Consider the following 51,258-nt stretch of genomic DNA (forward strand, 5'->3'; position numbering starts at 1 on the left):
GTGTTGAGCGCGTGCGGATGAGCCCTCCGAGGTCGAATTGCGGCCGTGGTGAGCCCCTGCGCCACGCCGCGAAGCGCCACACCAGCGAAAACCTGGTGGTGCGGCTCAACCCAAACTCTGGTTTGCAGGATTTGGGTTGAAACCGCTGCAACAACCGCGGGAAGCCTGCCTTCGCAGGCTCCGGGGGCGGGATCGGGGCGCGGCGACGGTCGCCGGGGGCTTAAGCCCCCGGCTGGAACCACGGGAAGGCGGCTGAAGCCGGCTCGAGAAACGCGGCATTGGACCCGGAGTCCGCGCAGGCGGACTTTGTGCTGTTGTTGCCGCGAGTTCACTCGCCCCAGAAGCCAAAAATGCAAAACCGGGCCGCCGATCTTCGCGATCGGCGGCCCGGTTCTGAGTTGGGGTGCGTCGCGCGCTATGGCGTGCGGCGGGTGACGGCGGAGGCGCCGGTCGGGACCTGGCCGGCCAGGGCGCGCTGGAGGCTCGCCTGCAGCTGGCGGCTGCGCGCCAGGAGCTGGTCCGTCTGCGGATCGGCGGCGACCATCTGGCGGTGCAGGCGGTCGTCGAAGGCGCGGGCGCGGCGCGCGATGTCCGGCTGCCGCATCACCGTTTGCTGCGCGCGCATGAAGCGGCTCTGGATGGTGGCGAACTCGCGCGCCAGCGCCCGCTTGCGCGCCACGTCGTTGCGAGCCTCGGCCGTGCGCGCCTCGGCCTCCATCGCCTTCACGCGCGTGGCCAGGCGCGGGAGCTCCGGGTCCTGCCGCTCCATCGCCGCCTTGATGTCGCGCATCAGCGTCGTCTGCGTGGCCGTAAGGTCGCCGGCGCGCATGGCGCGGGCGTGGATCCCCTGGAGTCGCGCCGCGATCGAGCGCAGCTCCGCCATCTGCGCCTGCGACTGCTCGCGGGTGGGGGTGGCCGCCGGGGCCGCTACGCGCGCGGCCGTGGGGCGGGCCTGCGCGGAAAGCGCCGCGGGAAGGGCTGCAAGTGTAAAGGCGAGCACTCCCGCCCGCCGGGTATGACTGGTCAACACGCTCTCCTCTGCTGGTGTCCGCGCGGGCACGGGGCCCGCGCCGTGTGGCCGCTCCGCCGGAACATGCGGCGCGTCTTCAACCCCAAAGCGGCCCTGAGGTTTCACCGCGCGCCCAGCGGCGACCCTCCGCCCGACGTGTCCGGAGGGGCCGGCGCCGGGGGCGGCGTGGGCTCCGGGGCGGGCGGCGGCGGCGCCTTTTCGCCCAGCACCCTCGGCCGGCGCGGCTCCGCGGGCGGGTGCTCATCCGTGCGCGTCGGGGGCCTGCGCGTGCGCGGCGTGGTGGGCGGCACCGGCTCGGGGTACGTCTCCACGCGCCCGGCCTCGGGGGTGCGGGGGCGCTCGCCGGCGCGGCGCTGCGCCTCCAGCTCCGGCCAGTTCACGCCGCGGCGCTCCAGGTCCGTCATCCCCACCGTGTCCGGGTCGTACCCTTCCATGGGCGGGAGCTGGATGTCGGTGGAGCCCCACTCCTCGTCGCGCCAGGCGGTGTCCATCGCCATGGGCGGGTAGCCGCCGACCACGTTGCACGGCTCGGCGGCCGGGCGGCTGTTGACGAAGTACTCCGTGTAGGTGGGGCCGCGCGCGGGGCATCCCTCCATCACCGCCAGCCCCGTGGCGCGGTCCACCGTCTCGGTGACGACGCCGCGCGGCGGCGCCCACTCCAGCGGCGCGCGGCGGCGGGCGTAGACGCGCTGCATGATGCGCCCCCACACCGGCGCCGCCAGCGTGCCGCCGGATGCGCCGCGCACGATGGTCTGCGGCTTGTCGAACCCGAACCAGACCGCGGCCACCAGGTCGGGCGTGTAGCCCACGAACCAGACGTCTGTGGCGGCGTTGGTGGTCCCCGTCTTTCCGGCGGCGACGCCGCGGAAGCCGGCCGCGCGCACCGGGGTGCCCGTGCCGCGGTCCACCACGTCGCGCAGCATGCTGGTGAGGACGAAGGCGTCCGCCGCCTCCAGCACCTGCTCGCGCTCCTCCTCCGCCTCCCACAGCACGTCGCCGTCGGTAGTCTCCACGCGGCGAACCAGGTGCGGCACCACGCGCTCGCCCATGTTGGCGAAGGCGGCGTACGCCCCCACCAGCTCGATCGGCCTCACCTCGGCCGAGCCCAGCGCGACGGCGGGGTTCTCAGGGACGGGCGTGGTGATGCCCAGCGAGCGCGCCTGGTCCGCCACGCGCCCCATCCCCACCTCCTGCGCCAGCTTGACGGTGACCACGTTCTTGGAGCGGGTCAGCGCGTCGCGCACGGTGATGGGGCCGTCGAAGGTGCCGGTGTAGTTGCGCGGGCTCCAGGTGCTGCCGCGCGACATCCGCACCTGCAGCGGGGCGTCCTCGAACTTCTGCGTGGGGGGCACTCCCTGCCCGATGGCGGCCAGGTACACGAACGGCTTGAACGCCGAGCCGGGCTGGCGCAGCGCCTGAAAGATGCGGTCGTAGTTGGAGTCCTCGTAGTCGCGCCCGCCCACCAGCGCCCGCACCTCGCCGTTGCGCGCGTCCATCACCACCGCCGCGCCCTGCAGGTACGGGGTGCCGGAGGCGTCGGTGCTCTCCTTGCCGCGCGTGTACTTGGGGTGGTTGAAGCTCCCGAAGGCGCCCGACTCGATGGCCGTGGCCTGGCGCGCCACCTCGCTCTCGGCGGCGGCCTGGGCGACCGGGTCGTAGGCGGTGAAGACGCGCAGGCCGGCCGTGTAGAAGCGCTCGCCAACCCGGTCCTCCAGCTCGCGCCTCACCCGCTCCACGTAGTACGAGCCGCGCTGCCGCGTGTCCTTGTTGGGGCGCGACACCCGCATCGGCTCCTTCATCGCCGCCTCGGCGTCCGCGCGGGGAACGTAGCCCACGTCGGCCATGGCGCGCAGCACGGTATTGCGCCGGGTGCGGGCGGCGTCCCTGTCCTCGCGCGGGTTGCGCCGCGAGGGGAGCTGCCCCAGCCCGCCGATGGTGGCGGCCTCGGCCAGCGTGAGCTGCGCGGCGGGCTTGCCGAAGTAGGTGCGCGAGGCCGCCTCCACCCCGTACGCCCCCTCGCCCATGTAGATGTGGTTGATGTACAGCTCGAGGATCTTCTTCTTGTCGAACGCCCGCTCGATCTGCCGCGCCACGCGGATCTCCATCACCTTGCGGCGGATGGAGCGCTCGGTGTACGGCAGCGCCTTGGGAAAGAGGTTGCGGGCGAGCTGCATCGTTATCGTGCTCCCCCCCTCCGACACGCCGCCGCGCTTGACGTTGGCGAAGAGCGCGCCGCCGAAGCGCTTCCAGTCCACGCCGCCGTGGTCGTAGAAGCGCCGGTCCTCGATGGCAACGAAGGCCTGCGGAAGGTACTCGGGAACCGAGTCGATGGGGACCACGCGCCGGTTGGCCGTGGACAGGGTGCCGAAGGGCTTCCCGTCCGCGTCCAGCAGCTCGGAGCCCTCGGCCTGGTACTGCTCCAGCTCGCTCACGGGGGCGCAGCCGCCCATGCCGCAGGGCGCGAACCAGAGCCAGCCGAAGCCGACCACGAAGAGGGCGAGGATGGAGAGGAGCGCGATCTTGAGCTTCGGGTTCATTTCGTCTCGGTTCCCCGCCCGCCGCGGCTCAGCTCATGGACGCTTCTCCGGCTGCGCGGGCTGGGGCTTGATGAAGTCTTCCGGCTGGGGCACGCGTGGCTGCCCGGGGAAGACGGGACGGCCGGGAAGCTCCGGCGTTGGATCGACAAAGGTTGGGGTGCGCACCGCGGGCGCCGCGCAGCTGGCCGGGGGTGCGTACCGGGCCGCGAAGTAGTCCGTGGTTCCGCCGCCGTACGGGCAGTCCGCCGTCAGCACGCGCCCCCCGCTCACCCGGCGCGCCACTACGCTGCGCGGGCGGGGCCATGCTGGAGGAGGGCGCCGTGTTTCGTACGCTTTTCGCATAATCCGCGCCCACACCGGCACCGCCAGCGTTCCCCCCGTGGCGCCGCCCAATATCGTCTGCGGATTGTCCAGCCCCAGCCACACGCCGGTCAGCAGCTCAGGGGTGTACCCCACGAACCACACGTCTGTTGCGGAGTTGGTCGTCCCCGTCTTTCCGGCGATGGGGATGTCGTACGAGATCCCGCCGATGGAGGGGTCGCGCACCCCGTAACCCGTGCCGCGGTCCACCACCTCGCGCATCATGTCGGTGATGATCCACCCCACCGCCGGGTCCACCGTGCGGCGCGTGGGCGCGGGGGGCTGCCAGAGGAGCTTCCCCTGGTGGTCTTCCACGCGGGTGACGTAGCGCGGCTCCACCCGGTAGCCGCCGTTGCCGAAGGTGGCGTACGCGGAGATGAGGTCGACGGGGTACACCGCCGCCGCGCCGATGTACACCGACGGGAAGCCAGGGATGGGCGTGCTGATCCCCGCGCGCCGCGCCAGGTCCTTTACCCGCTCGAACCCCGCGTCGCGCCCTACCCGGATGGTGGCCAGGTTGCGCGAGTTGCGCAGGGCGGAGCGCAGCGTCATGTGGCCGCCGTAGCGCCCGTCGTAGTTCTTGGGGCTCCAGGTGCCGACGGTGAGCGGCCCGTCCGACACGGCGAAGAGGGGCGAGCGCCCCCGCTCCAGGTCCGCGGCGTAGACGAAGGGCTTGAAGACGGAGCCCGGCTGGCGGAGCGCCTGCGTGGCGCGGTTGAACTGCGACTGCTTGAAGTCGCGCCCGCCCACCATCGCCATCACGGCGCCGGTGTTGGGGTCCATCACCACCGCCAACCCCTGCAGGTACGGCGTGTGGCGCACCGCCTGGTCCGGCTTGAGCCCCGCCGTGAAGCGCTCGTAGGTCGGGTGCCTGTACCCGCCGTACGTCCCCCCCTCGATCGCCCTGATCTGCGCCTCCAGCGCCTGCTCCGCCGTCTGCTGCAGCACCGGGTCGAGCGCCGTGTAGATGCGCAGCCCGCCCGTGTACAGCAGCTCGCCGAAGCGCGGCTCCAGCTCGCGCCGCACCGCCTCCACGAAGTAGGGGGAGCGGAGGGCGTTGGTGGGTGGCGCCACCGTCACTGGCTGCCGCTGGAGCTCGGCGGCGAGCGCGGGGGTGATGACACCCTCTTGCCTCATCATCTCCAGCACGCGGTTGCGCCGCCGCTCCGCGCGCTCGGGGTGCTCGCGCGGGTTGTACGCGCTGGGCGCCTGCGGAAGCCCGGCCAGCGTGGCCGCCTCCAACAGGGTGAGCTGCGACGCCGATTTGTTGAAGTAGGTGCGCGACGCGGCCTCGATGCCGTACGCCCCGGCGCCCAGGTAGATGTGGTTGAGGTACAGCTCCAGGATCCGGTCCTTGGAGAGCTTCCGCTCCATCTCCAGCGCCAGCTTGGCTTCGGCGATCTTGCGCCGCATGCTCTTCTCGCCCGCCGGGAGCTGCTGGGGGAAGAGGTTGCGGGCGAGCTGCATGGTGATGGTGCTGCCGCCCGTGGCCCCGAAGCCGCCCAGGATGTTGTCGCGGATCGCCCCCACCACGCGCATGGGGTCCACCCCCTCGTGGTGGTAGAAGCGCGCGTCCTCGATGGAGACGAACGCCAGCGGCACGTAGCGCGGGAGCGACTTGATGGGTACGACCGTGCGCCGCTCGCGGTGGAAGGTGCCCAGCAGGGCGCCGCGCGAGTCGAGCACCTGGCTGGCCTGGCGCGGCGCGAAGTCGGCGACCTGGTCCGCGCTGGGGCAGGTGCCGGTGCAGGCGCGCGTCCACGCGGCCACCACGCCGCCGGTGCCGCACGACGCCATCGTCACCAGCCCCAGGCCGATTACGATCTTGCGTTCCTGCCGGTTGCGCCACGCCGCGCGCAGCCGCTGCCAGCCGGCTCGCGCGCGCGCCTTCCAATCGCTGGTGTCCACTGCCACGGATCGATGCTCGGTTCGAGGTCGGCTATCGGGTTGCTGGGCTATATAGATACACCGAATCGGCCGCGGATGCCAATCCGTGGCCGGGTGACCGCGGGGCCTCACACAGAGACACAGAGGAAACGGCAAGAACAGAAAAGGGTTTCTCTGTGGCCTTGCGGTTCCCTTCGTGGCCTCTGTGTGATGCTGTTTTTCCGCGAGGCCGAGCGCGAAAAGTGCAGCCGCGGCGCGCACGGGCGCAGGCGGCTACCGCCCTTGACAACCCACGTTGTACCGATTATTGTGACAACATGAATAGTCGAGCCACGAACCCCCGGCCGCTCCCGGTTTCGCCTGAGCAGAGGGTCGCGGTCATGCTCGCACGGGCCGTCAGCCGGGGCATGTACAGGGCGGACCAGCTGCTCAAGCCGCTCGGGCTGACCGGCACGCAGTACAACGTGCTCCGCATTCTGAACGGGGCGGGGCCCGAGGGTCTCTGCGGCACGGACATCGGTGGGCGGCTGATCTCGCCCGTACCGGACATGACGCGCCTGTTGGATCGCATGGCCGAGGCGGGGCTCCTGGTGCGGGAGCGGGACCCCGTCCAGCGCCGCCTCGTGCGGGCGCGGCTCACCGACGCGGGACGCGCGAAGCTGCGGGAGGCCACGCCGGTGCTCGACGCGCTTCACCGCGAGCAGTTCCGCCGGTTCACGCCCGAGCAGCTCGAGACGTTCCGTTCTCTGCTGGAGCTGTTCGCGGAGCCGGCCGCCGCCAGCTGAGATCCGGCGCCCCAGGTCGTGAGAGACGGCCGTTCGCACGCAGTAACATCTGTTAAAACAAACCACGTTTCAACGAGAGAGTAAGAAGCATGTCCACCATCGATTCGACTCGCACCGCACCGCAGTCCCGCCGTGGCCTTCGCGTGACGCTCTGGACCCTGCAGGTCCTGCTCGCCATCGCCTTCGGCATGTCCGGCCTGTTGAAGCTTGCGACGCCCGTGGCTGACCTCGCCGCGCAGATGGCGTGGGTGGGGAGCGTGCCCGCCGCCCTGGTGCGCTTCATCGGCGCCGCGGAGCTGGCCGGCGCCCTGGGCCTCATCCTCCCCTCGCTGACCCGGATCCAGCCGCGCCTGACCGTCCTGGCCGCGCTCGGTCTCGTCGTGGTGATGGTGCTGGCCTCGCTCGTCCACGCCACGCGCGGCGAGTTCGGGATGATCCCGGTGAACCTGGTGCTCGGCGCGCTGGCGGCCATCGTGGCCTGGGGCCGCGGCAAGGCCGCTCCCATCGCGCCGCGTGGCGCCTGAACGGACACGGAACCGCTCCTTCTTCGTCGAGGATCCGACCATGAGCACCATGACCACTGACCGGATGCCGTACACCCGGGAGTCGCGCGCCCTGCTGCCGGACGCGCTCCGGCTGGGGCCGGTGCGGCTGGCCGTCTCGAATCTCGAGCGGGCGGTCGGGTTCTACACCCGCGTCATCGGCCTTCAGGTCGCCGCGCGCGGCCGGGAGGGCGGATACGAGGTGGCGCACCTGAGCGCCGGCGGCCCTGGATACGAGGACGTCGTGGTGCTCCAGGAGGAGCCGGGCGCACGTCCCGCCGGCAAGCACCTGCCGCACACGGGGCTCTACCACGTGGCGCTGAACTACCCGTCACGACTGGAGCTCGCCCGCACCGCTCGCCGCATCGCCGACTCGGGTGCGCGGGTCGGCGGCTCGGACCACAAGACGCACGAGGCCGTCTACCTCACCGACCCGGACGGCAACGGGCTGGAGCTCGCGTGGGATGCGCCGCGCGACCAGTGGCCGGCGACGCTGTCCAGGTACATGCGCGAGGGCATGGATCCGCTGGACGTGGAGGGGCTGCTCGCGATGACGGCCGGCGAGCCGGTCACCCCGCCGGCCGCGCCGGGGCTGAGGGTAGGGCACCTGCACCTGCACGTCGGGAGCATCCCTGAGGCGCGCGCCTTTTACGTGGATCTCCTGGGCCTCGAACTCCAGATGGACCTGGGGACCGGCGCCTTCGTATCGGCCGGCCGCTACCACCACCACCTCGGCTTCAACACGTGGCGCGGAGAGGGCGCGACGCCGCGCCCGGCGGAGTTCACGGGGCTGCGCGAGTGGCGCATCTACCTGCCGGCGGACGGCGATGTCCAGGCCGCCCGGGCGCGGCTGGAAGCAGGGGGTGTGCGGGTGACATCCGCAGGACCGGATGCGTTCATCACCGCCGACCCGTGGGGCATTCCGCTCTACGTCGGCCTGGACCCGCTGCGCTGAGCGCCGGGACAACCATCAGAAGAGGGAGGTACACAGTGAAGATCGGGATCATCGGCGCGGGGCAACATGGGCTCCGCCTTCGCGAAGCGTCTCGCGGCCGCCGGCCACGAGGTCTCCATCACGGCGCAGGACCCCTCGCATGCCGAGCAGGCGGCCTCCGCCGCGGGCGGCAACGCGCGCGCCGTGCCGCACGGCCAGATCGCCTCGGGCGCCGAGCTGCTCATCCTCGCCACCCCCTACGGTGCTGCCGCCGATGCGCTGCGCGGCGCGGGGGACGTGAGCGGGAAGACGGTCATCGACATCAGCAACCCCCTCGCCCCGGACTTCTCCGGCCTGACGGTCGGCTTCACCTCCTCGGCGGCCGAGGAGATCCAGAAGGCGGTGCCGGGTGCCAGGATCGTGAAGGCGTTCAACACCGTCTTCGCTCCGGTGCTCGGCTCGGCGCCGGGCGCGACCAAGGTGCAGGTGCTCTACGCCGGCGACGACGAGACGGCGAAGCAGGCGGTGCGTGGCGCGATCGAGAGCGCCGGCTTCGAGGCCGTGGACGCCGGTCCGCTCTCGAACGCGCGCTACCTGGAGCCCCTGGGGATGCTCAACATCTACCTCGGCTTCATGGCCGGCCGCGGGACCGGCATCGCGCCGGCCTGGGTGACGGCCGTCTGACCTGATCCGCCGCGTGGCTCCGAGCACGCCGTACGTGCCCGGAGCCGAGGGGCTGCGTCTCCCTGCCGGCCCGGACGCGTCACGATCACAGGCCCGTGGGGCATCCCGCTCCAGGCCCGCCTCCATTCAGCGCTGAGCGCGGTTGCAGCGCTCCACCAAGGGACACGACCATGCGAGTTGAAGGAATCACCTGGCACGCCGTTACGCTCAAGGACGAAACGCAGTTCGCCGCGATGAAGGAGTTGGCGACGGAAGCGTTCGGCCTCTCGCCCATGATGGAGATGCCGGGGATCAGCGTCTTCGCGATGCCGAACGGCACTCTCCTTGAGCTGTACACGCCCGAGACGGTGCCGGCCTACGGGTACAACGGGAGCATCGCGTTCGGCTTCCGCGTCGACGACGTGGAGGAGGCCTCCCGCGCCGTGACCGCCGCGGGAGGCGAGCTGCTGGGCGAGATCACCCGGGTGGAGGGGATGGGCTACGCCTACCGCCACTTCCGCGGACCGGACGGGCGCGTGTACGGGCTGAACGAGCAGAAGGCGCCAGCCGCGGAGTAGGGCGGTCCGGGGTGGCACCCTCGCCGCCCCATGCCCGCGTCAGGACCTGACGACTACGAGCTTCCTGAGGACTGGAGATGGAGATGATGGACGAGCACCATGCGCCCCGGTTGGGGGACGCCCCGGCCGGCCTTGCGGACTTCGCGACCCTGGGGCCCGTGCATCTGGACGTGATCGACGGCGCCCGCTCCGTGGGCTTCTGGAGGGACGTCGTCGGGCTCCACCTTCGCGGACAGGACGACGCCGGGATCGAGCTGGGCACCGAAGACGAGACGCTGCTCGTCCTGCATCCCGGAGCCACGAGCCGCGTACAGCGCGGCTTCAGCGGGCTCTACCACGTCGCGCTGCACTTGCCCGACGAGCCGGAGTTCGCGCGCGTGCTCGCCCGGCTGATCGAGCGGCGGTGGCCGGTCGCCCCGACGGACCACGTGATGTCCAAGGCGCTCTACCTGGACGACCCGGACGGGATCGGCCTCGAACTGGCGCTGGAAACCCCGGAGCGCAGGCGCTCCGTCCAGATGGTCGATGGCGGCATCGTCGTCATCGACGCCGAGGGGAGGAGGCGCAGTCCGACCGAACCGCTGGACGTGGAACAGCTCCTCTCGCGGCTCCCAGACAGCGACGTGGAGCGGGCGGTGCCGCCCGGGACGACGGTGGGCCACATCCACCTGCACGTTGGCGATCTGGAGGCGGCGCGCCGGTTCTACGGCGACGGAATTGGACTCCGCCAGCAGATGTACCTGCCGCAGATGCGGATTGCGGACTTCGACGCGGGCGGGCGGTTCCCGCACCGGCTGGCGCTGAACGTCTGGCAGGGTGCGGGAGCGCCCCAACGGCCGGCAGGGACGGCGGGCCTCCATCACTACAACATCCGGTTCGACACCGGGGGCCGCCTGGAGGCGGCGCTCCAGCGGCTTCCGAACGCCGCACCACATGCGGGCGGAGTATGGGTCGCCGATCCGGCGGGCAACCGGATCCTGCTCACCGCCTGACCGGCCTCGCGACCCCCAGACACACGGAATGCGAATTGCCACCCGACGTGGGTCCAGCAGCGAGGGACCCGCACACGCAAGCGAGGACACATGGACCGCAACGACGAAAGCAGCAACCCCGGCATGGCCGAGCGCCAGCTGGACGACTCCACCGGCGGCCGCAGCGAGGGCGAGCGCCTCTCCGACCAGGACGACATGGTGAGCCGCGAGGGGATGGCCGGAGCCGGCTCGGACGTCAGCGGCAACGAGGTGGAGCGCGGCGAGCGCCAGGCCCGCACCGCCCCCGACCCGGAGGACGGCAGCTACGGCGACGCCAGCGGCTTCGCGGCCGCGGGCACCGAGGGCGAGCAGCAGGCGCCGGGGCGCACCGAGAACGGCGGGATCGTCCTGGGCCAGGACCCCAGCGGCACCACCGGCACCTCCGCCGAAGCCAGCTCGCGCGACTTCTGACCCGCACACGTTTGAACGAGGGCCCCGCATCGCCGCGGGGCCCTCCGTGCATCACGTCAGTCCGGGTCCGCCTGGGCTCGTGAGCCAGTACCACATCGCGCGCACCACCGCGAACGCCACCACCCCGATCGCCGCCAGGATGAGCAGGAGCGCCAGCCCCGCGCCGAGCACCACCGCGCGGCTCGACCTGCGCGCGACGCCGGGCTGCTCCACCACCGTGCGCAGCAGCTTGATGTTTCGCGCGTTGGCCTTCCACCCCGCGTCGAACAGGTCGCCGAGGAAGGGGATGGTGCCCACGATGGTCTCCACGCCCACGTTTAGCACCATGCGCGCGACCACCGAGGCGGGCGCGCCCATCCGTGCCGCCTGCATCACGATGTAGGCGGACATCGCCGTCCCCGCCACATCGCCGATGCCGGGGACGAGGCCGATCAGCGCGTCGATCCCCACCCGCGCCCCCGTGCCGGGGATGGGGATGGAGTTGTCCAGCAGGTACGCCAGCCCGTCCAGCCGCTTGAGCCTGCCGGCGCTGCTCTGTGCGTCGTTCTGCACGTCCTCACCCCCCTCCGTACGCGGTGTACGCGGTTCCCCGCCGGTTTGTGGTGGCAAGGCGCGCGCCGGGGGCCCTCACCCCCGCTCGTCACCTCGCTGCGCCCTCGCCGTTCTCGTGAGAGGGGGCAAAGGCTCACGGCGCGTCGAGGACAACGATGGTAACCCCCGGCCACTCCGCGCGGAGAAGGCGGGCGAGCAGGTGGAGGCCCCACACCTCGGCGTGCCTGTGGCCCACCGCGACGACGGCGATCCCGGTCTCGATGATCGTGGCGCGGGCGGGGGCGCGCATCTGACCGGTCACGTAGGCGCCCGCGCCCCGGGCCACCGCCTCGCGCACGAGTGCATCCGTCATCGCGCCGACCACCGCCACGCGTTCGGTTCGACTACCGCTCCCACGCTCGATGTGCTCCGGCTCTCCAAGCTCAGCCGCGATGCGCGTCACAAGCGCCTCCAGCCCGCCCGCGAAGTCCCCGATCATCCCGAGCGGACGCCCCTCCTTCGCCCCCAGCGCCTCGATCCTGGAAAGGCCTAGTGCCTCCGCCAGATCAGGGTTGTATCCAACGGTCAGCCGCTCGTCGAAAGGCAGGTGGCTCGCCAGCACCCCGACGTCAGCTGGGAGCCTTTCTACCTCCACGCCCCACGGGCGGTGGAGGAAGAGCGCATCCAGCCCCTCACCCCGCACCTGCTCCATCACCGCCGCCGATGGCTCCAGCGCCAGCCCCAGCCTGCGCACCTCGCCCGTGGACGCGGCGAAGACGCTCGGCGGCTGCTCCGCGAAACGATCCGCGCCGGTGATCCGCTCGATGCTGGCGGCAAGGTCGGTGAAGGCGGGCATGGCCTCGAAGGGCGGGGAGCGGCGCGGGGACAGGCACGGGCAACCAGGTGGGGCGGCCCCTACAGGAATCCGTGCGGCCCGCGGGGGTTGTCGAGCGGGCAAGGGTGGGCAGACACGGAGGTCTGCCCCTACGGGTTCGGTGTGCGTGAACGGGTGGCCGAGCCGCGCGAGACACGGGCGCGATGAATCGCGCGCCCAACCGGATCTGCGCGCCTGGCAACGACATACGCCCCTCGCGCCGGGTTCTCCCCCTCACCCGCCCTGCGCCCCCGCAGGCGGGGGAGGGGGCCGGGGGGAGGGGGTCCTCCCGTACGGCGACTCCGCCCGGTACCGCAGCTCGAACTCCTCGCGCGTCACCAGCGTGCGCACGTCGGTCATGCGGTCCACGGTTAGGATGCCGTCCAGGTGGTCGATCTCGTGCTGGAGGAGCTCGGACAGGTCGCCATCCGCCTCCACCTCGTGCCAGGCGCCCGCGAGATCCTGGTAGCGCACGGTGACCGACGCCCAGCGCGGCACCTGGCAGAAGATGCTGAGGAAGCTCAGGCATCCGTCCCACACCGTCACCACCTCGTCGCTGTGCGCCGCGATGGACGGGTTGACGAAGGGCCACGGCGCCGCGCCATCGACGTTCAGGAAGACGATCCGCTCCAGCACACCGATCTGCGGCGCCGCGATGGCGCGTCCGTAGCCGGTGGTCGCGCGCGAGTGCGCCAGCGTGTCCGCAAGGTCGCGCACCGTCTCCGCCACGCGCGGATCGGCGGGATCGTTTACCGGCGCGCAGATCTCGCGCAGGAGCGGGTCGCCCAGGCGGACGATGGGGCGGATGGACATCAACTCAGCAGGTTCACGAACACGGTGATGATCACCGCGTTGGTGAAGTCGATGAAGAACGCGCCCACCATCGGCACCACCAGGAATGCGCGCGGCGAGGGGCCGTACCGCTCCACCATCGAGCGCATGTTGGCCATCGCGTTGGCCGTGGTGCCCAGCATGAAGCCGATGAACCCCGCGCCCATCACCGCCGAATCGTAGTCGCGCCCCATCAGGGGGAAGACGGGCCAGGCGGCCACCAGCGCCACCAGGATCACCTGCACCGCGAGGATGGCGAGCATGGGGAGCGCCAGGTTCGAGATCTCCCACAGCTTCAGCGTCATCAGCGCCATGGCGATGAAGAGCGCCAGCGCCACGTTCCCCACGTCGTCCACCGTGCTCTGGCGGATGCCGATCCAGCCGAGCGCGTCATCCAGGTTGCGAATGAGCGCGGCGACCAGCATGGCGCCGATGTAGGCGGGGAGGGTGACGCCCAGCGCGGTGAAGCCGGCGCTGACCCAGGACCCGGCCCACATCGCCAGGAGGATGAGCACCACCGCTTTGAGAAGCTCCCAGGACCCCTCGTCCTCCCCCGAGGGCGCGGCGGGGGCGGGCTCGGCGAGCTGCGCCTCCACGATCTCGGTGGCGACCGGCGTCTCGATCTCGGCCGGGGTGCGCAGTTTCTGATTGAGCCGGTGCCGCTCCACCAGCCGCGTTCCCACCGGCCCACCGATCACCCCGCCGAAGACGATCCCCACCATTGCCGATGCGACGGCGATGGTGGTTGCGCCCGGCACCCCCGCCGCCTCGAAGGTCGGCGCGAATGCGAGCCCCGTCGCCGGCCCGCCCGTCAGCGTCACCGACCCGGTCAGCACGCCGAAGAGCGGGTGCAGGCCGAACATCGTCGCCATCCCCGCCCCCACGACGTTCTGCACGACCGCGAACACCGTGGCGAGGCCGAAGAAGAGGAGCACCTGCGGGCCGCCCACCTTCAGCAGCCGCAGCGACGCCGCGTAGCCGATGGTGGTGAAGAAGGCGATCATCAGCGGCGCCTGCAGCGTGGTGTCGAACTCCCAGAGCGGCGTCTCGCGCGCGTGCGCCGCCCACCCCACCAGCGACGCGATCAGCCCGCCGATCACGGGGCCGGGGATGTTGTAGCGCGCGAGCACGGGAAACATGCGCCGCACCCCGTATCCAACCACGAGCACGACACCCGCGAACGCCAGCGTGTGCACCAGGTCTAGCTTCAGCATCGATTACTCCGCCGCAAGCTTGAAGGGGGTGAAGTCCGTCTCCCGGTGGGATTCCGCGACTAGTGTAGCGGACGCGAAAGGGCCGCGCAAAGTGCCCCCTCCCCCCGGCCCCCTCCCCCGCCTGCGGGGGCGCAGGGCGGGCGAGGGGGAGAACTCCGCGCGTGGCGCCAATGCCCCGTGCCGGCCTCCGCGCCGTCGCACTAACGCACTAACGCACTAACGCACTTGTCACCCCTCGATCCGATGCGGCACAAACCGGCTCAGGTTGTCCGTAATCGGCCCGGCGGACTCGCGGATGCCCATGCCGGCCGGGCTCTGCCCCACGATCCAGCTGCCGATCACCGGCTGCCACTCGCCAAACGAGGGGAGCGGCGCGTACTCCTGGAACACGAACCCCTCCTCGCCGTAGTCGCCGCCCGTCTCCGCCTGCGTGTGCCAGGGGGAGACGATGCGCACGTTCGCCCCCTCGCGCGAAAGGAGCGGCTTCACGACGTATGCGTCGGCCTGGGTGAAGAGGAGGTCGTCGCGGTAGGCGGGGAGGAGGTTGGGATGGCTGGGATTGCGCTCCCACAGGATCGGGAGGATCCCCTTGTTGGAGAGGATCATCTTCCACGCGGGCTCCATCCACTGCACCGGCGCCCGCACCCGCCCCAGGTTCTGCCCGAACTCCTCGTGCATCATCCACTCCCACGGGTACAGCTTGAAGACGCAGCGGATGGGCAGCCCCTCCACGCCCACGAACTCCCGCGCCCGCGGGTCCCACCCGATCTCCTCCACCGGGAGCTGCACCGTCTCCAGCCCCGCCTGCTGCGCGCAGTCGCGCAGGTACTCGACGGTCGCCTCGTCCTCCGCGTCCGGCAGGGAGGCGAAGTGGACGCGGCCGGAGAAGAGGTAGGGGCGCAGCTCCGCCCACGTCTCCACCAGCGCCTCGTGGATGCGGTTGAACTGGTCGGCGCCGGGAAAGCGGTCCTCCAGCCAGTACCATTGCGCCACCGCAGCCTCCACCAGCGAGGTGGGCGTGTCCGCGTTGTACTCCAGCATCTTGGGCTCGCCGCGCCCGTCGTACGACAGGTCGAAGCGCCCGTACAGCGAGGGCGCGTCCGCCTCCCACGACGCCTCGATCAGCGGCACGGCGAGCGGCGGGATCGCCAGCTCGGCGTAGCGCTTCCCCTCGATCACCGCCTCCGCAGCGTCCAGGCAGAGGGCGTGGAGCTCGCGCGTGGCGTCTTCTACGCGCCGCACCTCGGCCATCGAGAAGACGTAGTGCGCCTCCTCGGTCCAGTACGGCACTCCGCCGGCCGTGTGGTGGCGGAGCCCGACCTCCTCCACGCGGCGCTCCCAGTCCGGGCGCGGCGGATTGGCTTCGTGGCGCACGCTCAGCTACCGCCGCGCCCGATCCCGCTGCTGCGCCCGGCCCCGGTGCGCCCGAAGCCGCCGCGCGAAACCGTGGGGCGCGGCGCGTTGGCCACCACCGCGCCGCCGGGCCCGGTGCGCCCGATCCCACGGTTGTCGTAGTAGATGCCGCGGTGGTAGATGGGGAAGAACATGGGGATGAAGCCGGTGCGCGGACGGTCGTCGCACACGTCGGGGTTCTCGGGATCGCACCACCCGCGCATCGTCTGCTCCGGGCGTTCGTCGGCGCACCCCACGGCGCCGGCGGCCAGGGCGGATACCAGGGTAAGGCGTACGGCAGTGGACTTCTTCACGGGTCGTGTTTGGCAGAGGCCAGCCGATGCGCCGGACGTTCGCCGGGCATTGGAAACACATGTGTTACGACGCTTGCGAGCCTTCGGTTCCACGGCCGGCGAGCCGCGCGCGTCCGCCTGCGCGCGTCAGCTAGCAAGATGCACTGGGTGCGCCTTTCACGCGAACCGGCGGCCGCCCGGGCGGCTGCCCCGGACTATTCCGTCCGGGGCCGGCTTCCATCTGGGCACAACGCTGCGGACGGCCCGCTCAGCGCGCCACCGTCAGCACCAGCGAGCCGTACGCGTGTCGCTCCGGTTGCGCGCGGTACTCGCGCGAGCGGGCGACGAAGCGGTACTCGGCCGACCACTTCCGCGCCCGAAACCCCACCGCCGCCTCGCCCTCCCTCACGAAGGGAAGTTTGCGGGCGGTGGAGCGGCTCCCAAAGGTGCTGCCGTCCAGGAAGATGTCGCGCACCACCCACTCCAGCCGCCCGCCCAGCCGCGCATACGGACCCGTGCCGCGCCCCAGCACGCCCGACGCACCCACCGCCGCCGCCGTCCTCACGTTCCCCAGCTCCACGCTGATGGCGGGCTCGACTCGCGCCGCGCCCCCATCCCAGCGCCGTCCCTCCTGGAAGCGCAGGAGGATGCCGGGCTCGAAGCCGGTCTGGTGGGCCCACCCCTCCTGCCGCTCCGATCCCGTCAGCCGATGCACCCCGTTCTGCACCCACTCACCCATCGCGGGCGGCCCCGTTGCGCCGAGCTCCACCTCCAGCGACCGCACACCGCGCCCGCTCTCCCGCGCGATGCCGCCCCCTAAGTAGAGCCACGCCGCGTATGGCCGCTCTCCGGGAATCGGGTTCGACGCATCCCGACGCGGCGTGTAGATGCGCTGCCCCGCCTCGATGCGAGTCCGCACGCACACCTCCGTTCCGGTCGCATCACACGCGGGCAGCCGCCCTGGCATCCACCGCGACGCCGAGTCGAGCTCCACACCCAGCACCAGCCCCTGCGTGTAATCGTAATCCGCGGGCGCACCCCGGCCGCGCAACGCGAGGATGTCGTTGTCCAGCCGCAGCGTCACCGATCGCACCCCCTGCCCTCCCACCGGCACGACCCAGAGCAGCGCGAGCACGAGCATCGACGCCGGAATCCGCACACGAGTTCTCCAGTAGATCATCCACATCCACGGTGTTTCCGCCCCCTCTCTCGATAACGGAGAGGGGGCAGCGAGGAACGAGCGGGGGTGAGGGCCCCCGCCGGCCTTGCCCCCACGAAACCGCCCCCGCCACATTCCGAGGCGAAACGCGCACCATGAACGACGGAGGAAGCACATGGCGGAGCTGGAGATCGAACGCCGCACCCTGCGCTTCGAAGCGCAGGGCGTCTGACCGAGACCCGCGAGTCCCGCGCCGCCGAGATCCGCCTGGCGTGGGCGTACGTCGCGGCGGATGAAGCCGGAGCCGCCGCCGCGTCCGTGGCGGCCGTGGACGGCGCGCGCCGCCCCTTCCGCGACGAGAACGATCGGATCGTCCCCGAAGAGCCGGGCGTGGAGCACCTCCTCGTGCCCGTCATCGCCTACCGCGCGCTCCCGCCGCGCCGCCGCCCGCGCAGCTTCTGTCCGGTCTGCCTGGAGCGGGTCTGGCTGAAGCTGGGCGCGCGCAACCGCCCCCACTACGCGCACCTGGCCGGCTCCGAATGCGCCGCCGCCCGCGGCGAGGGGGCGCTGCACCACGCGGCCAAGGTGCACCTGGCGGAGCAGCTCGGCCGCGGCGGGCCGCTGCGCGTGCGCCCCGTCTGCCACCGCGTGCCGCAGGAGCGGAGCACGGAGCGCTGCACCGCCGCCCCCGAGAACGCGTGGCCGCTGGAGTGGGACGAAGTGCGCGTGGAGCACTCCCTTCCCTCCCTGCGCGCGGACGTGGTGCTCCTGCGCGGCGGCGCCATCGTGGCGGCCGTGGAGGTCTACGCATCGCACGCGGTGGACGACGAGAAAGCCGCCAAGTACCGCACCCTTGGGCTCCCCTGGATCGAGGTCCCGGCGCGCGGCGTCCTCCCCGACCACGGCGATCCGTGGACGCCCGACGATCCCCTCCCCCTCCTGGGCGACAGCCGCCTCCACCCTCGAGTGTGGCGCTGCCCACGCCACGAGGGGCTGTACCGCGGGCTGCTGGAGTACGAGCGCAACGGCATCCACCGCGTGGCGCGCCGCCTGGTGCACGTCTACCGCACCGGCGCCGGCCGCAGCTCCGGCGAGAACCGCTGCCGCGCGGTGGGGATCTCCATGATGGAGCGGCGCGAGGGGGGCGAGGCCGCCGAGTCGTGGCTGGAGCGCGACGACAGCGGCGCTCGCATCGGGTCCCCGGTGCTTGGCGCCGACCGTAGCGAGACGCGGCGCATCCTGCACGCGCAGTTCGGCGAGTGGGCGCGCTGGATGCGCGGCGCGCAGGGTGCGGTCCTGGACAGCCCCATGCGCTGGCTGGAAGCCGCCGAAGCCCCGCGCGCCGCCGACCGCGCTTATCCGCAGCGCCTGCGCTGGGACGCACACGCCGAGACTTTTCGCGGGGTACCCGAGCTTCCGCAGCTCGCCTGGCCCGCGCTCCCCGCCGTACCCGGCGCGCCGCACCCCGTCCTGGGGCGCTCGCCGCACTGCTGGACGGAGACGCACCGCAGGGGGCCCATCGTCCACGCGGTCGACGGCCCCGTCTGGCTGACGCTGGTCGCGCACGCGTGGACGGACGCGCAGGGCCCCGCCATTCGCGCCGACGTCGCCGCGTACGTCCACGACGGCCGCCGCTGGCGCACCGTCGAAGGCGCCCCCTTCACCGCCACCCTCCGCGCGCCCGATCCGCCCTGGCACACGATCCTCCCCGCCATCGCCCGCGCCCTCGCCCCGCTCGACCCCGAAACGCTGCTCGACGGCACCGCCGTGCGCGAAGCCGTCGCGGTTCAGCTCGCATCCTGACCCCCGCACCTCCACTTCCTGAACGGAGCGCCTCACAGTACCTGCCCTGCCGGGATTCCATGGCGCGGAGTGAAGGAGACGGGCTCTCCCGCGCAAACGGATCCGTCCAATGTTCAGACGACCGTGCGTGCTGATAGACGGAGCGGGCTTGCCGATCCGTCGCCAGAGCTGGGACAGGCGGCGGCGCCGCCCCGAATCCCGGGTACCAGGATCAGAACATTGGATGTTGCGGCGCACGCGGCGGAGCCCGTCTCCTTCACTTCGCGCCGCAGGGTCGCGAAGGTGGAAGCGCGGCGAAGCGCTCCGTTCAGGAAGTTGGGTGGGAAACGCGGTTGCTTGTACAAACGCGGAGACGCGGAGGAGCTTTCTCCGCGCCTCCGCGTCTCGGCGTGAGGCCGCTGTTCGTGGGTTACGAGCTTACCGCCCGCCGCCCGGGAACCACGAGATGCCGATGTTGATGCGCGCCGTGGTCGCGTCGACGCCTTCGTCGGTAGTCTGGGACTCGCCGCCGATCTTGATCGTGTCCAGTTCGCCCGCGGTGAAGCGCAGGTTGGCGTCCAGCGCCAGCTTCGGGCTGAAGAAGTAGTTGAGCCCCGCCGCGCCGGTGAAGCCGGTCCCGGAGATCTGGACGTCTTCACCGCTCTCCGCGTCCTCCTCCACCAGCGCGATGCTGGAGACACCGAGCTCCAGGTACGGCACCAGCGCGCTCGCCGGGTTGGCGAACGAGAAGCGCCCCGCGAGGTCGCCATGGCCCAGCCCGAAGCTGCCGCCATCGGCCTCGACGTTGGCGCCGGTGAGGTTGATCAGCACGCCGAACTGCGGAGTGAAGTTGTACCCGGCGGTCAGGCTGATCCCGAAACCTTTCTCGGTGTCGGTCTCTTCGTCCTCGAGGTCAAAATTGATGGACGAGCCGTTGAGCGCCGCGCCAAGGTGGAAGCCAGCGGTGGTGGAACGGGCCTGCGCCGAAACGTCGGTGGCGGCGGCGGCAAGCGCGAACACGGAGATCGCGAACATGGAACGAACGGGCATGCTATTCTCCATCCGGAGTGGGGGTTTGCGGGCGGTCGCCCGCGGTGTTCCGCGGCAGCCATGTGCGGCCGCGGAAATGATGTGCGGAAGGCCGGCTCAGGCGCCGAAGTCCTTCCAGTCCTGGTCGTAGTAGCGCACGAGCACCGGGTCGTCCAGGCGGTTCACGGCCGCCTGCACGGGGCGCATGTCGGCTGGGAAGTCGAAGAGCGCGGGCAGGCCGCTCGGAGTAAGGAAGCGCAGGCCGGCGGGGAGCGCGGAGGGGGGCGCGTACTCGCCGCGGCCCGCCAGGATGAAGCCCCACTCGCCGAACGACGGCACGTACAGGTGGTACGGCCGGGTGCGGAAGCCCGCGTCGCGCAGGGTGGCGTCGATGCTCCAGAAGGCGCGCCGCGCGAACATCGGCGACGTGCTCTGCACCACGGCGAGCCCATCGCGGCTCATCCGGCGCGCCAGCAGGCGGTAGAAGGCGGTGGTGTAGAGCTTCCCGACGGCGTAGTTGGACGGGTCCGGGAAGTCGGCCACCACGAAGTCGAACATCTCGTCGGTGTGCGACAGCCACTGGAAGGCGTCCTCGTTCACCACCCGCACCCGCGGCGACTTCAGCGACCCCGCATTGAGCTCGGTGAGCACCGGGTGCGTGGCGAAGAGGCGCGTCATCTCCGGGTCCAGGTCCACCAGCGTTACCTGCTGCACGCCGGGGTAGCGCAGCACCTCGCGCACCGCCAGCCCGTCGCCGCCGCCCAGGACGAGCACCCGACGCGCGCCGGGGAGCGCCGCCAGACCCGGGTGCACCAGCGCCTCGTGGTAGCGGTACTCGTCGCGCGAGGAGAACTGGAGGTGGCCGTTGAGGAAGAGCCGCAGGTCGTCCTTCCACGCCGTCAGGACGATCCGCTGGTAGCGCGAGTCACGCGTGAAGACGATCTCGTCCGCGTAGATGCTCCTCTCGGCCGCGCGCGTCAACCGTTCGGCGCCCACGAAGCCGGCGCAGAGGAGCGCGATGACGGCCACGCACGCCGCCTGCAGCGCCCGCCGCTCCACCAGCACCTCGCGGAAGAGGTGCGTGGACCAGAGCGCGACCCCCGCGTTCACGATGCCGAACGCGATCGCCGACCTCACGAGCCCCAGCTGCGGCACCAGGACGGCGGGAAAGAGGAGCGATGCTCCCAGCGCCCCCAGGTAGTCCCAGGCGAGGACGTTCGCGACGATGTCCTTGAACTCGAAGCGCCCCTTGAGGATGCGCATCAGCAGCGGGATCTCCAGCCCCACCAGCGCGCCGATCACGGCCACCAGCGCGTACAGCAGCACCCGGAAGGCGTCCGTGTACGCGAAGGCCAGGAATAGCGCGGCCGACGAGAAGCCGCCCACCACCGCCACCAGGAGCTCGGTGGCCACGAAGCGCTCCACGATCCCGCGCTTCACGTAGCGGCTGAGCCAGCTCCCCACCCCCATGGCGGCCAGGTAGGTACCGATGACGGTGGAGAACTGCATGACGCTGTCGCCCAGCAGGTAGCTGCTGAGCGCCCCCGCCACCAGCTCGTAGACGAGGCCGCACGCCGCGATCAGGAGGACGGTGAGGAACAGCGCGGCGGCACTCCCCTGCGTGCCGCCGGCCGTGGAGGCGCGCGTGCTCAGCCTACGATCGCCGCGCTGATGACGATGCCGAAGGCGATCACCACGGCGCCCATGAGGATGGCGAGGGCGGTGTTGTGCTCCTCGATCAGCTCCTTCCACAGCGTTCCCGGCGTCATGCGGTCCACGATCACCAGCGCCACCGCCAGGATGACGATGCCGAGGATGGAGTAGACGACGACCGCCAGAATGTCGTTCGCGAGCTGGTTCATTGATCTCCTTTACTTGCCGCCGACGTAGCGGCCGCTGCCGCCGTAGATGGGGCGGTTCGCCCCGGGGTTGTCGCGCACGGAGCGCGGTGTTCCGTCCTGCGTCTCGCTGACCGAGGCCATGCTGTACCCGGTGTACTCCACCCACGCCAGCAGCGCCAGCACGCCCAGGCCGTATGCGATGTAGATGCGCGGACCTTTCATTGGGGAATGGGGAATGGGGAATGGGGAGGCCCTCTCCCCCGCTCGTCACCTCACTGTCCGCCACCGAACCTCGTAGGGGCGCGATTCATCGCGCCCGTGCCCGCCCCCGCACCGCCGCCTTCCTTTCACACCGACCTTCGTAGGGGCCGCCCCACGTGGCTGCCCGTGCCCGCCCGCGCACCGCCGCCTCCGCAACGCACCGCAACCTCGTAGGGGCAGACCCACGTGTCTGCCCACCCTCGCCCTTCCTCAACACCCGTCATACCCGATCGGACCGGCCTTCACCAGAAATGTCATCCTGAGCGAGCCGCCTCCCCTACGCTCGCGGTGCGCACCGCACTCCTGCGGCGAACGAAGGATCTAGCCGGAGCCGGGCCGGGCATCGCGCCTCACCGCCAACCCCTCGGAACGCGCAGTAGATCCTTCGCTCCGCGCCACAGGTTGGATAACGGGCAAGCACGGAGCAGCGCGTCACTCAGGATGACGTAACGAAGGGGTGCCCGGCTCCCGGCAGCCCGCTTCAGCGGGCTTCGCGTGGTTCCAGCCGGGGGATTCATCCCCCGCGGCCGGCGCCGCGCCCCCATTCCCCATTCCCCATTCCCCATTCCCCATTCCCCATTCCCCACTCCCCCTCAGTCATCATCATCGCTCTCCTCCGGCGCATAATCGCTCTCCTGCCAGCGCTGCGACTCGAAGCCGATGGAGGCGAACGCCGCGAGGGCGGCGGGGGCCGCGAGGAGGAGGAAGGCGGCGATGAAGAACCCCCCGCCGGGAACGTCGTGCGTCAGGGTGACGGTGTAGGCGACCGGGACCTCGGCCTCCGGGTCGATCAGGAGCTGGTAGCGCCCCGCGGGAACCGAGGGGAGCCGCACCTCGTCCGAGGACGAGCCCTCACTCCAGCTCTCGCCGCCCTCCACACCGTGGTACTGGCTCACCTCACGGCCGAACTCCAGGCGCTTCCCCGTCTCTTCGTTGACCAGCGCAAAGGAGAAGAACGCCCACGCGTTGTCCAGGTCGGTGTCCACCTCCACCTGCAGGGCCGCCGGGCGCCCCGTCAGCACGATGGGGCCGGCCTCGATCGAAGTGGAGTCTTCCGGAAGGCCCGGCTGGAAGGCGTAGCGCTCGCTGAACACCCGGTCGTTCCGCGCCGTGGAGCAGCGCCCCACCATCACCACCGTGAACAGCGCCGTCAGCACCATGAACGCCCGCCAGTAGCGCCGCGAGCGATCGACGTGCGGCGACGGCTGGCAGGCGAACACGCCCTTGGGTGCCGGCGGCAGCCCCGGGAGCCCGAAGTTCTTGTAGATGGTGGAGGGCGGCACGTACTCCGCCAACGACCACGCCGTCTCCCCCGCCGTGTCCTCGCTGGAGAGCATCCGCGGCGGGTGGACGAAATCGCGCACCAGCTCCTCGTCGCCGACGTGGACCTCCCACGGGAACTCGCCGAGGACAAAGGTGGTGGTCGCCGTGTCCGTGGCGAAGTGCTTGAAGGTCTCGCCGTTCAGCGTCGCGATGGGGCGCCCGCCCGCCGTTCCCATCTTGGGGATGCTGTGCAGGGGAGTGGCGTCCGTCCAGTGCCCGTTCTCCTCCGTGAGGTAGCGGAATCCGCGCTCCGGGTGGTAGAGGACGTACTCGGACCACGGGTACTGCACCGCCTCCTCGGTCACCGAGCGGATCTGGAAGCCGATCACCTCCCACTCCGCCCCGTGCAGCCGCCCGCGCGTGCCCAGCGGAATGCGCGGCGTGTGCGTCAGCCGCTGCTGGAAGCTCTGCAGGACGCGGAGGCCGGGGTCCTGCGCGTCCAGCACCGATCCGCACGAGCCGCACACCACGCTTACCGTGCGCCCGGCGGCGCGCACCGTCACCGCGCCGCCGCACTGCGGGCAACGAAGGGTGCGCACCTCCTGCGCCTTCGGGGCGGCGAGCTCGCGCAGCCCCGTCAGCTTCAGCGCTTCCCACGACAACGCCTCGCCCGCGAAAAGGAGCGGCGGCGTCTCGCTGTAGTCGATCGTCCCCACCCGGCCGTCGTGCGAGCGCAGATCGGCGAAGAGGATCTCGTCCTTGTCCCAGTACGCGAAGGGAAGGTCGCCCTCGGTGCCGGCGTAGCGCGCGCGCACCACCTCGGTCACCTGGAGCTGTCCGCCGCTCGCATTCACCACGTCGCCCGGCCGCACGAGCTCCGGCGCGGGGAGCGCCGGGGGCGGAACGAGGTCGGTCATCGACAGCTCGCCGTCCGCCTCGGCCAGCCACGCGCTCGCCCCGTCGCCGGTGACGACGTGCCACTCGTTCCACACGCCCCGCTCCCACGCGTAGGCGATGCGCCCGACGACTTCGAACGAGCGCCCGCGGTACTCTCCGCTCGTGCCGAGCTGGATGCGCGAGTCGGCGCTCGGCGGGGCGGAGACCACCCCCACGCGCTCCAGCGCCACGTCGTGCCGCACGATCACGGACGAGCAGTACGGGCAGACGCTCTGCACCGCGCCGGCCCAGCGGAACTCAAAGGGCGCCCCGCAGCTGGGGCACTGCGCGGCCGGCGCCGTCACGCGGCCACCACCGCGGCGTAGGGCCGGTCCACCGCGCGCACCGTCACCTCATCGGCGCCGAAGCGGGCGCGCAGCTCGGCGTCGAAGCTCCACTCAGGACGCGGGCGGCAGCAGAACAGGTTGAGGCAGAGCGAGCCGTGCTCGGGAAAGGTGTGCACGGTCAGGTGGCTTTCGGCCAGCAGCACCATCCCGGTGACGCCCCCCGGCCCCGGGAACTTGTGCCAGAGCGGGTCGCCCACCGGGTGCAGCCCCAGCCCAACCACCATGGCCGCGAAGAGGGTGCGCAGCGCCTCCACGTCGCCCAGCGGCGCGGGGTCGCAGCCGTGCGCCTCCACCAGCCATTCGCGGCCATCGGTCACGCGGGCTCCGGGATGTGCGGGGTGGGGATGGGGAAGCGGGGCACGGCGGGATTGGCGGAGGGGATTTCCTGCGGAGGGAAGTATATCCCACACCGGGCCGCGCCTCAAGCCCGGCGAGAGGCGCAAAGACGCGGGGAGAAAAGCATCACACAGAGGGCACGGAGGGGAACCGCAAGCCGCAGAGAAAACCTTTTTCGTTGTTCTCTCTCTTTACCCTCTGTGGCTCTGTGTGAGGCCATCTGTTCTCCTGCGTCTCTGCGCCTCTGCGTGAGACAAGGGGTTCGGAATGCCCGCTACGGCCGTGGCGGCTGCGACGTGATCATCCGCATCTCGCCGCCCTCGCCGCGCAGGTGCGGCGGTAGGAGCTCAATCTGCGGCGCGGTGAGGACCGCGCGCACCCGGGGCAGACCTTCCTTGAACGAGGCCCAGATCGCGTCCTCCACGCGCCGCCGGCCGGCGATGATCCAGTTGACGTCCACCGTCTTCCCCGCCCTCGCGATCTGCTCGGAGAAATCCATCTTGAGCGAGTCCGCGCGCTGGTTGTCCGCCGTCTGGATGGCCCTCAGCGCCGTGACCTGCTCGGGGGTGAGGGCGAGCTGCTCGCGCATGTTGAGCACCTGCTCCGCGTTCCCCACCTGGCGCCCGGGGAAGGCGAGCTTCTTCATCTCGTCCGGCCGCACGCTCTGGCTGTCCGCGAAGGTGCGGGCCACGCGAACGATGCGCTCCGCCGCCTGCCGGTCCTGCCCCTTGCCGATGTTCACCCGCACGTCCAGCGTCACCCGGAACGGTGAGCCGAAGGCGCTCAGTGTGGAGCGCGGCTCGCCGAAGCGCGGGTTGACCTCGTAGCGGAACGAACGGTCCGCGGGGTTGAAGCCGCGCACCGTGTACAGCACCGGGTCCGGGAACGGCTGCGTCCCCCAGCCGCGCAGGCCGCCGCTGCCGTGGAGGAGCTGGTCCGCGGCGCCGGGAAGGTTGGCCAGGTACATCGACGCCGTCACCCGCCGTCCCAGCGCGCCGCCCAGGTTGAGGTTGTTGTAGCTGATGCTGGCGTCCAGCGTCTGCGTCCACGGGCCGCGGCAGCTGTTGCGGGCCGCCGCGCGCCCGAGCTGCGAGGCCAGGCATTGGCGCGCGTACCCGGGCACACCGCGCAGCACGCCCTCCATCCCGCTCGCCACCGCGGGATCGCTCACGGTGGCGGGGTCGAAGACGAAGGCGCGGTCCAGCCCCAGCCCGTCGCCGTTCACGTCGCCGGACACGGAGGGGGTGAACGGGACGCCGGAGGTCAGGCGGCCGAAGAGCGAGATGCTGATCCACTTCACCTGCATCCCGCCGTGCAGCGCGAACTGGTGGCGCGCGATGGAGCCGTCCGCCGTCTCCACCACGCGCGGATCGCCGAATGCCGTCCCATCGAAGCCGCGCGACTCGCCGCGCGCGCCCGCCACGGTGTAGCTCAGCGAAAGGCGGCGCGAGTGCCCGATCTCCGGCGTCACGCGCCCCGTGACCTGCCACGACGAGGAGCGGAGGTCGGAGACGCGCTGGTCCACCCGCCCCAGCTCCCGCTGGATGCGCGCCTCGCTGGCGCTGGTGGCTCCCGTCCCCGGCTCGATGGAGGTGGCGGAGACGAACACCGGACGGTCGCCCTCCGCCGCGAGCAGGAAGCGCGTCTGCCCGCCGAAGTTGAGGTCGCGGCGGCTTCCTACGGCGCGGTTCCACGAGCGGCTGCCGTCGATGCCGAAGCCGACCTTCTTTATGCTGGACGACCAGCCCAGGCTGGCGCGCCAGGAGTGCGGCGCATCGTAGTCCGCGCCGAAGAGCTGCGCGCGCGGGGAGATGTCGGTGAGGGTGCCGCCCTCGCCCGCGCACGCCTCGGGGATGGCGGCGGGGTTGTCCAGGAAGCTGCGCCAGTCCGGCGCCGGCACGGCCGAGCCCAGGCAGGTCAGCTCGCGAAGGCCGCCGGGAAGCCCGGTGCCGCGCAGCGCGTCGTCCAGCAGGCTTGCCGGGAGCGCGTTGCGGAACTTGCCGATGCCGCCCTGCACCATCCCGCCGCGCCAGAAGCTCGCCGTCCCCAGCGAGCTGGACATCATGTTCATTCGGGTGGGACGGTAGCTCCAGGTGAAGCCAATCCGCGGGCTGACGCTCACGCGATTGGGCAGCCGGTCCGTGCGCACTCCGAACGCCTCGCGCAGCACCGGGTTGTCCTCCGGAGCGTCCAAGAAGCGGTTCCCCTCCACCCGCGCGCCGTAGGTGAGCTGGAGGCTCTTGAACATCCTGCGCGAGTCCGCCCACGCCAGCGCGCCCGACCACTGCCGGCCGCTTGCCTCGGTGGAGCCGAACTGGCGCCGGAAGCTGTACGGCCGGTTCTCCACCACGTCGGCCAGCGAGCGGTAGTCGTAGCTCCCCAGCCGGTTGGCCGCCGTCTCGTTGGAGAACCCCGCCAGCACCGACTCCACGAACAGCTTGCGCCGCAGCGTGTTGTCCTTGGAGAGCCAGGTCAGCTCGTCGCGGAACTGGAGCGTCCACTCGGCGGAGCTGAACTCCTCCAGGCTGTTGCCGCCGAACGAGACCGGGGTGAGCACCGGCTGCCCGCCACCCAGGTCGGACGACACCAGAACGCGCCCGCCGGGGAGCGCCAGGTGCGGGCTCCCCCGACGCCGCGCCCACGTGGCGCCGACCATCGGCTCGTGCAGGTAGCTCGTCCACAGGTAGTGCGACGACGCCAGGCTGAGCCCCGTGCTCACGTTCCACGCCTCGCCCGTGTATCCCGGCGTGGCGCGCGGCGTCTGCCGCAGCGCGTCGGAGTGCTCCACCTTTCCGAACACGAGCAGGTTGGCGCGATTGGTACCGTTGGGATCGCGATCCAGCCGCACGGTAAGCGACGCGGCGTCCTGCAAGCGTCCGCCGAAGTTGCCCGGGTCCAGTGCCACGCCCGCGCCGCGCAGCGTGGTGAGGAGGCGGGTGACGGAGTCCGGGTGGATCCCGGAAAGGCGCAGCGCGTCGCGGTCGGAGCTGAGGAGGGTGGAGGAGCCGGCGCGCGCCACGGTGGCGCTGAAGCCGGCGTTGTAGTAGTAGCGCCCCGGCACCAGCTCGCCGCTCCCGCCCGCCCCGAAGACGGTGCGCGGTCCCTGCCCGCCGAGCCGCGCCAGCGCCGGATCGGTGAGCCGCTGCACCGGCGCGTCGAGCACCAGGCTGGCGGAGCGGCTGTTGAAGGTGCCGCCCGGCGCGATGGTGGCCGCGAGCTGCGCGCCGCTGAACCCGCCGCGCGTGGGGTCCCACGGCGAGGTCGCCACCTGCAGCGTCGAGCGCATGTCGCGCGGAAGGTCCACGTCGCCCACGTTGAGGCCGTTGAGCGTGCGCGAGTTCTGCTCCGCGCCCAGCCCGAAGACGGAGGGCCCCTGCGGCGTCATCTGCACGCCGGGCACGAGCGCCGCCAGCGCATCGATGCTCCCCTCGCTGCCCGGCGCGATGCTGCCGGGCGCGACCTCGGCGCGCCCGTTCAGCACCCCCTCGCGCTCGCCCATCGCCTGCCCGCGCGGTGCCTGCCGCCGCCGCGTGGGTACGGTGAGGGTGTCCAGCCGCACCCGTTCGCCGCTCCCGATCGCGATGCGCACCCCCGCCGCCTCCCGCTGGCCCGCCGCGAACGTCACGCGGGTCTGCGCGGCGGGCCTTCCCGCCACGCTCACCAGCACCTGGTACGCGCCCCCGTCGCCCGGCGCGTTCGCGGTGAAGCGCCCGGCAGAGTCGGCCGTAGCGCGCGCCTCGGCCCGCGAGCGCACGTGCGTAACGCGCACCTCCGCCCCCGCGACCCCCGCTCCCGCCCCATCCACCACCGTCCCCCGGATGACGCGCGCCGCCTCCTGCGCACGCAGGGGCGCGGCCAGCGCGCACAGGACCGCGAGGAGCACGGTGAGAATGGAGTTACGTGACACGGGAGATCCTGGGGCGGGAATGCGGAAGGGTGGTGTAGGAAGATGCTGCGCCGTACCCCGGGGAGCAACACGGATGTTCCGGGAAAAGAACAGAAAAAGGATCGCACAGAGGGCACAGAGGGAAACCACAAGCCAACAGAGAACTTCTCTCTGTTAGTCTTTCCGTACCCTCTGTGTCTCTGTGTGAGATTTTTGTTAGAGATTTAGCGCCGCTCGTATACCGGCCGCCCGTCCACCACGGTCATCACGATGCGGGCGTCGCGGATGGTCTCGGGGGGGATGCGGCGGAGGTCGCGGTCGATGAGGACGAAGTCGGCCAGGCGGCCGGGCTGGAGGGTGCCCAGGCGGCGCTCGTCGAAGCCGGCGTAGGCGGCCCCGGCGGTGTAGGCGCGCAGGGCCTCCTCCACGGTGATGCGCTGCTCGGGGACCCAGCCGCCCGGGTTGCGGCCGTCCAGCGTGCGGCGGGTGACTGCGGCGTAGATCCCCTCCAGCGGCGTGGGCGGCGCCACGAACCAGTCGCTCCCGAAGGCCAGCGGCGCGCGCGCGTCCAGAAGGGAGCGGAAGGCGTAGGTGGTGCGAGACCGCTCCGGGCCGATCACCCGGTCCGCCCAGCGCCCGTCGTCGATGGCGTGGTACGGCTGCATGCTGGGGATGACGCCCAGCCGCCCGAAGCGCGCCAGGTCCGCCGGGGCGATGTGCTGCGCGTGCTCCACGCGGAAGCGCCGGTCGCGCGGACCGTTGCGGCGCGCAACCGCGTCGTACGTGTCCAGGATCAGCGTGTTGGCGCGGTCGCCGATGGCGTGCACCATCACCTGCAGCCCGGCAGAGTCCGCGCCGCGCACCCACCGTTCGAGGTCGGCGGGGGCAGTCACCAGGAGGCCGCTGTCCGCGGGGGCGTCGGTGAAGGGGCGGTGCATCGCCGCCGTGTGCGAGCCCAGAGAGCCGTCCACGTACCCCTTGAGGCCGCCGATCCTGAGCCACGCATCGCCGCGGCCGCGGGCGGCCACGGTGTCGCGGAGGCGCTCCCACGTGTCCAGCGGCACGGCGGCGTAGATGCGGGTGCGCAGCCGGCCGGCGGCGTGCGCGCGGCGAAAGACGGCCAGGTCGCCCCAGCCGCCCACGTGGTGCACGCCGGTTACGCCCTGCTCCGCGACGTACTTCATCGCCGCGTCCAGGGCGCGGTCCTGCATGGCGGGGGCGGGGGGCGGCACGGCGCGCTCCACCAGCCCAAGCGCGTTGTCCTTGAGGATGCCGGTGGGCTCGCCGTCCGCGCCGCGCACGATCTCGCCGCCCTCGACGTTTGCGGTGGCGCGGGTGACGCCGGCGGCGCGCAGGGCGGCGCCGTTGGCCAGCGCCATGTGCCCGTCCAGCCGGCTGATCCACACCGGGTGGTTCGGGGTGATGGAATCGACCCACTCGCGCCGCGGCAGCTCTCCGCCCCAGAGCGAGTGGTCCCAGTTCCCCTCGGTGATCCAGGTGCCGGCGGGCACCGTCCTGGCGAAGTCGCGGATGCGGCGCACGAACTCCTCGCGCGTGGACGCGTCGCGCAGCTGCACGGAAGCCAGCGAGAAGCCGCCCGTCACGAAGTGCACGTGCGAGTCGATGAAGCCCGGCACCACCATCTTTCCACGCGCGTCCACTACCCGCGTGCGCGGCCCGGCCAGGCGCTGGATCTCCGCGTCGCGCCCCACGGCCACGATGCGTCCGCCGCGCACCGCCAGCGCCTGCGCGTCCGCCGCGCCGCGTACGCCCGTCCACACCGTGCCGTGAAGGACCACCAGGTCGGGAGCCTGCGCCCGCGCGCCCGTGGCGGCGAGGGCGAGGAAGGCGATTGCCAGGATGCGCATGTCGGAGCGGTTCAAGGCTGGACGGGCTTCACTTCGATCTCACTCCGCGTGAGCCCGTAGTCGGACGAGAAGGCGAATGGCACGTGGATGTAGGCGCGCACCCGGCACCCGTCGATGACGTACGGCTCGAACCCGAGGTCCTTCCACGTGTTCAACAGCTCGCGGTCGAGCTGCCGGTTGCGGGTGTTCGGATGGACTTCGGCCACCGCCCCGTTCTCGTCCAGGAGAAGAAGGATGCTGACGTTCCCGTCCACCTTTGTGCCCCTGTCGAGGAAGTGCTGCAGCATCCGGTTCATCCGCTCCTTGTAGAGGTTTTCGTTCTTCAAGCGGGTGAAGTGCCCCGCCGGGAGGATGAAGACCTCCGTCCCCGCCGGGGCCAGCGCACCGTTCCGGGCCAGCTCCCGCACCTCGTCCGCGGTGCGCCCCGGGGGCACCATCACGGCGACGCGCTGCATCCCCCGCTCCGCGCAGGTCGGGGCAGCGGCGAGCTGCGCCTCCTGCGCCCGCGCGTTCGTGGTGAAGAGCAGCGTCGCGGCGGCGAGGAGAATGAAGGGCGATCTCATTTCATGGTGCGGGTGAAAGAGTTCAGTAGAGCGCGAGGAGGCGCGTGGGTCCGCCGGTGCCGCCCTCGTGCTTGGGCGCGCCGACCACGAGGGTGGCGCCGCACGGGGGGACGCTGCCCAGGCTGGCGACGCACTCCAGCCCGTACTTCCCCGCCCCGAGCAGCACCTGATGGGCCTCGTAGGTGGTGGAGGCGCCAAAGTCCAGGCTGATGGTGTCGGTGCCGACGCCGGTGATGGCGCGCTCGTGCACCAGCCACTCCGCGGCCACACGGCTCCACCCCGGATGGTGCATCACCCCCGCGGCGTCCGCGTTCAGGAAGCGCCCCGGCTGCGCCACGCGCGGCTCCCACCCCGAGTCCATCACGACCACGGCGCCGTCCGGGATGCGTCCGTGCGCGCGCTCCCAATCCGTCAGGTCATCGACGGTCACGAGCGCGTCCTCGTCACGCGCGGCGCGCTCCGCCACCGACACCACCACCAGCGGCGCGAGGAAGCGCGACACCTCCAGCGCCTCCGCGGTCTGGCCGTTGGCCACGAAGTGCGCCGGGGCGTCCAGGTGGGTGCCGGTGTGTTCGGCGAAGGTCAGCTCGTTGGCGGCCCATCCATCTTTTTCCACGGCGGCCAGGTTCCGCATGCGAAACGGCTCGTAGAAGGGGAAGACGGGGAAGCGCGGGGAGAGGGTGTGGGTGAGGTCCGCCACGTGGCGGAAGGCGGGGCCGCCCTCGTGGGCGAAGCGGACCGCGGGTGCGAGCGTTTGCGCGTTGAGGCCGGCGCCGGCGAGCGCGGAGCGTACCACGTCCGGTGAGCACATCTGCGAAGTCGGGCAAGGGGTGAGGGGCCCGCTCACGGGCGGCGGGCGACAAGAATATCGGTCCGGCGCGGCGGAGAAACAACGACGGCCTCACACAGAGACACGGAGGGGACGGCAAGAGGGAACGGAAAGGGTGTCCGTCCGTGGGCTCTCAGTTCCTTTGCGGCTCCGTGTGGGCCTGCCGTTGCCCGGCCACGGCGATCAGCAGTAGGTAGATCCAGACGGTCGGATGGCGCAGGTAGTGGTGCGCCATGCCGAACACCAGGAGCGCGGCCAGCGCGGCGAAGTACGGAGGCTCGCGGAGAGCCCGATACGCCACGTGGAGGAGGAGCGCGCACAGGAGGATCGTTCCCAGGAGTCCGGTGGCGCTTCCCCAATCGATCAAGATGTTGTGCGCCTCCGCACGGTGCCCGGTCCACCGCCCGCTCAGGATGCGGGCGTGCCCCCCGGGGCCGAGCCCAACTACGGGAGAGGCCGCCGCCTCGCCGATGGCCGTCGCCCAGAGGGCGTTCCGCTCGGCTCCCGGTTCCTGGGCGGCGCGGATCTCGGCCACGCCCCGCGTCACCCGTTCCACGACGCGCCCGTCCACGATCACCAGCACCGCGGCGAGCAGCGGAGCGACGACGAGAAGCGTCCTGACACGGCGGGATCCGCCGCGCAGGGCAAGGACCCACGAGTGCACAGCGAACACCGCCGCACCCGCGCCCCACGCCAGAAAGAGTGCGTCGCTCTGGCTCGCCAGCCCCACGACCACGCTGCAGCACGCCAGCGCCGCTAGACCCCACCGCTCCCGCGCGCCGCGGTACCGCATGAGGCCGTGCAGGGCGAGAAAGGGCGTCAGGATCACCCCGAGGGTGAGCTGGTTCGGATTCGTGCTCCATCCCAGGAAGCGTCCCAGGCGCCACAGCCTCAGCGGGCCCAGATAGGTGGCGAATGCGCCGTACAGCAGAAGCGGGAACAGGACGAGGGTACACGCCACGATCGCGATCCACCCGGCGCTCCGGAGCTCGTCCACAGCCCAGGGCTTCGACGCCAGACACGCGACGATGGCCGCCACCAGCACGTAGGCCAGGAAGTCGCGCCCCGCGCCCGGGGAGGCGCGGCCCAGGCCCCAACCCGACATCCACCCGGCGAGCAGCACGGGGAGCGAGCAGGCCCAGAAGAGCAGAAAGGGCCGGATGGCGAGCGCGATCGCCGGGGGGGGCTTCCTGAGCGCCGCCACCGCGGACGACGCGCACCACGCCAGGAGGAGCAGCTCTCCCGGACCCACGGGACCCCAGAACCGGAGCTGGGTAGCCGGCACCAGCGCCACGCCCACCCCCAGCATGGCGGCGGAGACGCGGCGCGCCGTCGCCTCCCGGGGGTCCACCTGTCCGGCATCCATGCGAGCGAGATCTGTCGATTCGAAGGGGTGCTTCCATGACCGCGAGCCGGCTCGGGCCGGCCGGGTGCGCGCTGAGTGTCTCGCCTCAGGCGCGTCTTGTCAAACGGCTGCAGGGGGTACCCCGTCCTGTAGTCTTCCCGCGGGCAGATCCTCCTGGAACGCGCGACGAAAACGACTTGCTGCCAGATTGCTCCCGGAGTAGCTTCCGTGCGGCGAAGCGGCCCCGGCGCGCTTCCGCATCTGCAGGCGATGAATCCCTCCCGCCACTCGTCACCCGAATGCATCTTGGCTTCACCAGCGAGCGCCTCGCGCAATTGGCGCGCATGGAGCGCTGGCACTTCTGGTTCGTGGGCCGGCGCGCGCTGATCGACGGGCTCCTGGACCGCCACGTAGTTCGCCCGGAGCCGCGCGTCCTGGACCTGGGGTGCGGCACCGGGCTGATGCTGCAACGCCTGGAGCGCCGCGGATGCCGTGCGGTGGGGGTGGACATGCGTCCCGAAGGGCTGCGCCACCTCCGCCAGGCCAGCCCCGGCTCGCCCACGGTGCAGGCGGACGCGACTCACCTTCCATTCGCGGGGGACTCCTTCGACGCGCTGCTGCTGCTGGACATCGTGGAGCACGTGGACGACCGCGCGCTGCTCGCGGAGGTCCGCCGCGTCCTGCGGCCGGGCGGTGTGGCCGTGCTGACCGTGCCCGCCTTCCCCTGGCTCTGGAGCTACCGCGACGAGGCCGCGGGGCACCTGCGCCGCTACACCCGGCGCGGCCTCATGGGAAGCCTGGCCGGGGCGGGACTCGCGATCAGGGAGGTGCGCTACTACCAGTTCCTCCTCTTTCCATTGGTGGTCGTGAGCCGCTGGCTCGGCCGCCGGGGCGCCGCGATGAGAGACGCGGAGGAGCGGCCGGGCGGTGCTCTCAATGCGCTGCTCTCGCGAGTCAACCGGGCGGAGGCGGCGCTGGGCCGGTTCGTGCCCTGGCCGTGGGGCTCCTCGCTCGCGGCGGTGTGCGTGAAGGAGTGAGCCCGGTGCGCGACTTCGGTCTTCTGCTCTTCTCCAACCGGCCCGAGTTCGCGAGCCGCTCCGTGGCCGCGGGGGCGGCCGGGATCATCGTGGACTGGGAGCACCTGGGGAAGGCCACGCGCCAGCTCGACCGCGACACGGAGATCAACCGCCACACCGCGGCGGACCTCCGCCGGATCCGGGCATGCACCGACGCCCCGGTGATCTGCCGCGTCAACGGCGACCATGCGCGGCGGGAGGAGGAGGTAGAGGAGGCGGTGGCCGGAGGCGCGGACGAGATCCTGCTGCCCATGGTGCGAGCGGAGGCGGAGGTGGAGGAAGTGCTCGGCCAGGTGGCGGGGCGCTGCCGGGTGGGGATTCTCGTGGAGACCGTGGACGCGGTCGAGCGGGCGCCGCGGCTCGCGCGGCTGCCGCTCTCCCGCGTGTACGTGGGGCTGAACGACCTGCACATCGAGCGGGGCACCCCCAGCATCTTCACCTCGCTCGCGGACGGAACGGTGGAGCGCGTGCTCCGCTGCTTCCGGGTGCCTTACGGCTTCGGCGGCCTCACCCTGCCGGACCGGGGGAACCCGATCCCCTCCCGCCTCCTGATGGGGGAGATGATCCGGCTCGGCTGCCGGTTCAGCTTCCTGCGGCGCTCCTTCCATGCCGACGTCGCGGATCCCGCCACGGGGATCCCGCGCATCCAGGCAGCCCTCACGGCGATGCGGAGCCGGGATCCCGAAGCGGTGGCCCGCGACCGGGAGCTGCTGCTGGGGGCGGTTGGTGCACTGGACGCGCCCGCTCGCCGGCTGGCATGAGGGTGCTGCTGATGTACCCGCCGTCGCCGGCGCACCGCGCGGCGCTGGAGGAGGCGGCTCCCGGGGTGGAGATCCGCGTCGCGTCCTCCGCCGAGGACGCGGCGCGCCACATCGCCGGCGCGGATGCGGTGCTTGGCAACCGCTACTTCCTCCAGTCGCTCCCCCGCGCGCGCCGCCTGCGCTGGATGCAGTCCAACTCCATGGGAATGGATCTGGTGCTCTCCGCGGGCGAGCTGCTGGACGGGGTGGCCGTGACCAGCGTCCGCGGCGTCTACGACGACGAGGTGGCGGAGCACGCGCTGGCGCTCGCGCTGGCCCTCCTGCGCGATCTGCACCGCCTTCGCGACGATCAGCGCGAGCGGAGGTGGACGCGCCGCCCACTGGCCCGGCTCTCGGAGAGCCGGGCGCTCGTGCTGGGGTGGGGTGGGGTGGGGGTCGGGATCGCGCGCCGGCTGGCCGCCCTGGGCGTCCGGGTGGAGGGGGTGCGACGGAGCCATCGCGGCGCGGCCGCGGGGGACTCCACGGGCTTCCCGGTCTGGGGCCCCGACCGCTGGCGCGACCGGCTGCCCCACGCGGAGCTCCTCTTCCTGGCGCTCCCCCTCACGCCGGACACCCGCTGCCTGGTGGGGCGCGCGGAGCTGGCGGCGCTCCCGCATCATGCGCGGGTGATCAACGTGGGGCGCGGTGGGACCATCGACCAGGCGGCGCTCCTGGAGGCGCTGGCGGCGGGCCGGCTCGGCGGCGCCGCCCTGGACGTGCTGGAAGAGGAGCCGCCCTCACCGGACTTCGCGGGGTGGGCGGAGCCACGGCTGATCGTGACGCCCCACGTGGCGCGCAGCATGGAGCTTCCCCCACACCGCTGGGAGCCTCTCTTCGTGGAGAACCTCCGGCGGTTCGCGGCGGGCGAGCCCCTGTGCAACGTGGTGAGCCGCGAATTGGGCTACTGAGCCATGCGTCCACAGGTGAGCATCGTCATACCGGTATACCGCAACGCGGACACCCTGGCCGAGCTCTACCGGCAGCTGGCGCGCGCGGTGGGGGAGCGCTGGAGCCTGGAGATCGTCTTCGTGGACGACGCCTGCCCGGCCGGGTCGCTGGAAGTGCTGCGCCGGCTGGCGGCGGCCGACGGGCGCGTAGCCGTCGTCGCGCTCGCCGCGAACGTGGGGCAGAACCGGGCGGTGCTCACGGGGCTGGGCTACGCCAGGGGGAAGGTGGTGGTGGTGATGGATGCCGATCTCCAGGACCCTCCCGAGGCCGTCCCGCTCCTGGTGGACGCGCTCGGCCGCGGGCCGGCAGCGGTGTTCGCCGGGCGGCGCGGCTCGTACCAGCCGGCGGCCCGCATGGCGTGCACGCACGTCTTTCGCTGGGTGCTGCACCATCTCTCGATGCGTCGCCTGCCCCGCGACGCGGGACTCTTCGTGGCCATGAAGCGCGGCGTCGCGGAGCGGCTCGCCCGTTCCGCGGATCCCCGCCCGTACGTGGTGGGGATGATCGGGCGGGCGGGCGTCCCCGTGCACTCCATTCCGGTGGAGCGGCGGCCGAATCCAGCCGGCCGGTCGGGGTACAGCGGGTGGATGCGGCTGCGCCTCGCCGCCCAGGCCGTGGCGGGGCTGCTGGCCCCTCCCCGCGCGCCGGCCAGCGTCCCGGCGGTGCGCGTCGCGGAGCTCATCGGCGCCCCTTTTCACGAGCCCGCGCCTTACACTCTGGCCGCAAGCACCCCGGCCCCACTCACCACCGAGCCACGATGAACCATTCGACCCCGTCGCTGCGGGAGCACAACCGGCAGCAGATCGACTACTTCGAGGGTACCCTCAAGCGCACCATGGTCCCGACGGAGACGCCGTACGTGCGGCGCCACGTGGACGAGCTCGTCCGGTTCGCGGAGATCGGCCCCGACGACCGGGTGCTGGAGGTGGGGTGCGGGATGGGACGCTACACGCTGCCCCTCGCCCGGCGAGGGGTGAACGTGGAGGGGCTGGACCTCGCCCCCGCTCTGCTGGAGCGGCTGCGCGCCTACGCGGACGGCCTGGAGATCCCCCTCCACTGCGCGGACATCATCGATCATCCGCCGGAGCTGAGGGGGCGATTCGACGCGGTCGTCGGCTTCTTCACGCTGCACCACCTGCACGACCTGGAGCTCTGCTACGCGGCGATGGCGAAGCTGGTGCGGCCGGGCGGACGCATCGTCTTCCTGGAGCCCAACGCCTACAATCCGCTGTACTACATCCAGATCCTCGCCACCCCCCGGATGACTTGGGAGGGGGACGGAGGGATCGTCCACATGCGGCGCAACCGGGTGTTTCGCGCAATGCGCGCCGCCGGCCTGGTGGGGGCGGAGCTGCGCCGCTTCGGCTTCTTCCCCCCGTTCCTCACGAACCGCCCCGCGGGCGCGTCAGCGGAGCGTGTGCTGGAGCGCGTGCCCCTGTGGCGCGCGGCCCTCCCGTTCCAGCTCTTTCGCGGCGACCGCCCCGCCGTGTCCCCGGGGTGAGCTCCGGCTCGCGCGCGGCGAGCGTCACGGTGGGGTGGCGCGCGTGGGCGGCGGCGGGTGCCGCCGTCTTCGCGCTGGCGCTTGCGTTCAGCGCCGCCAGCGGGTTCGGGATGGCGGACGAGGCCTGGTACCTGCGCGTGATCTACCGGGTGCTTGCGGGGGAGGTGCTCTACCGGGACGTCTTCCTGGGGGTCACCCCTCTTTCGGTCTACGTGGTCGCGCCGCTCGCGGCCCTGTTCGGGACGGAAGTCCTGGTGGTCAAGGCCGTAGTGGCGCTCTGCTTCACCGCGTCGGTGCTGACCGGCTGCGGGATCTGCCGGCAGCTCGGCCTCGGGTGGCGCCCCACACTCACGTTCGGCGCTTCGCTGTTCGTGTACCTGCTGCCGGGGGCCACGCTCCTGGGCTCGCCGTACTCCGTGCTCGCGCAGGCACTCCTGCTCGGCTGCTTCGCGTGCGCCCTGCGGTGGCTGCACGACGCGCGGGCGCCCGCCGGCGGGCCGGGGGCGGGGCGGGGCATGCTGGCGGCGGCGGGGACGGCGGCGGGGCTCTGCTTCATGGCCAAGCAGAACATCGGGGTGTTTGCGCTGGCCGCACTGATGGCCACCGTGGTGGTCGCGTCCCGCGGCGCTCGCCCGCGGGCCGTTCTCGGCCGTCTCGCGCTGATAGCGGGCGTCTTCGCGGGCGTGGTGGCGCTCGTGGCCGCTCCCGTGGCGGCGAGCGGGGGGTTGGAGGCGCTCGTCGATTACGGCTTCACGGGAAAGGGCGCCTACGTGCGCGCGGGGCGCATCTCGTATTGGGACGGGGTGGCGGAGCTCGTCTCGGTGCTGGGCGCCCTCCCGGACCGGCTCTCCATGCGCTTCCTCTGGCAGCACCAGTTCGCCCTTCCGTTCGTCGTCTTCCCGGTGATGCTGGCGGCCTGGAGCGGGGCGGAGCCGGAGCGGCGGATCGAGTGCGCCGCCGTGCTCCTCTTCGTGGCCGCGGGATTCCTGGGGGTCTTTCCCCGGGCGACTGCCTCCCACCTCGCGCTCGGGAACCCGCTCCTCCTGCTGGGCCTGGTCCACGGCTGGGACCAGCTCCGCGCCCGCGCCCCGGCTCCGCGTCTGGTGGAGGCGGCCGCCGTGGCGTGGGTGGGAATCCTCCTGGCCGGCACGGCGTACGTGCCGGTTCGGCTGCTGGCCTCGGGCCGGCTCGAGCTCTCGAGGCTTCCCCATTTCCGTGGCGTGGTGGTGGACCCCGGGTTGTCCCGCAGAGCGCTTTCCACGGCGCGGCAGCTGTCGGGCTCTACGAGCGACCGCGAGATCTTTCTCATCACCCCGCACGCGGGATTCTACTATCTGCTCACGGGGCTCGATAACCCGACGCCATACGACTACCCCATGGTGACCGCCTTCGGCTCCCGCGGAGAGGCGCGAGTGGAGGCGATGCTGCGCGGGGGGCGCATCCGGGCCGCGTGCGTTGACCCGGCCATCCCCCCGGTCCTTCACCCCGCCCGTGTGGTGAACGCGGTCCGGGGCCAGCTGCGCTTCAGCCACCCCACGCGGCTCTGCTCCGTGTACGCCGCCCCTGACGCCGCGCGTCCGCCGCGCCGGGCGCGAGATCACGTCCGCCGGCCCGGGCGGGCAGGCGCTGAGTGCGTCGCCCGGGCCGCGTGCCATCAGGCGGTTGCAGGCGGCCACCCCGTTCCGTAGTCTTCCCGCGGCACCTACGCGACACCGCGCGCGGGGCGCCCTGGCCCACGATCGGGAGGACCGCAATCGCGCCGCACGAAGAATCCGCATCCCCCGGCCCCCTTCCGGGCGGCGACGTCGTGCACCTCGTGGCCAGGATGGGCCAGCCATCCAGCGGGCAGGCGCGGGCCGTGTGGGACCTCGCGGCCGCGCAGGGGGAGCTCGGCTGCCGCGTGGCCATCCACACCACCAGCGGCTGGGCGGACGACCCGGTCGCCGACGCCGCCGTGCCGGTGCGCCCCCGCGTCAGGGTCTTCCCCGTCGCCGGACCCGCCTCCATCGGCTTCAGCCCCGCGGCGGAAAGGTGGGCGCGCTCCCCGGAGGCGGCCGGGTTCCCCGTGCTGCACCAGCACGGGATCTGGCAGGCCTTCTCGCGGGTGACCCTCGGCTGGCGCGAGCGGCTGCGCCGGCCCACCGTCGTGGCTCCGCACGGCAGCCTGGATCCGGCGGTGCTCTCGCACTCGCAGTGGAAGAAGGCGCTCGCGAGGCTGGCGTACGAGGGGCGGAACCTCGCAGGCGCCTCGTGCCTCCACGCCACCGCCGCCGGCGAGCTCCTCCAGCTGCGGGAGCTGGGGTTCAGGAACCCCGTCGCCGTCCTTCCCAACGGCGTATCGGAGGCGTGGCTCTCCAGCGTGGGCGATGCCGCGCGCTTCCGCGCCGCGCACGGGCTGTCCGCGAACGCACGAATCCTCCTGTACATCTCGCGCATCCATCCGCTCAAGCGGCTGATGACGCTGGTGGAGGCATTCGGGAGCAATCGCCGCCTGCTGGACGGGTGGGAGCTCGTCGTCGCGGGCCCCAGCTACCATCCGGCGTACCTGCACGCGGTGCAGACGCGCATCGCCGAGCAGGGGCTTTCAGCGCGAATTCACGTCGTGGGGGAGCTGCGCGGTGCCGCCCGCCGGGATGCCTTCGCGGCCGCCGAGCTGATGGTACTGCCGTCGCGGAGCGAGAACTTCAGCCTGGTGGTGGCCGAGGCGCTGGGCGTGGGGGTGCCGGTGATCGCCACGCGCGGCGCGGTCGCGTGGGAGGCGCTGGAGACCGAGCGGTGCGGGTGGTGGGTCAATCCCGATCTCGCTAGCTTGGAAGGTGCCCTGCTCTCCGCCACGCGCCGGACCCCGGCGGAGTTGCGCGCAATGGGCGGGCGCGGGCGTGCCCTGGTACTGCGCGACTACCGCTGGGCTCCCATCGCCCGCCGGACGCTGGAGCTGTACTCGTGGCTGGCGGGCGACGCGGCCCGCCCGGAGTTCGTGGCGGTGGGCTAGACCAGCTCCATCAATCCGGCGGCCGACCGAATTTCCAGCTCCACGGAAGCAGCCTTGAGCATCGCCATCGCCATCACGACGTACCAGCGGCCCCGCCTGCTGGCGCGCCTCCTGGAGAGCATACGGGTCCAGGAGGCGGAGCCCGCGCTCGCTTCGTCGCTGCACGTGGTGGTGGTGGACAACGATGCCGCCGCTCCGGCCCGCCCCCTCGTGGATACGGCACGCCCGGGATTCCCCTTTCCACTGCACTACTCGGTGGAACCCGTCCGGAGCATCTCCCTCGCCCGGAACCACGGGGTGCGGATGGCGCTGGAGCTCGGCGCGCGCTTCGTCGCCTTCATCGACGACGACGAGGAGGCGAGCCCGGGGTGGATCGCCGAGCTCGCGCGGGTCCAGCGCGAATGCCGCGCGGACGTCGTGTGGGGGCGCGTGGTGCCGCGCCTGCCGGAGGGCACCCCCCGGTGGGTGGCGCGGGGGGGGTTCTTCGACCGCGGCTCGTACCCAACGGGAAAGCGGATGACGGTGGCCGAGACCGCCAACGCCCTCGTCGCGGCCCATCTGCTGAGCGCGCCGGAGGGTCCGTTCGACCCCCGGTTCGGGATCTCCGGAGGCGGCGACAGCCACTTCTTCCGCCGCGTGGTAGACGCGGGCGGCACCATCGTGTGGGCGCACGACGCGGTGGTGTTCGAAACCGTGCCCGTGGAGCGGGCGAACGCCCGGTGGATCCTGCGGCGCGCCTTCCGCAACGGAAACGGCTCGGTTTACGTGGAGCGGGCGGTCAGCCCCGCTCGCCGGTGGCTCCCTCCCCGCCTGGCCAGGGCGACGGGCCGCATCGCGCTGGGGATGGTGATGCTCCCCGCGGCTCCCCTGCGCGGCCGGGCACTGGCGGTGGCCGCGCTGCGGAACATCGCGATCGGCCTGGGCGCGTACTCCGGCATCCTCGGCTACCGCTACGTCGCCTACCGGCAGGTCGATGGAAGCTGACCGGGGGCACGCGGGCGGGTCCCTTCGCGGCACCGTGGTGCGGGAGACTCTCTGGAACGCGGCGGGCGCATACAGCGGGCTGCTCCTGGGGCTGGTGGTTACCGCCGTCCTCGCGCGCGTGCTGTCGCCCGCGGACTTCGGGGTCGTCGCCGCCGTCGTCGCCTTCACGGCTTTCTTCGAAGCGGTGGCGGAGCTGGGCTTCGTGGGGGCCCTGCTCCAGCGGCGCGACCTCACGGAAGCCGATCTGTCCGGCGTCTTCTGGCTGGCGCTCGCCGCGGGAGGCGTCCTCTACCTCGCGCTGTACGGTGGGGTCTCGCTGCTGGGCGGGCTGTTCGAAACCCGGGGGTTCACGGCGGTCCTGCGCATCCTGGGCCTCAACGTCTTCCTGGTGGCGCTCCTGGTGGTGCCCAAGGCCATCCTGCGGCGGCGGCTGGAGCTGCGTCGCCTCTCCCTGGCGCGGCTCGCCGGGGTGGCCGCCGGGGCCGCGGCCGCCATTCCGCTGGCGCTCTCGATGCACGGCCATTGGGCGCTGGTGGGCCAGAGCCTGGCCGGCTACGGCACGGAGCTGCTCGCCGTCTGCTGGTTCGCGCGCTGGCGGCCGCGGCTGGAGCTCAGGCCGCGGGTGAGCGGGGCGCTGGCGCGGTTCTCCCTGTCGATGTTCTTCCAGATCGCCGTCAACTACTGGTCGCGCGGCGCGGGGAGCCTGCTGATCGCCCGCTTCGGCGCGGCCCCGCTGGGCGAGTACAACCTGGCGCAGCGCCTGGTAGGGATCCCCATGCAGCTGCTCTGGAGCGCGCTGGGGCCCATGCTGCACCCCGCGTACGCCATCATGGGCGACGACCTGCCGCGCCTGCGCGCCGCGTACTCGGACCTCCTTCAGCTCACCGGCATCCTCAGCCTCCCCCTGGCGGCGGTGCTGGGGCTCACCGCGGACCGGCTCGTCCCGCTCCTGTGGGGGCCGCAGTGGACGGCGAGCATCCCGCTGGTGTACGCGCTGCTTCCCGTGGCCGCGGTGCAGCCCCTGGCCGCGGTGGGGGCCCCGCTCTTCATGGCGCGGGAGCGGACCGGCCTCATGCTGCGCGTGACGGTGTTCAACGCGGCCGTCCTGCTGGCGGCGATGGCGCTGGGGCTGCGCTGGGGAGCGGCGGGGGTGGCCTGGGGATACTCCGTCGCGTACCTCTGCATCGCGTTTCCCTGCGCGAGCGGCGTGGTGCAGGCGCGGGTGCTGCACGGCACCCTCCGCGAGCTCGCGGCGTGGCTCTGGCGTCCGCTCGCCACCTGCGCCGTCGTCCTGGCGGGCGGATGGGCGGCGCGGGTGTTGGCCGGCTCCACTCCTCCCCTCGCCGGGCTGCTGGCGATCGCGTCGGCGTCGCTGCTCGCGTGGGGGCTGGCCGTGCGCGCGCTGGCGTGGCCGCTGGTGCGGTCGGTCGCCCGCGCACGGGGAGGCCCGTGACGTGCTCGCGCGGCGTATCTCCGCGTACCGGGCTCCTCACTCCACCCGCGGCGAACTCCTTGCTACGCGCTGTCGTACGATGCTGAAACGAGCCCTGCGCAGGATACGCCTCTGGCGCGCCCCCGACTTCGTCACCTGCGAAGGCGTGCGGCTGCCGCCGCCGCACCTGCGCTTCTGCGGCGCGGAGTTCCAGGACGACCGCTACTTCCTGGCCTCGGCGCGAGGAGAGGCGCGCCGCCTGGCAGAGGAAGCGGGTCTCACCTCCCGCAGCCGGGTGCTGGACGTGGGGTGCGGACCGGGACGCCTCGCCATCGGGCTGCTGGACCTTCCGGGCGGTGTCGCGGAGTACCTGGGGCTGGACGTGCACCGGCCCTCCATCGACTGGTGCACGCGCCACCTCGGGCGATCCCACCCGGCGTTCCGCTTCCACCACGTGAACGTGCGCAACGACCGCTACAACCCGGACGGCTCGCAGCAGGCCGGCGCCGTGCGGCTCCCCGCGGAGAGCGCGAGCCACGACATCGCCTACCTGTACTCCGTCTTCTCGCACATGCTTCCAGCGGACGTGGAGGGGTACCTGCACGAGCTCCACCGCGTCCTGGCCCCCGGCGGAACGCTGTTCTTCACCGGCTTCGTGGAGACGGAGGTGCCCGAGGTGAGCGTGAACCCGCCCGGGTACGTGCGCTCGTGGAGCGGACCGCTGCACTGCGTGCGGTACGAGCGCGGATACGTGGAGCGGATGCTCGGCGCCGCCGGATTCGCGATGGAGAAGCTCGCGCACGGCACCGAGACGGACCGGCAGAGCGCCATCTTCGCTCGCCGCACCCCCTGACGCGGATGACCCTGGAACGCGCCTGGAGGCGGGTGATGCGCGACGTCGTACCGGTGTGCGTGAAGTGAAGCGGATCACTCTGCTCGCCTCGGACCTGTCGCAGAACGCCCTCGCCCGGGGGTACCTCCTCGCGGAAATTCTGGCGCGCGACTTCGAGGTCGAGATCGTGGGAACGCGCTTCGGGGATGCGTTGTGGGCGCCGGCCCGGAGCGGTTCGATCCCTATCCACGCCGTTGCGGGGGCTCGCTGGCCGGCGTATGCGCTGCGCATCCGGGAGCTGCTCCAGCGCATCCGCGGCGACGTGGTGTACGCGATCAAGCCGCTCCCTGCCAGCTTCGGAGTCGCGCTGCTGGACCGGGTGCGGAGCGGACGTCCGGTGGTGCTGGACGTGGACGATGACGAGCTCGCCTTCCGCCCGCCCGCCATGCTCCGGCGCCCGCGCGGCTTCGCGGAGAGCGTCGGCCACCCGAACGGCCGCTACTGGGCCGGCCGCGCGATCGGCCGCATCCCCCTTGCGGATGCCGTGACGGTGGCCAGCCGCGGGCTGCAGCGCCGCTTCGGGGGCGTGCTGGTGCCGCACGCCAAGGACACGGAGCGCCTTCGCCCGCGCCCGGAGTGCCGCGACGCCGCGAAGGCCCGGCTGGGCGTGGCGGGGCGGCGGGTGGTGATGTTCATGGGGACTCCGCGTGTCCACAAGGGGATCGAGGACGTGGCCGATGCGGTGCCGCGGCTGAGGAACGATGCCGTGTTCGTGGTAGCCGGCGCCGACCCGGCCGACGGGTACGTGCGGGCGCTGATGGACCGCTTCCCCGCCGTCGTCTTCCATCCGCCGTATGCCCTGGAGGAAGGCCCTTTCCTCCTGCAGGGCGCGGACGCCGTCGTCGTGCCGCAGCGGCTGCGTGCGGAGTCGGCGGTGCAGATGCCGGGGAAGCTGCTGGAGGCCATGGCCATGGCGAAGCCCATCGTCTCCACCGCGGTGTCCGACATCCCTGAAGTGCTGGCGGAGGGGCGCGGCCACGTGGTGCCCCCCGCGGACCCGGCGGCGATCGCGGCGGCGCTGGACCGGATCTTCGACTCCCCGGAAGAGGCGGAGCGGATGGGCCTCCGCGCGCGGCGCTGGTGCGTGGAGAACGCGAGCTACGACAGCACGCGCGAGACGCTCCGCCGCGTGATGACGGATGCGCTCGCGGCGGCGGAGCCGCGCCGGTCCCGATGACGAGAACGACCACGTGGAGCCGCGCCGCCGGATGCGTCCGCCGCCGCCATACCCAGCCGATATGACGATCACCCTCCTCGCACCGCTCGCCGCACTGGCCGCCAGCTTCCTGCTGACGCGCGTCGTGCTCGGCTACGCGATCCGGCGGGCGATCCTGGACTTCCCCAACCACCGCAGCTCGCACGACGCCCCAACCCCTCGCGGAGGGGGGTTGGGAATCGCGTTTCCCGTGCTGGCGGGCACCGCCATCCTGGGCCTCACCGGGTTCATCCCCGGGCACCTCGCCGCCGGCATTCTGGGCGGAACGCTGGTGGCGGCGGTCGGCTGGATGGACGACACCGGCCGCCTGAAGGGGCGGATGCTGGGACCGCGGATGCTGGTGTACCTGGCCGCGGCGGTGTGGGGCGTGGCGTGGGCCGGCGGCCTCGCCGGGCTGTCGCTGGGAGTCACGCGGCTGCATCTCGGGTGGGCAGGGGGTGCGATCGCGGTGATCGGCTGCGTGTGGATGGTCTGCCTCTTCAACTTCATGGACGGCATCGATGGGATCTCGGGTACGGAGGCCACGACCGCCGGGCTCTGGGGCGGCGTGCTCCTATGGCTGTCGGGGAGCCACGACCTGGCCGTCATCGCGCTGATGGTGGGTGCCGCCGCCGCCGGGTTCCTGGTGTGGAACTGGGCGCCGGCGCGCATCTTCATGGGCGACGTGGGGAGCTGCCTCCTCGGCTTCTGCTTCGCCATCATCGCCCTCGCGTCCGAGCGCGCGGGCGCGGTGCCGCTGCTGGTGTGGATGATCCTGCTCGGCGTCTTCGTGTTCGACGCGACGGTGACGCTGCTGCGCCGGGTCGTGCGCCGGGAGCGCTGGCGCGAGGCGCACCGGAGCCACGCATACCAGCGGGCGGTGCAGTCCGGCTGGACCCACCGCCAGGTGAGCGCGGGCGTGGCGGTGACCAACGTCGCGCTCGGCGTCCTAGCGACGGTGGGATGGCGGCGGCCGGCGCTCCTTCCGGTGTGCCTGCTGGCCGCGCTCGTCCTCCTCGCCGCGATCTACCTCTGGGTGGAGCGCAGGGCGCCCATGGCGCGGGTCCAGTGACGAGGGTCCTGGTCGTGGGCGGCACCGGCATGCTGGGCCACAAGCTGGTGCAGCTTCTCGGCGCCGACCCCGCGCTGGAGCTGCACGCCACGGTGCGGCGCGTCCCACCCCCCGAGTTCGCGGGCGGCCTCGTCACGTACCACGCGGACGTCGACGTGGCGTACGGCTCCACGCGCGTGCGCGAGCTGCTGGGGGCGCTTCGGCCGGACGTGGTGGTCAACGCGGTGGGCGCCATCAAGCAAAAGGATCTCCACTCCGCCGTCGATGAGACGTTCTACCTGAACGGCGTCTTGCCGCACCTCCTGGCGCTCCACGGCGCGCGCCTGATCCACGTCTCCACCGACTGCGTGTTCCGGGGCGACCGCGGAGCGTACACGGAGGCCGAGCGCCCGGACGCGGAGGACCTGTACGGCCGGTCCAAGGCGATGGGCGAGGTGGACTACGGCCGCCACCTGACGCTGCGTACCTCCATCATCGGCCCGGAGATCTCGGGCCACCTGGGGCTCCTCGGCTGGTTCTTGTCGCAGCCGCGCGGCTCCACGATGCGCGGGTACTCCCGCGCCATCTACAGCGGTCTCCCCACCGTCACCCTCAGCCGCACCATCCACCGCCTGATCGGCGACGACTCTCCGCTCTCCGGCATCTACCACGTGGCGAGCGAGCCCATCGACAAGCACACGCTGCTCCAGCGCCTGAACGAGGCGCTGAAGCTGGAGCACACCATCCTCCCCGACGATTCCCTCCGCATCGACCGCTCCCTGGACGACCGCCGCTTCCGCGAGGCCACGGGCACCCCGCGCCCCGGCTGGGACGAGCTGGTCGCGGAGCTCGTCGAGGATCTCCGCACTTCGCCGTACGCGTACCCGTGACGGCGGGCCCCCTCCCCCGCTCGTTCCTCGCGGCCCCTCCCCCAAAACTACCTGGGGGAGGGGCGTTCCGTCCCCGCACCGTCTTTCGTGCATCCCACAAACCGGTAGGGGCGGACCTGCGTGTCCGCCCACCTTGCCCCGCCTCGACTACCGCCCAACGGCACCGGAATCCTGTAGGGGCCGCCCCACGTGGCTGCCCGTGCCCCGCGCACACGCCGCGGCCCGGGTTCCAGCAGCGTAACAACTGGCGATTGTGCACCTGATCCGAAGGGCGGTAGCGGGGGCAGTGACCGTTATAAGTCAATGAGGATCGGTGCCCGTACGAAGTCCGCAGTGTCTGCACCGCTCCGCAAAGGGATTGAACAATCCCCCGCGCCAGCAGAAGTGCCGCCCGCATTCTGGACAGGGCCAGCGAGATAGGCGGTAGCTCTGGACCCAAAACGCTACCACCACCGCCGGAAACGCGGGAAGGAGCAGAAACCTCACGAAATAAACGGCGTTGCTCAACGCAACCAGTGTCATGAGTGCGATCGGCCCCCCGAACCAAACCCCGAAAAACCGAATCCTGAGTCGGTGGTACGGCTCCCACACATCCATTTCGTCAGCGCGGTTCGCAGTCATGTCTTACGTTCGCGAGAACTGGTTGATATCGCCTGGAAGCACGCGAAGATCCGCCTTCGGTGACTCGGCGGAAAGGCCGGGTTTGCGACGCGCCCACCTGGCCCTTGGCGCCGTCCGGTAGCACGGAGCGTGAATCTACTGCGGGGTGAGGGGCTTGTCGTCAGCGGCGGTACTCTCGCCTCGCCGGCTAGATCCTTCGGTCGCCGCAGGAGTACGGATTGCGGGACCTGCATCGAGGATGCGGCTTCCTCAGGATGACAGAAATGGACCTCCGGCGAACTCGCGTGTTCCAGGGCGTGGCTTACGGACGGGCCACCTCCCGCGTCCACCAGGCGAGTCGTCAGCCGCTCGCGCTCGAAGGGCTTCAGGAAGTAGCGGCGGCCACGCGCGCCTCGAAGCCAAAGCGCGATCGCAAACAACACCGGTCCACAGAGTAGATATCCTCCCAACGCCAAAGGGCAGCCGCTCACCCCGCAAAGAGTTCGCGACTGCCCGTAAGCGCGTTCAGTACCTGGCACGCCCCGCGCCTGTGGCTACGGCGGGGTCATTGCCGCCGGGGGCTTGCCCGGGCCGCACCGCGCACCGCGCGAAGCTCTCCAAATATCTTGCTGAACTTCCGGTTGTTGAGCGGCGCCCGCACGGAGTCCGCGGGCTCCGGCGCTTCGACGGGGCCTCCGACCATCAGGAAGCTGAAGTCGCCGCCGCCCACCTGCGCGTTGCCGTGGCACCCCATGCACCCGCCCATGTTGTACGCCTTGCCCCCCGTGTACACGTTCTTGATGGGGCCGTTGGCGCCGGGCTGCCCTGGCGAAGGGCACCCGGCGATCGGCGAACTCGCGTTGCTGCCGCACCAGTCCGTGATCAGGTTGCCTCCCGATATCGTTGCCTGAGTGCTCTGCCCCGTGCCGGCAACCACAAAGCCGGGCTGGAACCGGCCGCTGAACGTCTGGAGATTGTGGTCCGTCTCCACGACGATGTTGGCCTGGTAGTACGTGGCGGAGTCCGCGCCGGTGTAGTTGACCCCCGCCGTCGGCTTGTCGATGGGCTGGTACTGCACGTTGATCAGCTTGTAGTACTGCCACACCGCCGGCGGCAGGCCGTGGGCCGCCGCGTACTGCGTCATGGCCGCGTGCGCCGCCGTGTTGGCCTCGACGATCTCCTCGGGAATGCCGCGCACCCGGCGGTTGATGGAGATGATTCCCTCCGTCTGGCCTTGCCTCGGCGTATTGACGTAGTACAGTCTTGCGCCCGGCGTGCTGTTGGCGCTGTCCGGCGAGAACCGCTGGATGTTCGCCTGGGAGTATCCGTTGGGCGCGGGGGACCGTGCGCTCCGCACGGACAGCGGCGGAGCCGAGTACATGGCCTGCAGCGTGTCGAAGCCGGGGTTCAGGTTTCCGTTCGCGTCCTCGACCCGCCGGCCGTTGCGCGACAGGATGTTGTCCGCCTGCTCGAAAGTGGCGAACACGAAGTGGGGCCGGCTCGGCGTCTTCTGAATGATGTGCAGCGCCACCAGCCCCATCGTGGTGTCGACGTAGGTGGTCTCGTTGGCATAGTAGCGAACCCGCGTCTGGTAGAAGCGTCCGCTCCGCGCCTCCGCGGTCGTCAGCTCACGCCAGGCCGCCTTGAGCTCGATGGTCCCGTTGGGCAGGCTGACGCCATTGGCGGAAGTGTTCGGCGGCGGGCTGTTCTTGTTCGCCACCACGTACTTGCTGCTCGAACTGTTGGCATTGGCCACGGTGGCCGAGTCGAAGTACTTGTTTGCGGCCACGTACTCGTATTCCGCGCGATTGGCCTTGGCCGTGAACAGGATCAGCCCGTTGAGCGCCGTCCGCCCCGTCCCCACACCCGCATACATGGCGTCCAGCCCGATCTCGTTCGTCTCGTCCAGGTTGATCCATGGGACCGAGGCCGAAGCGATACCGTTTGCCGGCCTGACACCGTTCTGGTACGTGTAGCGCGGCAGCGAGTCATAGCCGTACGAGTTGGTGCCGGAGCTGTTCGTGGCGTAGCCGTAGGGCGTGGAGCCAGTGGGCGAGAAGATCTCGACCTTGGACCGGAACGTGTGCCACACCAGCGGCCGGGGATCGTTCGGCACGCCGAACGTCGCCGTGTCGTCCGCGACGTCGCGCGTGCTGTCCGCGCCCGTCTGCCGCACGGCGGGCCAGTTGAGCGCGATGAACTCGTTCCACGCGAACGCCGCCGCACTCGACAGCGTGGTATCCGTGGTGGCGAGGTCTGACGGCACGTTTGGGGTAATGGTGATTGCGGCCGTGTCGCGACTTGGAAACCCGGCCAGCGTCACGGCCGTCACCAGCACCAGCCCGGCACCTGCCTTCTTGAGCACGTTCGCCATGCGTTTCCTCTGATAAAGTGGGGATGTGATTGAGTCCGCGCGGCGCTGCGGCTCGGGCGTGGGGAGGTACCGGAAGGGGCTCTGTCCGGGAGACGGCCAGCTCGAGCCAGGGACGAAGTGCGGAGGTGCGGGAAGTGCTCGCGCAGGCGGGTGCGTTGGAGCTCTGTAGCAGGATGTAGCAGCGCGTAGCAAGAACAGGATAGGGTGCCACGGCCGGGTGTGTCAACATTTTTTTTCGGATAGCGGGTGTTGCACCCGACGCCACGAACGGCTCAGCGGTGAGTGATGATTCCTGCGGAACCGTTGGCTTGTGCCTGTTGTGAAACGCGGGCCGCGGAGGTGCAGCGCGGCTACTCAGCCCTTCGCGGGCGCCACCTCCCGCATCCAGTCCTCCAGGTGGGTCGTCAGGCGCTCGCGCTCGAAGTACTCCAGGAAGCCGTGTCCCCGCGCGCCCATGGCGTTGCTGCGCCTGCGGCGTACACTGTTCCGAACGCGAGCCGACGACCTTCCCGATCCCGACACGCCGGTGAAACCACCAGCGGCGCTGAGCGATGTCGACGTACATCTTCTTCAGGTTGTGCTGCTGCGCCCCGCGCACCCGCACAAACCGACCGGGGCTGATCCGCTGGCGTCCGGCGTCCCGCTGCTTTCCCCTACCTGAATCCGCCCGGAGTGCCGGTGGTGTTTTCTGCTGATACAATGCCGCGAGTCGTAAACAAATCCTGACGCCGAAAGCCGTCCTGCGCCTATCCGTTTTCGGAGCCGAAAGCCCGATACTGTGGACTCACCCACTCCTCACCGCCAACGAGCGGTGTGGGTTGCGCTTAGGGAAGAGTGCTGCGTGCCCACAAGGCCTTCGCCGGCGTCGTCGTTCGGCCAGCGCTCACGGCGAAAGCTCACGCCCAAGCCAGGTCACGAGCATGTTCATCCGCCCCACGGCATCACTAGCGGCTGGCCACGACCGGAGACCACGGCAAAAGTCTATTGCCGTGGTCTCGTACCTCAACATCAGCTGTTGCGGTCCTGCTGTGGTGATTCAACCTTTGTACTGCTTCAGCGGTTCCCGAACAAATCGCCTGCTCGTGAGAGTTACACCTTCGCCGGTGATCACGCCGCTGCTTTGATCGGCTCCTTCCGGCGCCGCTCTCGTTCGCGGCGGCCCTGCTCAAGCTTCTCCCTCCGCTC

Annotated in this window: 44 protein-coding genes; 22 read left to right on the forward strand and 22 right to left on the reverse strand. The window is 71.5% G+C overall.

Features of this window, described 5'->3' with window-relative positions; genetic code table 11:
- Positions 1–415 precede the first annotated feature (415 nt).
- The 3 genes from VF584_21495 to VF584_21505 form a co-directional block, all read right to left on the reverse strand.
- Positions 416–1,027 (reverse strand): hypothetical protein, encoded by a 612-nt coding sequence (locus VF584_21495; protein HEX8212764.1) that lies wholly within the window; start codon positions 1,025–1,027, stop codon positions 416–418.
- 104 nt (positions 1,028–1,131) lie between these two features.
- Positions 1,132–3,567, reverse strand: coding sequence for a PBP1A family penicillin-binding protein (locus tag VF584_21500; GenBank protein ID HEX8212765.1), 2,436 nt, complete (start codon positions 3,565–3,567; stop codon positions 1,132–1,134).
- Positions 3,568–3,600: 33 nt separating this feature from the next.
- Positions 3,601–5,841 carry a PBP1A family penicillin-binding protein gene (locus tag VF584_21505; protein ID HEX8212766.1) on the reverse strand — a complete coding sequence of 747 codons (2,241 nt, stop codon included), beginning with the start codon at positions 5,839–5,841 and terminating at the stop codon, positions 3,601–3,603.
- Positions 5,842–6,221: 380 nt separating this feature from the next.
- Here VF584_21505 and VF584_21510 point away from each other — a divergent pair, with 380 nt between their 5' ends.
- The 7 genes from VF584_21510 (at position 6,222) to VF584_21540 (ending at position 10,758) form a co-directional block, all read left to right on the forward strand.
- Positions 6,222–6,599: a MarR family transcriptional regulator gene (locus VF584_21510; GenBank protein HEX8212767.1), complete on the forward strand. Its 378-nt coding sequence runs from the start codon at positions 6,222–6,224 to the stop codon at positions 6,597–6,599.
- A gap of 89 nt (positions 6,600–6,688) precedes the next feature.
- Positions 6,689–7,123 carry a DoxX family protein gene (locus tag VF584_21515; GenBank protein ID HEX8212768.1) on the forward strand — a complete coding sequence of 145 codons (435 nt, stop codon included), beginning with the start codon at positions 6,689–6,691 and terminating at the stop codon, positions 7,121–7,123.
- A 40-nt stretch (positions 7,124–7,163) separates the two neighbouring features.
- Positions 7,164–8,096 carry a VOC family protein gene (locus VF584_21520; protein HEX8212769.1) on the forward strand — a complete coding sequence of 311 codons (933 nt, stop codon included), beginning with the start codon at positions 7,164–7,166 and terminating at the stop codon, positions 8,094–8,096.
- A 66-nt stretch (positions 8,097–8,162) separates the two neighbouring features.
- The gene (locus VF584_21525; GenBank protein HEX8212770.1) at positions 8,163–8,759 is read left to right on the forward strand and encodes an NAD(P)-binding domain-containing protein; all 597 of its coding nucleotides are present in this window, start codon (positions 8,163–8,165) and stop codon (positions 8,757–8,759) included.
- A 170-nt stretch (positions 8,760–8,929) separates the two neighbouring features.
- Positions 8,930–9,316: a VOC family protein gene (locus VF584_21530; protein HEX8212771.1), complete on the forward strand. Its 387-nt coding sequence runs from the start codon at positions 8,930–8,932 to the stop codon at positions 9,314–9,316.
- 83 nt (positions 9,317–9,399) lie between these two features.
- Positions 9,400–10,308, forward strand: coding sequence for a VOC family protein (locus VF584_21535; GenBank protein HEX8212772.1), 909 nt, complete (start codon positions 9,400–9,402; stop codon positions 10,306–10,308).
- Between the two features lie 90 nt (positions 10,309–10,398).
- A complete protein-coding gene (locus tag VF584_21540) occupies positions 10,399–10,758 on the forward strand; it encodes a hypothetical protein (GenBank protein ID HEX8212773.1) in 360 nt (119 codons plus the stop codon).
- Positions 10,759–10,809: 51 nt separating this feature from the next.
- On the opposite strand, the gene VF584_21545 is transcribed toward VF584_21540, so the two are convergent.
- The 7 genes from VF584_21545 to VF584_21575 form a co-directional block, all read right to left on the reverse strand.
- Positions 10,810–11,310, reverse strand: coding sequence for a DUF4112 domain-containing protein (locus VF584_21545; protein ID HEX8212774.1), 501 nt, complete (start codon positions 11,308–11,310; stop codon positions 10,810–10,812).
- 133 nt (positions 11,311–11,443) lie between these two features.
- Positions 11,444–12,145, reverse strand: a complete 702-nt coding sequence (locus tag VF584_21550; protein ID HEX8212775.1) for a Nif3-like dinuclear metal center hexameric protein — start codon at positions 12,143–12,145, stop codon at positions 11,444–11,446.
- A gap of 252 nt (positions 12,146–12,397) precedes the next feature.
- Entirely contained in the window at positions 12,398–12,976 is a 579-nt protein-coding gene (locus tag VF584_21555) for a peptide deformylase (protein ID HEX8212776.1), read from the reverse strand.
- Positions 12,976–14,208 (reverse strand): sodium/glutamate symporter, encoded by a 1,233-nt coding sequence (gene gltS, locus VF584_21560; GenBank protein ID HEX8212777.1) that lies wholly within the window; start codon positions 14,206–14,208, stop codon positions 12,976–12,978. The genes VF584_21555 and gltS overlap by 1 nt, the downstream gene beginning before the upstream one ends.
- Before the next feature lie 228 nt (positions 14,209–14,436).
- On the reverse strand, positions 14,437–15,582 hold the full coding sequence (locus VF584_21565) for a glutathionylspermidine synthase family protein (GenBank protein HEX8212778.1): 1,146 nt from the start codon (positions 15,580–15,582) through the stop codon (positions 14,437–14,439).
- A gap of 2 nt (positions 15,583–15,584) precedes the next feature.
- Positions 15,585–15,914, reverse strand: a complete 330-nt coding sequence (locus tag VF584_21570) for a hypothetical protein (GenBank protein HEX8212779.1) — start codon at positions 15,912–15,914, stop codon at positions 15,585–15,587.
- A gap of 247 nt (positions 15,915–16,161) precedes the next feature.
- On the reverse strand, positions 16,162–17,073 hold the full coding sequence (locus VF584_21575) for a lipid A deacylase LpxR family protein (protein HEX8212780.1): 912 nt from the start codon (positions 17,071–17,073) through the stop codon (positions 16,162–16,164).
- Positions 17,074–17,370: 297 nt separating this feature from the next.
- Between VF584_21575 and VF584_21580 the strand changes: the two genes are divergently transcribed.
- On the forward strand, positions 17,371–18,855 hold the full coding sequence (locus VF584_21580) for a competence protein CoiA family protein (GenBank protein ID HEX8212781.1): 1,485 nt from the start codon (positions 17,371–17,373) through the stop codon (positions 18,853–18,855).
- A 417-nt stretch (positions 18,856–19,272) separates the two neighbouring features.
- Here VF584_21580 and VF584_21585 read toward each other — a convergent pair whose 3' ends face one another.
- The 11 genes from VF584_21585 to VF584_21635 all read right to left on the reverse strand — a co-directional run bounded on the left by VF584_21585 (position 19,273) and on the right by VF584_21635 (position 33,359).
- Positions 19,273–19,884 carry an outer membrane beta-barrel protein gene (locus tag VF584_21585; protein HEX8212782.1) on the reverse strand — a complete coding sequence of 204 codons (612 nt, stop codon included), beginning with the start codon at positions 19,882–19,884 and terminating at the stop codon, positions 19,273–19,275.
- Between the two features lie 96 nt (positions 19,885–19,980).
- Positions 19,981–21,615, reverse strand: a complete 1,635-nt coding sequence (locus VF584_21590) for a polyamine aminopropyltransferase (protein ID HEX8212783.1) — start codon at positions 21,613–21,615, stop codon at positions 19,981–19,983.
- Complete coding sequence (locus tag VF584_21595; protein HEX8212784.1) at positions 21,513–21,725, reverse strand: DUF350 domain-containing protein; 213 nt, start codon at positions 21,723–21,725, stop codon at positions 21,513–21,515. The genes VF584_21590 and VF584_21595 overlap by 103 nt, the downstream gene beginning before the upstream one ends.
- Positions 21,726–21,734: 9 nt before the next feature.
- Positions 21,735–21,926 carry a hypothetical protein gene (locus tag VF584_21600; GenBank protein HEX8212785.1) on the reverse strand — a complete coding sequence of 64 codons (192 nt, stop codon included), beginning with the start codon at positions 21,924–21,926 and terminating at the stop codon, positions 21,735–21,737.
- A 632-nt stretch (positions 21,927–22,558) separates the two neighbouring features.
- The gene (locus VF584_21605; protein ID HEX8212786.1) at positions 22,559–24,469 is read right to left on the reverse strand and encodes a DUF4178 domain-containing protein; all 1,911 of its coding nucleotides are present in this window, start codon (positions 24,467–24,469) and stop codon (positions 22,559–22,561) included.
- Positions 24,466–24,828: an S-adenosylmethionine decarboxylase gene (locus VF584_21610; GenBank protein HEX8212787.1), complete on the reverse strand. Its 363-nt coding sequence runs from the start codon at positions 24,826–24,828 to the stop codon at positions 24,466–24,468. The genes VF584_21605 and VF584_21610 overlap by 4 nt, the downstream gene beginning before the upstream one ends.
- A 293-nt stretch (positions 24,829–25,121) precedes the next feature.
- Positions 25,122–28,754 carry a carboxypeptidase regulatory-like domain-containing protein gene (locus VF584_21615; protein ID HEX8212788.1) on the reverse strand — a complete coding sequence of 1,211 codons (3,633 nt, stop codon included), beginning with the start codon at positions 28,752–28,754 and terminating at the stop codon, positions 25,122–25,124.
- Between the two features lie 203 nt (positions 28,755–28,957).
- The gene (locus VF584_21620; GenBank protein HEX8212789.1) at positions 28,958–30,616 is read right to left on the reverse strand and encodes an amidohydrolase; all 1,659 of its coding nucleotides are present in this window, start codon (positions 30,614–30,616) and stop codon (positions 28,958–28,960) included.
- Positions 30,613–31,164 carry a hypothetical protein gene (locus VF584_21625; protein ID HEX8212790.1) on the reverse strand — a complete coding sequence of 184 codons (552 nt, stop codon included), beginning with the start codon at positions 31,162–31,164 and terminating at the stop codon, positions 30,613–30,615. The genes VF584_21620 and VF584_21625 overlap by 4 nt, the downstream gene beginning before the upstream one ends.
- 22 nt (positions 31,165–31,186) lie before the next feature.
- Positions 31,187–31,975 (reverse strand): cyclase family protein, encoded by a 789-nt coding sequence (locus VF584_21630; protein ID HEX8212791.1) that lies wholly within the window; start codon positions 31,973–31,975, stop codon positions 31,187–31,189.
- A 151-nt stretch (positions 31,976–32,126) separates the two neighbouring features.
- Positions 32,127–33,359 (reverse strand): O-antigen ligase family protein, encoded by a 1,233-nt coding sequence (locus VF584_21635; protein HEX8212792.1) that lies wholly within the window; start codon positions 33,357–33,359, stop codon positions 32,127–32,129.
- A gap of 278 nt (positions 33,360–33,637) precedes the next feature.
- Here VF584_21635 and VF584_21640 point away from each other — a divergent pair, with 278 nt between their 5' ends.
- The 13 genes from VF584_21640 (at position 33,638) to VF584_21700 (ending at position 47,099) form a co-directional block, all read left to right on the forward strand.
- Positions 33,638–34,375, forward strand: coding sequence for a class I SAM-dependent methyltransferase (locus VF584_21640; GenBank protein ID HEX8212793.1), 738 nt, complete (start codon positions 33,638–33,640; stop codon positions 34,373–34,375).
- A 5-nt stretch (positions 34,376–34,380) separates the two neighbouring features.
- Complete coding sequence (locus VF584_21645) at positions 34,381–35,175, forward strand: aldolase/citrate lyase family protein (protein ID HEX8212794.1); 795 nt, start codon at positions 34,381–34,383, stop codon at positions 35,173–35,175.
- A complete protein-coding gene (locus VF584_21650) occupies positions 35,172–36,122 on the forward strand; it encodes an NAD(P)-dependent oxidoreductase (GenBank protein ID HEX8212795.1) in 951 nt (316 codons plus the stop codon). The genes VF584_21645 and VF584_21650 overlap by 4 nt, the downstream gene beginning before the upstream one ends.
- Positions 36,123–36,137: 15 nt before the next feature.
- Positions 36,138–36,923, forward strand: a complete 786-nt coding sequence (locus tag VF584_21655) for a glycosyltransferase (protein ID HEX8212796.1) — start codon at positions 36,138–36,140, stop codon at positions 36,921–36,923.
- A complete protein-coding gene (locus tag VF584_21660) occupies positions 36,920–37,663 on the forward strand; it encodes a class I SAM-dependent methyltransferase (protein ID HEX8212797.1) in 744 nt (247 codons plus the stop codon). Before VF584_21655 ends, VF584_21660 begins: the two co-directional genes overlap by 4 nt.
- A complete protein-coding gene (locus VF584_21665; protein HEX8212798.1) occupies positions 37,660–39,351 on the forward strand; it encodes a hypothetical protein in 1,692 nt (563 codons plus the stop codon). The genes VF584_21660 and VF584_21665 overlap by 4 nt, the downstream gene beginning before the upstream one ends.
- Before the next feature lie 137 nt (positions 39,352–39,488).
- The gene (locus VF584_21670) at positions 39,489–40,655 is read left to right on the forward strand and encodes a glycosyltransferase (protein HEX8212799.1); all 1,167 of its coding nucleotides are present in this window, start codon (positions 39,489–39,491) and stop codon (positions 40,653–40,655) included.
- A gap of 54 nt (positions 40,656–40,709) precedes the next feature.
- Positions 40,710–41,639, forward strand: a complete 930-nt coding sequence (locus tag VF584_21675; GenBank protein HEX8212800.1) for a glycosyltransferase family 2 protein — start codon at positions 40,710–40,712, stop codon at positions 41,637–41,639.
- Entirely contained in the window at positions 41,629–43,092 is a 1,464-nt protein-coding gene (locus tag VF584_21680) for an oligosaccharide flippase family protein (protein ID HEX8212801.1), read from the forward strand. The genes VF584_21675 and VF584_21680 overlap by 11 nt, the downstream gene beginning before the upstream one ends.
- Positions 43,093–43,171: 79 nt before the next feature.
- Positions 43,172–43,924: a class I SAM-dependent methyltransferase gene (locus VF584_21685; protein ID HEX8212802.1), complete on the forward strand. Its 753-nt coding sequence runs from the start codon at positions 43,172–43,174 to the stop codon at positions 43,922–43,924.
- Between the two features lie 64 nt (positions 43,925–43,988).
- Positions 43,989–45,140 carry a glycosyltransferase family 4 protein gene (locus VF584_21690; protein ID HEX8212803.1) on the forward strand — a complete coding sequence of 384 codons (1,152 nt, stop codon included), beginning with the start codon at positions 43,989–43,991 and terminating at the stop codon, positions 45,138–45,140.
- 61 nt (positions 45,141–45,201) lie between these two features.
- Positions 45,202–46,230, forward strand: a complete 1,029-nt coding sequence (locus VF584_21695; protein ID HEX8212804.1) for a glycosyltransferase family 4 protein — start codon at positions 45,202–45,204, stop codon at positions 46,228–46,230.
- Positions 46,227–47,099 carry an SDR family oxidoreductase gene (locus VF584_21700; protein HEX8212805.1) on the forward strand — a complete coding sequence of 291 codons (873 nt, stop codon included), beginning with the start codon at positions 46,227–46,229 and terminating at the stop codon, positions 47,097–47,099. Before VF584_21695 ends, VF584_21700 begins: the two co-directional genes overlap by 4 nt.
- 1,165 nt (positions 47,100–48,264) lie before the next feature.
- Here VF584_21700 and VF584_21705 read toward each other — a convergent pair.
- Positions 48,265–50,073: a hypothetical protein gene (locus VF584_21705; protein ID HEX8212806.1), complete on the reverse strand. Its 1,809-nt coding sequence runs from the start codon at positions 50,071–50,073 to the stop codon at positions 48,265–48,267.
- Between the two features lie 454 nt (positions 50,074–50,527).
- On the opposite strand from VF584_21705, the gene VF584_21710 reads away from it, so the two are divergent.
- A complete protein-coding gene (locus VF584_21710; GenBank protein HEX8212807.1) occupies positions 50,528–50,734 on the forward strand; it encodes a hypothetical protein in 207 nt (68 codons plus the stop codon).
- The last annotated feature ends 524 nt before the right edge of the window (positions 50,735–51,258 follow it).

This window comes from Longimicrobium sp., from assembly GCA_036389135.1.
Classification (GTDB): Bacteria; Gemmatimonadota; Gemmatimonadetes; order Longimicrobiales; family Longimicrobiaceae; genus Longimicrobium.

Excerpts from the sequence above, each read along its gene's own strand:
- VF584_21535 (HEX8212772.1), top strand. The coding sequence starts at position 9,400 with ATGATGGACGAGCACCATGCGCCCCGGTTGGGGGACGCCCCGGCCGGC.
- VF584_21710 (HEX8212807.1), top strand. The coding sequence starts at position 50,528 with ATGGCGTTGCTGCGCCTGCGGCGTACACTGTTCCGAACGCGAGCCGAC.
- VF584_21640 (HEX8212793.1), top strand. The coding sequence starts at position 33,638 with ATGCATCTTGGCTTCACCAGCGAGCGCCTCGCGCAATTGGCGCGCATG.
- VF584_21585 (HEX8212782.1), bottom strand. The coding sequence starts at position 19,884 with ATGCCCGTTCGTTCCATGTTCGCGATCTCCGTGTTCGCGCTTGCCGCC.
- VF584_21600 (HEX8212785.1), bottom strand. The coding sequence starts at position 21,926 with ATGAAAGGTCCGCGCATCTACATCGCATACGGCCTGGGCGTGCTGGCG.
- VF584_21595 (HEX8212784.1), bottom strand. The coding sequence starts at position 21,725 with ATGAACCAGCTCGCGAACGACATTCTGGCGGTCGTCGTCTACTCCATC.
- VF584_21625 (HEX8212790.1), bottom strand. The coding sequence starts at position 31,164 with ATGAGATCGCCCTTCATTCTCCTCGCCGCCGCGACGCTGCTCTTCACC.
- VF584_21575 (HEX8212780.1), bottom strand. The coding sequence starts at position 17,073 with ATGATCTACTGGAGAACTCGTGTGCGGATTCCGGCGTCGATGCTCGTG.
- VF584_21660 (HEX8212797.1), top strand. The coding sequence starts at position 36,920 with ATGAACCATTCGACCCCGTCGCTGCGGGAGCACAACCGGCAGCAGATC.
- VF584_21520 (HEX8212769.1), top strand. The coding sequence starts at position 7,164 with ATGAGCACCATGACCACTGACCGGATGCCGTACACCCGGGAGTCGCGC.
- VF584_21515 (HEX8212768.1), top strand. The coding sequence starts at position 6,689 with ATGTCCACCATCGATTCGACTCGCACCGCACCGCAGTCCCGCCGTGGC.
- VF584_21705 (HEX8212806.1), bottom strand. The coding sequence starts at position 50,073 with ATGGCGAACGTGCTCAAGAAGGCAGGTGCCGGGCTGGTGCTGGTGACG.
- VF584_21550 (HEX8212775.1), bottom strand. The coding sequence starts at position 12,145 with ATGCCCGCCTTCACCGACCTTGCCGCCAGCATCGAGCGGATCACCGGC.
- gltS (HEX8212777.1), bottom strand. The coding sequence starts at position 14,208 with ATGCTGAAGCTAGACCTGGTGCACACGCTGGCGTTCGCGGGTGTCGTG.
- VF584_21680 (HEX8212801.1), top strand. The coding sequence starts at position 41,629 with ATGGAAGCTGACCGGGGGCACGCGGGCGGGTCCCTTCGCGGCACCGTG.
- VF584_21670 (HEX8212799.1), top strand. The coding sequence starts at position 39,489 with ATGGGCCAGCCATCCAGCGGGCAGGCGCGGGCCGTGTGGGACCTCGCG.
- VF584_21525 (HEX8212770.1), top strand. The coding sequence starts at position 8,163 with ATGGGCTCCGCCTTCGCGAAGCGTCTCGCGGCCGCCGGCCACGAGGTC.
- VF584_21540 (HEX8212773.1), top strand. The coding sequence starts at position 10,399 with ATGGACCGCAACGACGAAAGCAGCAACCCCGGCATGGCCGAGCGCCAG.
- VF584_21635 (HEX8212792.1), bottom strand. The coding sequence starts at position 33,359 with ATGGATGCCGGACAGGTGGACCCCCGGGAGGCGACGGCGCGCCGCGTC.
- VF584_21555 (HEX8212776.1), bottom strand. The coding sequence starts at position 12,976 with ATGTCCATCCGCCCCATCGTCCGCCTGGGCGACCCGCTCCTGCGCGAG.
- VF584_21685 (HEX8212802.1), top strand. The coding sequence starts at position 43,172 with ATGCTGAAACGAGCCCTGCGCAGGATACGCCTCTGGCGCGCCCCCGAC.
- VF584_21500 (HEX8212765.1), bottom strand. The coding sequence starts at position 3,567 with ATGAACCCGAAGCTCAAGATCGCGCTCCTCTCCATCCTCGCCCTCTTC.
- VF584_21630 (HEX8212791.1), bottom strand. The coding sequence starts at position 31,975 with ATGTGCTCACCGGACGTGGTACGCTCCGCGCTCGCCGGCGCCGGCCTC.
- VF584_21695 (HEX8212804.1), top strand. The coding sequence starts at position 45,202 with ATGACGATCACCCTCCTCGCACCGCTCGCCGCACTGGCCGCCAGCTTC.
- VF584_21530 (HEX8212771.1), top strand. The coding sequence starts at position 8,930 with ATGCGAGTTGAAGGAATCACCTGGCACGCCGTTACGCTCAAGGACGAA.
- VF584_21650 (HEX8212795.1), top strand. The coding sequence starts at position 35,172 with ATGAGGGTGCTGCTGATGTACCCGCCGTCGCCGGCGCACCGCGCGGCG.
- VF584_21510 (HEX8212767.1), top strand. The coding sequence starts at position 6,222 with ATGTACAGGGCGGACCAGCTGCTCAAGCCGCTCGGGCTGACCGGCACG.